This window comes from Escherichia sp. MOD1-EC5990 (assembly GCF_002965285.1).
Lineage (GTDB): Bacteria > Pseudomonadota > Gammaproteobacteria > Enterobacterales > Enterobacteriaceae > Escherichia > Escherichia coli_F.
Genome location: NZ_PTRV01000008.1, coordinates 1 through 57,671 on the forward strand (window position 1 = coordinate 1; position 57,671 = coordinate 57,671).

At 49.7% G+C, this 57,671-nt stretch carries 52 protein-coding genes, 2 tRNA genes and 4 other RNA genes (1 of these 58 running past the window's edge); 27 read left to right on the top strand and 31 right to left on the bottom strand.

Features of this window, described 5'->3' with window-relative positions; translation table 11 throughout:
- Positions 1–119: 119 nt before the first annotated feature.
- From BEB42_RS11175 to pth, 3 genes are all read right to left on the bottom strand, one after another.
- On the bottom strand, positions 120–2,987 hold the full coding sequence (locus tag BEB42_RS11175) for an autotransporter outer membrane beta-barrel domain-containing protein (protein ID WP_001353264.1): 2,868 nt from the start codon (positions 2,985–2,987) through the stop codon (positions 120–122).
- An 845-nt stretch (positions 2,988–3,832) separates the two neighbouring features.
- Entirely contained in the window at positions 3,833–4,924 is a 1,092-nt protein-coding gene (gene ychF / locus BEB42_RS11190) for a redox-regulated ATPase YchF (protein ID WP_000505866.1), read from the bottom strand.
- Between the two features lie 116 nt (positions 4,925–5,040).
- Positions 5,041–5,625, bottom strand: coding sequence for an aminoacyl-tRNA hydrolase (pth, locus tag BEB42_RS11195; protein ID WP_105267372.1), 585 nt, complete (start codon positions 5,623–5,625; stop codon positions 5,041–5,043).
- Positions 5,626–5,902: 277 nt separating this feature from the next.
- On the opposite strand from pth, the gene ychH reads away from it, so the two are divergent.
- The gene (gene ychH, locus BEB42_RS11200) at positions 5,903–6,181 is read left to right on the top strand and encodes a stress-induced protein YchH (protein ID WP_000823885.1); all 279 of its coding nucleotides are present in this window, start codon (positions 5,903–5,905) and stop codon (positions 6,179–6,181) included.
- A 54-nt stretch (positions 6,182–6,235) separates the two neighbouring features.
- Here the strand turns inward: ychH and dauA are convergent, their stop codons facing one another.
- The 4 genes from dauA to lolB all read right to left on the bottom strand — a co-directional run bounded on the left by dauA (position 6,236) and on the right by lolB (position 10,612).
- A complete protein-coding gene (dauA, locus tag BEB42_RS11205) occupies positions 6,236–7,915 on the bottom strand; it encodes a C4-dicarboxylic acid transporter DauA (RefSeq protein ID WP_001033364.1) in 1,680 nt (559 codons plus the stop codon).
- A gap of 124 nt (positions 7,916–8,039) precedes the next feature.
- Positions 8,040–8,987 (bottom strand): ribose-phosphate diphosphokinase, encoded by a 948-nt coding sequence (gene prs / locus BEB42_RS11215; protein WP_001298109.1) that lies wholly within the window; start codon positions 8,985–8,987, stop codon positions 8,040–8,042.
- A gap of 150 nt (positions 8,988–9,137) precedes the next feature.
- The gene (gene ispE, locus BEB42_RS11225) at positions 9,138–9,989 is read right to left on the bottom strand and encodes a 4-(cytidine 5'-diphospho)-2-C-methyl-D-erythritol kinase (protein ID WP_001260319.1); all 852 of its coding nucleotides are present in this window, start codon (positions 9,987–9,989) and stop codon (positions 9,138–9,140) included.
- The gene (gene lolB / locus BEB42_RS11230) at positions 9,989–10,612 is read right to left on the bottom strand and encodes a lipoprotein insertase outer membrane protein LolB (protein WP_001130692.1); all 624 of its coding nucleotides are present in this window, start codon (positions 10,610–10,612) and stop codon (positions 9,989–9,991) included. Before lolB ends, ispE begins: the two co-directional genes overlap by 1 nt.
- Before the next feature lie 213 nt (positions 10,613–10,825).
- On the opposite strand from lolB, the gene hemA reads away from it, so the two are divergent.
- From hemA to kdsA, 6 genes are read left to right on the top strand one after another with little or no spacing between them, the layout of a single operon-like run.
- Positions 10,826–12,082 (top strand): glutamyl-tRNA reductase, encoded by a 1,257-nt coding sequence (hemA, locus tag BEB42_RS11235; RefSeq protein ID WP_001353262.1) that lies wholly within the window; start codon positions 10,826–10,828, stop codon positions 12,080–12,082.
- A 41-nt stretch (positions 12,083–12,123) separates the two neighbouring features.
- The gene (gene prfA / locus BEB42_RS11240; RefSeq protein ID WP_000804726.1) at positions 12,124–13,206 is read left to right on the top strand and encodes a peptide chain release factor 1; all 1,083 of its coding nucleotides are present in this window, start codon (positions 12,124–12,126) and stop codon (positions 13,204–13,206) included.
- A complete protein-coding gene (gene prmC, locus BEB42_RS11245; protein WP_000456456.1) occupies positions 13,206–14,039 on the top strand; it encodes a peptide chain release factor N(5)-glutamine methyltransferase in 834 nt (277 codons plus the stop codon). The genes prfA and prmC overlap by 1 nt, the downstream gene beginning before the upstream one ends.
- The gene (sirB2, locus tag BEB42_RS11250; RefSeq protein ID WP_000200378.1) at positions 14,036–14,428 is read left to right on the top strand and encodes an invasion regulator SirB2; all 393 of its coding nucleotides are present in this window, start codon (positions 14,036–14,038) and stop codon (positions 14,426–14,428) included. Before prmC ends, sirB2 begins: the two co-directional genes overlap by 4 nt.
- 3 nt (positions 14,429–14,431) lie before the next feature.
- A complete protein-coding gene (gene sirB1 / locus BEB42_RS11255; RefSeq protein WP_105267373.1) occupies positions 14,432–15,241 on the top strand; it encodes an invasion regulator SirB1 in 810 nt (269 codons plus the stop codon).
- A gap of 35 nt (positions 15,242–15,276) precedes the next feature.
- Positions 15,277–16,131 (top strand): 3-deoxy-8-phosphooctulonate synthase, encoded by an 855-nt coding sequence (gene kdsA, locus BEB42_RS11260; protein WP_000811065.1) that lies wholly within the window; start codon positions 15,277–15,279, stop codon positions 16,129–16,131.
- Positions 16,132–16,278: 147 nt separating this feature from the next.
- On the opposite strand, the gene BEB42_RS11265 is transcribed toward kdsA, so the two are convergent.
- The 3 genes from BEB42_RS11265 to chaA all read right to left on the bottom strand — a co-directional run bounded on the left by BEB42_RS11265 (position 16,279) and on the right by chaA (position 18,427).
- Complete coding sequence (locus BEB42_RS11265; RefSeq protein WP_000170956.1) at positions 16,279–16,386, bottom strand: type I toxin-antitoxin system toxin Ldr family protein; 108 nt, start codon at positions 16,384–16,386, stop codon at positions 16,279–16,281.
- A 427-nt stretch (positions 16,387–16,813) separates the two neighbouring features.
- The gene (locus BEB42_RS26230; RefSeq protein WP_000170956.1) at positions 16,814–16,921 is read right to left on the bottom strand and encodes a type I toxin-antitoxin system toxin Ldr family protein; all 108 of its coding nucleotides are present in this window, start codon (positions 16,919–16,921) and stop codon (positions 16,814–16,816) included.
- Positions 16,922–17,326: 405 nt separating this feature from the next.
- Complete coding sequence (gene chaA, locus BEB42_RS11275; RefSeq protein ID WP_001306585.1) at positions 17,327–18,427, bottom strand: sodium-potassium/proton antiporter ChaA; 1,101 nt, start codon at positions 18,425–18,427, stop codon at positions 17,327–17,329.
- Positions 18,428–18,696: 269 nt separating this feature from the next.
- Here chaA and chaB point away from each other — a divergent pair, with 269 nt between their 5' ends.
- Positions 18,697–18,927 (top strand): putative cation transport regulator ChaB, encoded by a 231-nt coding sequence (gene chaB, locus BEB42_RS11280; protein WP_001146444.1) that lies wholly within the window; start codon positions 18,697–18,699, stop codon positions 18,925–18,927.
- A 156-nt stretch (positions 18,928–19,083) separates the two neighbouring features.
- Entirely contained in the window at positions 19,084–19,779 is a 696-nt protein-coding gene (chaC, locus tag BEB42_RS11285; RefSeq protein ID WP_001295621.1) for a glutathione-specific gamma-glutamylcyclotransferase, read from the top strand.
- 43 nt (positions 19,780–19,822) lie between these two features.
- Here chaC and ychN read toward each other — a convergent pair whose 3' ends face one another.
- Positions 19,823–20,176 (bottom strand): DsrE/F sulfur relay family protein YchN, encoded by a 354-nt coding sequence (gene ychN / locus BEB42_RS11290; RefSeq protein WP_001169659.1) that lies wholly within the window; start codon positions 20,174–20,176, stop codon positions 19,823–19,825.
- Positions 20,177–20,361: 185 nt separating this feature from the next.
- Between ychN and ychO the strand changes: the two genes are divergently transcribed.
- Positions 20,362–21,756 carry an inverse autotransporter invasin YchO gene (gene ychO / locus BEB42_RS11295; RefSeq protein ID WP_024218647.1) on the top strand — a complete coding sequence of 465 codons (1,395 nt, stop codon included), beginning with the start codon at positions 20,362–20,364 and terminating at the stop codon, positions 21,754–21,756.
- Here ychO and narL read toward each other — a convergent pair whose 3' ends face one another.
- Together narL and narX are read right to left on the bottom strand one after the other, a co-directional pair.
- The gene (gene narL / locus BEB42_RS11300) at positions 21,757–22,407 is read right to left on the bottom strand and encodes a two-component system response regulator NarL (RefSeq protein WP_000070485.1); all 651 of its coding nucleotides are present in this window, start codon (positions 22,405–22,407) and stop codon (positions 21,757–21,759) included.
- A complete protein-coding gene (narX, locus tag BEB42_RS11305; protein ID WP_000918048.1) occupies positions 22,400–24,196 on the bottom strand; it encodes a nitrate/nitrite two-component system sensor histidine kinase NarX in 1,797 nt (598 codons plus the stop codon). Before narX ends, narL begins: the two co-directional genes overlap by 8 nt.
- Before the next feature lie 338 nt (positions 24,197–24,534).
- Between narX and narK the strand changes: the two genes are divergently transcribed.
- From narK to narI, 5 genes are all read left to right on the top strand, one after another.
- Positions 24,535–25,926 carry a nitrate transporter NarK gene (gene narK, locus BEB42_RS11315; RefSeq protein WP_000019856.1) on the top strand — a complete coding sequence of 464 codons (1,392 nt, stop codon included), beginning with the start codon at positions 24,535–24,537 and terminating at the stop codon, positions 25,924–25,926.
- Between the two features lie 392 nt (positions 25,927–26,318).
- Positions 26,319–30,062, top strand: coding sequence for a nitrate reductase subunit alpha (locus tag BEB42_RS11320; protein ID WP_000032952.1), 3,744 nt, complete (start codon positions 26,319–26,321; stop codon positions 30,060–30,062).
- Positions 30,059–31,597, top strand: coding sequence for a nitrate reductase subunit beta (narH, locus tag BEB42_RS11325; protein ID WP_000702650.1), 1,539 nt, complete (start codon positions 30,059–30,061; stop codon positions 31,595–31,597). The genes BEB42_RS11320 and narH overlap by 4 nt, the downstream gene beginning before the upstream one ends.
- Positions 31,594–32,304, top strand: coding sequence for a nitrate reductase molybdenum cofactor assembly chaperone (gene narJ, locus BEB42_RS11330; RefSeq protein ID WP_000571676.1), 711 nt, complete (start codon positions 31,594–31,596; stop codon positions 32,302–32,304). Before narH ends, narJ begins: the two co-directional genes overlap by 4 nt.
- The gene (narI, locus tag BEB42_RS11335; protein WP_001160117.1) at positions 32,304–32,981 is read left to right on the top strand and encodes a respiratory nitrate reductase subunit gamma; all 678 of its coding nucleotides are present in this window, start codon (positions 32,304–32,306) and stop codon (positions 32,979–32,981) included. Before narJ ends, narI begins: the two co-directional genes overlap by 1 nt.
- 168 nt (positions 32,982–33,149) lie before the next feature.
- Here narI and BEB42_RS11340 read toward each other — a convergent pair.
- The 8 genes from BEB42_RS11340 to BEB42_RS11375 all read right to left on the bottom strand — a co-directional run bounded on the left by BEB42_RS11340 (position 33,150) and on the right by BEB42_RS11375 (position 35,576).
- A non-coding RNA gene (locus tag BEB42_RS11340) (RtT sRNA) lies at positions 33,150–33,280 on the bottom strand.
- 47 nt (positions 33,281–33,327) lie between these two features.
- Positions 33,328–33,459: non-coding RNA, RtT sRNA (locus BEB42_RS11345), on the bottom strand.
- Between the two features lie 46 nt (positions 33,460–33,505).
- Positions 33,506–33,637: non-coding RNA, RtT sRNA (locus BEB42_RS11350), on the bottom strand.
- Between the two features lie 46 nt (positions 33,638–33,683).
- Positions 33,684–33,815, bottom strand: a non-coding RNA gene (locus tag BEB42_RS11355) — RtT sRNA.
- Positions 33,816–33,861: 46 nt separating this feature from the next.
- Positions 33,862–33,946: transfer RNA gene (locus BEB42_RS11360), tRNA-Tyr, on the bottom strand.
- A 34-nt stretch (positions 33,947–33,980) separates the two neighbouring features.
- Positions 33,981–34,065, bottom strand: a tRNA-Tyr gene (locus BEB42_RS11365).
- Between the two features lie 160 nt (positions 34,066–34,225).
- Positions 34,226–35,068 carry a formyltetrahydrofolate deformylase gene (gene purU, locus BEB42_RS11370; protein ID WP_000555849.1) on the bottom strand — a complete coding sequence of 281 codons (843 nt, stop codon included), beginning with the start codon at positions 35,066–35,068 and terminating at the stop codon, positions 34,226–34,228.
- A gap of 49 nt (positions 35,069–35,117) precedes the next feature.
- Positions 35,118–35,576, bottom strand: coding sequence for a YchJ family protein (locus BEB42_RS11375; protein WP_001602321.1), 459 nt, complete (start codon positions 35,574–35,576; stop codon positions 35,118–35,120).
- 112 nt (positions 35,577–35,688) lie between these two features.
- Between BEB42_RS11375 and rssA the strand changes: the two genes are divergently transcribed.
- The 3 genes from rssA (at position 35,689) to galU (ending at position 38,809) form a co-directional block, all read left to right on the top strand.
- Positions 35,689–36,594, top strand: coding sequence for a patatin-like phospholipase RssA (rssA, locus tag BEB42_RS11380; protein WP_001226469.1), 906 nt, complete (start codon positions 35,689–35,691; stop codon positions 36,592–36,594).
- Positions 36,595–36,685: 91 nt separating this feature from the next.
- A complete protein-coding gene (rssB, locus tag BEB42_RS11385) occupies positions 36,686–37,699 on the top strand; it encodes a two-component system response regulator RssB (RefSeq protein ID WP_000193447.1) in 1,014 nt (337 codons plus the stop codon).
- Between the two features lie 201 nt (positions 37,700–37,900).
- Complete coding sequence (gene galU / locus BEB42_RS11390) at positions 37,901–38,809, top strand: UTP--glucose-1-phosphate uridylyltransferase GalU (RefSeq protein WP_000718995.1); 909 nt, start codon at positions 37,901–37,903, stop codon at positions 38,807–38,809.
- A 143-nt stretch (positions 38,810–38,952) separates the two neighbouring features.
- Here the strand turns inward: galU and hns are convergent, their stop codons facing one another.
- Complete coding sequence (hns, locus tag BEB42_RS11395) at positions 38,953–39,366, bottom strand: histone-like nucleoid-structuring protein H-NS (RefSeq protein ID WP_001287378.1); 414 nt, start codon at positions 39,364–39,366, stop codon at positions 38,953–38,955.
- Between the two features lie 603 nt (positions 39,367–39,969).
- Here hns and tdk point away from each other — a divergent pair.
- Positions 39,970–40,587, top strand: a complete 618-nt coding sequence (gene tdk / locus BEB42_RS11400; RefSeq protein WP_000068076.1) for a thymidine kinase — start codon at positions 39,970–39,972, stop codon at positions 40,585–40,587.
- A gap of 302 nt (positions 40,588–40,889) precedes the next feature.
- Here the strand turns inward: tdk and adhE are convergent, their stop codons facing one another.
- On the bottom strand, positions 40,890–43,565 hold the full coding sequence (adhE, locus tag BEB42_RS11405) for a bifunctional acetaldehyde-CoA/alcohol dehydrogenase (RefSeq protein ID WP_000301634.1): 2,676 nt from the start codon (positions 43,563–43,565) through the stop codon (positions 40,890–40,892).
- A 476-nt stretch (positions 43,566–44,041) separates the two neighbouring features.
- On the opposite strand from adhE, the gene ychE reads away from it, so the two are divergent.
- Entirely contained in the window at positions 44,042–44,689 is a 648-nt protein-coding gene (ychE, locus tag BEB42_RS11410) for an NAAT family transporter YchE (protein WP_000616773.1), read from the top strand.
- A 156-nt stretch (positions 44,690–44,845) separates the two neighbouring features.
- Here the strand turns inward: ychE and BEB42_RS26385 are convergent, their stop codons facing one another.
- Positions 44,846–45,007, bottom strand: a complete 162-nt coding sequence (locus BEB42_RS26385) for a hypothetical protein (protein WP_000021855.1) — start codon at positions 45,005–45,007, stop codon at positions 44,846–44,848.
- A 417-nt stretch (positions 45,008–45,424) separates the two neighbouring features.
- On the opposite strand from BEB42_RS26385, the gene oppA reads away from it, so the two are divergent.
- The 5 genes from oppA to oppF all read left to right on the top strand — a co-directional run bounded on the left by oppA (position 45,425) and on the right by oppF (position 51,011).
- Positions 45,425–47,056, top strand: a complete 1,632-nt coding sequence (gene oppA / locus BEB42_RS11415) for an oligopeptide ABC transporter substrate-binding protein OppA (protein WP_001317786.1) — start codon at positions 45,425–45,427, stop codon at positions 47,054–47,056.
- Positions 47,057–47,141: 85 nt separating this feature from the next.
- Positions 47,142–48,062 carry an oligopeptide ABC transporter permease OppB gene (oppB, locus tag BEB42_RS11420; RefSeq protein ID WP_000911112.1) on the top strand — a complete coding sequence of 307 codons (921 nt, stop codon included), beginning with the start codon at positions 47,142–47,144 and terminating at the stop codon, positions 48,060–48,062.
- Positions 48,063–48,076: 14 nt separating this feature from the next.
- Positions 48,077–48,985 carry an oligopeptide ABC transporter permease OppC gene (gene oppC / locus BEB42_RS11425; RefSeq protein WP_105267374.1) on the top strand — a complete coding sequence of 303 codons (909 nt, stop codon included), beginning with the start codon at positions 48,077–48,079 and terminating at the stop codon, positions 48,983–48,985.
- Positions 48,986–48,996: 11 nt separating this feature from the next.
- A complete protein-coding gene (gene oppD, locus BEB42_RS11430) occupies positions 48,997–50,010 on the top strand; it encodes a murein tripeptide/oligopeptide ABC transporter ATP-binding protein OppD (RefSeq protein WP_000110966.1) in 1,014 nt (337 codons plus the stop codon).
- Positions 50,007–51,011, top strand: a complete 1,005-nt coding sequence (oppF, locus tag BEB42_RS11435) for a murein tripeptide/oligopeptide ABC transporter ATP-binding protein OppF (RefSeq protein WP_000994905.1) — start codon at positions 50,007–50,009, stop codon at positions 51,009–51,011. The genes oppD and oppF overlap by 4 nt, the downstream gene beginning before the upstream one ends.
- 52 nt (positions 51,012–51,063) lie before the next feature.
- On the opposite strand, the gene BEB42_RS11440 is transcribed toward oppF, so the two are convergent.
- Complete coding sequence (locus BEB42_RS11440) at positions 51,064–51,393, bottom strand: HI1450 family dsDNA-mimic protein (RefSeq protein WP_000366959.1); 330 nt, start codon at positions 51,391–51,393, stop codon at positions 51,064–51,066.
- 34 nt (positions 51,394–51,427) lie between these two features.
- Positions 51,428–52,888 (bottom strand): cardiolipin synthase, encoded by a 1,461-nt coding sequence (cls, locus tag BEB42_RS11445; protein ID WP_000214516.1) that lies wholly within the window; start codon positions 52,886–52,888, stop codon positions 51,428–51,430.
- 142 nt (positions 52,889–53,030) lie between these two features.
- Between cls and BEB42_RS26235 the strand changes: the two genes are divergently transcribed.
- Positions 53,031–53,204 carry a YciY family protein gene (locus BEB42_RS26235; protein ID WP_001309467.1) on the top strand — a complete coding sequence of 58 codons (174 nt, stop codon included), beginning with the start codon at positions 53,031–53,033 and terminating at the stop codon, positions 53,202–53,204.
- Between the two features lie 54 nt (positions 53,205–53,258).
- Here BEB42_RS26235 and kch read toward each other — a convergent pair whose 3' ends face one another.
- Together kch and BEB42_RS11460 are read right to left on the bottom strand one after the other, a co-directional pair.
- Positions 53,259–54,512: a voltage-gated potassium channel protein gene (gene kch / locus BEB42_RS11455; RefSeq protein ID WP_010360144.1), complete on the bottom strand. Its 1,254-nt coding sequence runs from the start codon at positions 54,510–54,512 to the stop codon at positions 53,259–53,261.
- A gap of 300 nt (positions 54,513–54,812) precedes the next feature.
- Positions 54,813–55,109 (bottom strand): YciI family protein, encoded by a 297-nt coding sequence (locus BEB42_RS11460; RefSeq protein WP_000967595.1) that lies wholly within the window; start codon positions 55,107–55,109, stop codon positions 54,813–54,815.
- A 223-nt stretch (positions 55,110–55,332) separates the two neighbouring features.
- Here BEB42_RS11460 and tonB point away from each other — a divergent pair, with 223 nt between their 5' ends.
- Positions 55,333–56,052 (top strand): TonB system transport protein TonB, encoded by a 720-nt coding sequence (gene tonB, locus BEB42_RS11465; protein ID WP_000171276.1) that lies wholly within the window; start codon positions 55,333–55,335, stop codon positions 56,050–56,052.
- Positions 56,053–56,091: 39 nt separating this feature from the next.
- On the opposite strand, the gene yciA is transcribed toward tonB, so the two are convergent.
- The 3 genes from yciA to BEB42_RS11480 form a co-directional block, all read right to left on the bottom strand.
- Complete coding sequence (gene yciA / locus BEB42_RS11470) at positions 56,092–56,490, bottom strand: acyl-CoA thioester hydrolase YciA (RefSeq protein ID WP_000108160.1); 399 nt, start codon at positions 56,488–56,490, stop codon at positions 56,092–56,094.
- Between the two features lie 104 nt (positions 56,491–56,594).
- On the bottom strand, positions 56,595–57,134 hold the full coding sequence (locus tag BEB42_RS11475; RefSeq protein WP_000808676.1) for a septation protein A: 540 nt from the start codon (positions 57,132–57,134) through the stop codon (positions 56,595–56,597).
- Positions 57,135–57,163: 29 nt separating this feature from the next.
- Positions 57,164–57,671, bottom strand: the 3' portion of a protein-coding gene (locus tag BEB42_RS11480) for a YciC family protein (RefSeq protein ID WP_000028542.1). Its footprint extends 236 nt past the window's final position; 508 of the gene's 744 nt are visible here — the last part of the coding sequence; the start codon falls outside the window, past its right edge; it ends in the stop codon at positions 57,164–57,166.

Genomic DNA, 57,671 nt, shown 5'->3' on the forward strand with positions numbered 1-57,671 from the left:
CTTTATTATCGAGTTCGGTGACCGCCTGGACGGTCACTTCTGAGAAAAGGCATTTACACAGAATCTTAAACAGGCTCTAACAATTTTCAGCATCGTTTAAGGGCTTGTCTATCCCGCACTTAAAAGCTGAAGCGATATCCTCCGTTGACTTGCTTCTGATCAAAGAGGTTACCCTGCGTGTAATCCGCTTCGAGATAGAATGTGTGCTGTTTGTTATACTGTGCACTGACTCCCACGCCGTTATTCCAGCCATTACCTTTGAAACTGTACTTCTCCCGGGAGTTGTTCAACAGATATTCGGTATCCCCTGAAAACTCGCGGATAGCGCCAGTCTTCACATAGACATTCAGCTGGCTGTTGCCTGCGGTGATGTCATATCCCAGTATCATGCTGGCACGCCCCAGCAGCGATTCGTAGTGATTCAGATGTATATTGAGACCATTACTCGCCTTCATAGCCATCCCATTCTGGTGGCTGTATGTGAGCTGGGTTTGCGGCTCTATATAGAACCCATAACCAGTAGGGGTCAGGTTGAACCTCTGCCCGGCTTCCAGGGAGATGCTCAATCCATTCGCAGTGCCGTTGGCGTTAACGCCGTTGTTCTGACTGTCCAGTACGTGGAAACTATTTTTCTGGTGCGATGCTTTTACAACGAGATCGCTGTAAAAACCGTTGTGTGCCATGTAACTGGCGTACATTCCCATGTAGTCTGAACGTGCGGTACCGTCGCCTCCGCTATAGTCCGGCGATGCATGTGTTGAGCCAATATACAGACCGACATACAACGGCATTTCATCAGAGAGACGTTTATCCCCACCAAACTGGATACCGCTGTAACCCATGTCAAAGCCGCTCAGTTTGCCACTGGCAAAGGAGTCCAAGCTTCCCCCATAACTGCGCAACCAGATATTACCGTCTTTACCCTGATTTCGCAGGTCACCCATCCGTTGCATAAGCGTACGGTTTTCAACATAGTTCAATAAGTAACCGACATTGAGATAATTGCCGCCAGCATCTGCGGTCGTGGTGGGTTTAGGCGTGGGAGCGGGGGCAGGCGTAGGATCGGGGTTGACTATGGGGGGCTGAGCGGGAGCTGGTGTGGGCTCTGGATTAGGAGTCGGCTCCGGAATTGTCCCGGAAGCATAAAGCTCCCAGTTAGTGCCATTTTTACGCACATCATACAGATATCCCCCCAACTCAACCTGAGAAGACGCGCTGAACGAGGCCGCGCCGTCAGTGGTTTTTACCACTGTCAGAACTTCATTTCCCGTTGTGGCCTCGCTGCCCTGGTTACGGATAGCCAATACGTGATTACCAGCACTACTCCCGCAGATATTCAATAAATCTCCTTTATTATTAACGCCATTACCCTCGCCAACAACATCAGCACGCATAATAAAGGTACTGTTACCGCTAAGGTTCTCTACGTTTAATGTGGTAAATGTGCCGGCAGTTGACGCGTGGCTGGCAAAATCGACAGTTGAATGGCTCAGCGCCAGCGTGTCGAGATTAGAATTACTTGTTACGTTCCAGACGCTGTTATTCATTGCAACGTCCAGTTTCCCGCCATTGACATTATCGCTGAGTGAAGAACCTGTCCAAACCGACCCAGGGTGCATATCCAGATTGATTAGCCCACCTTTAGAAAGAACGCTACCGTTGATAAGCATACGACCCGAGGCGTTGATGCGGCTGGCGGCATAACCATCGTCATGTTGCGTTGCGATGGCCATCTGGTCGGGTGTACTCATATCAATGACCAGATCGCTCGTGAGATCGATCTGGCTGTTGGTCATGGCATAAATCCCCCTGGCTCCTGCCGCGCCGGTGATAGCCAAACTGTCTCCGGTTATTCTACCGCCGCTGAGCGCCCACAAACCCAGCGCCAGACTGCCATTACGATCAACCGTAATATCGGTATTTTGCATGTTGATAACAGCCGTTGCCGTCTGGGCTGAGGCACCATAAGAACCGCTGGAAAAGATGCTGTTTCGTTGCGCTGCCGTGCCAGAAAAATTGATTGTCGCGTCTGAACCACTGGTTACGAGGCCACCGCCCTGCGCGGAAGAAATATGGCTATCAGCACCGATAGTGGTTGTACCACCACGAACTTCGACGCCATTGGCAGCGGCTCCAGTTACATCAACAGTGAGTGCATTCGCGCTCACCTGGCCAAAGCTCCAGAGGCCGTGTGCATTATCGCCATTGGTTTTAATGGTACTGTTTGTTCCGAGATCGACAACAGAGTTTTTCTGTACGTTTATTCCCATGGCGCTGTAGCCCTGAACATCGATTGTCAGGTCTGTCGCCGTAAAACGCGCAGCACCGTTGGCGTTATTGCCGTTGAGACCACCGATATAAACACCTGTACTTCCATCGGTCTTGATTTTACTACCGCTTCCAAGATCGACACTGGTGCCATAGTCATTGATGGTTAGGCCTATACCGTTCGAGTTTTCAATGGTGAATTGAGAGGCTGTTAGTGTTGAGCTATGCCCAATAATGATGCCGTCATCGTTACTCTTAATGGTGCTGCCTGTGCCTAAGTCAGCATGTGTATAGTCACCAATTAAATTAATGCCGATGGCAGAGGTTTGACCAACAACATCTACTGTAAGTCGGTTAGCTGTCAGAGAGCTGTTCTTGCCCTGAATAATGATTCCCTTTGCATATCCAGAGGCGTCGTTGACATTGACGGTGACATCATCACCCAGGTTGATATTGCCAGGCGTGTTTCCTGCTGGGGTCATTACACCATAGAGGTTTCCTGATGGATCGGCGGTATCTCCTGTAATTCTGTCACCATCATTAATAGTAATATTGGTGCCATTTTGACTTCCTAAATCAGCAGCTATCAGCAGGGGGGAAAAGATAATTGCATTCAAACCAATAGCGCCATATTTTATCAGTTGAATGGAGGGCGAACGGATTTTTAATTCAGCGAGACGATCGGCTTTGGTATTCCCATTGTGTTGTTTGATGCCCATACCACTCCTATATAGTACCTAGGCTATGGGTCTATGGATTTTGTCATTTTGTTTAAGTCAATGAATAATATCCTCTTATCATCATGATATTTGTATGGTGCAATCATGATGAGCTGTTCTGAGAATAATTCTCTATTACCGGGCAAAATCAGGAACACAGGAATTAATATATATTTAACATCCCCCTTACAAAGGTGAGTTTAGATCGAGTTATTCCCTAAGTTGTCGTTACTTATTCGAATTCGTTACTATGAATATGACAAAAACATTACAACAAACAGCGGTTAAATAATTTGGTGAATATTTTTGGTAATAATCCTAATTAGTTATGGGATTTTCGCTTGATGTATCTGCATAACAAAAACAATATGAGCCATTTTTGCATTACTAATAAGAAAAAGCAAAAAAACATCGATATTCATTTTTGATCAATGGATTTTCTGGCATATCGTTATTATCGTGATACTGGTTATCATTTTCATCTTGCCAGGATCGCACGTAATCACGTTATTCGGGGGCTTTATCTGCTGGATATTGCCCTTCAGGCAAGTCTTTTTCTCGCCAGCATATTGGAGGGTGATCAATATTGATCAGCTGTAAAAGGTGTCTGATGTGCAGTGGAACAGAAACTTACGTGATCTCATTGCTAATGAGATATCCCTCATCTGAACACTTATGTCTTTAATTATTCTCGTGGTTCACTATAGGCAATAAGCACAAAAGTGTAGGATGTTATAAGAATGGTTAGGACTCGGTGAAATGAAAAATCCACGCAATTGCGTGGATTTTATATACTTTTGCGCTCTTCATGAGATTTAGCGAAACCTCATGAGACAACAAATTAATTAGACATTGAACAGGAAGTTCATTACATCGCCATCTTTAACGATGTAATCTTTACCTTCTGCACGCATTTTGCCTGCTTCTTTCGCGCCTTGTTCACCTTTGTAAGTGATGAAATCTTCGAACGAAATAGTTTGTGCGCGGATAAAGCCTTTTTCAAAATCAGTATGGATTTTGCCAGCGGCCTGCGGCGCGGTTGCACCAACCGGAATGGTCCATGCACGCACTTCTTTCACCCCAGCGGTGAAGTAAGTTTGCAGGTTCAGCAGCTTATAACCGGCACGGATCACGCGGTTCAGACCCGGCTCTTCCAGCCCAAGCTCCTGCATAAACTCGTCACGTTCTTCGTCGTCCAGTTCGGCAATGTCTGCTTCAACAGCAGCACAAACCGGAACCACAACAGAACCTTCTTTCGCCGCGATTTCACGCACCTGGTCAAGATACGGGTTGTTTTCAAAACCGTCTTCGTTGACGTTGGCGATGTACATTGTTGGTTTCAGCGTCAGGAAGCTCAGGTAACGAATAGCCGCTTTCTCTTCAGCGCTTAAATCCAGCGCGCGCAGCATACCTGCGTTTTCCAGCTGTGGCAGGCATTTTTCCAGTACCGCCAGCTCGGCTTTCGCGTCTTTATCGCCGCCTTTGGCTTTCTTCTGTACGCGATGAATCGCACGTTCGCAGGTGTCGAGGTCTGCCAGCGCCAGTTCTGTGTTGATAACTTCAATATCATCCGCCGGGTTAACTTTGCCGGAAACGTGAATGATGTTGTCGTTTTCAAAGCAGCGAACAACGTGACCGATCGCTTCGGTTTCACGGATGTTGGTCAGGAACTGGTTACCCAGACCTTCGCCTTTCGATGCGCCTTTTACCAGACCGGCGATATCGACAAATTCCATGGTCGTGGGAAGCGTACGCTGCGGTTTTACGATTTCAGCCAGTTGATCCAGGCGAGGGTCAGGCATTGGTACGACGCCTGTGTTCGGCTCGATGGTGCAGAATGGAAAGTTGGCCGCTTCAATACCGGCTTTGGTCAGCGCGTTGAACAGGGTAGATTTCCCGACGTTGGGCAAACCGACGATACCGCATTTGAATCCCATGATTTAAATCACCTTAATATCTTAATAATCAACCTGTTATTGCTAACAGATTGCAGAAATGGAAATAACTTTGCCTATTATACACGGCACTCGGCAAAAATGCCGCAGACAACGACTTATTGCGCTTTAAAGGCGTGCAATCGGTTCGTTGCTTTGGTCAAGCCCTCTGTAAACCACATTTCAGTACAACGTGCCGCTTCGTCGATGGCTTCATCAATTAACTTCTGTTCACTAACAGGCGGTTTGCCTAACACAAAACCGACAACTTTATTTTTATCGCCCGGATGACCGATTCCGATGCGTAAACGGTGAAAGTTAGGGTTATTACCCAATTTACTGATGATGTCTTTCAGTCCATTGTGACCACCATGGCCACCGCCCAACTTAAATTTGGCGACGCCAGGTGGCAGATCCAGTTCGTCGTGGGCAACCAGAATTTCGTCCGGATTAATGCGGAAAAAACTGGCCATCGCCGCAACGGCTTTGCCGCTGAGATTCATAAATGTAGTCGGGACTAACAGGCGGACATCTTCGCCTCCAAGGGTGACTCGCGAAGTATAACCAAAGAATTTAGCCTCTTCGCGCAGCGGAGCGCGCAAACGCTCTGCCAGTAAGTCAACGAACCAGGCACCAGCATTATGTCGCGTTGCGGCGCATTCAGCGCCGGGGTTCGCCAGGCCGACAATCAATTTAATCGTCACGTTTTTTTGTCCTGAGTGTGTACATAACTGGCGCGTAGTTTACTGGTTGCGGCCCCGCTTGACAAAAAACTGCGTATCAAATGCAGATAACGCAATAATTGCCTAAGTGGACTATTAGAAAGTCAAGGTGTTCAGGCGTTTATTTGTAAAGTTTTGTTGAAATAAGGGTTGTAATTGTGATCACGCCCGCACATAACCCACAGGGTGTTGTCTATACTTTACACATAAGGAAGAGGGGTATTCCCTGTTACAACCCAGAAAGTTCCGGAGGTGACATATGAAACGCAAAAACGCTTCGTTACTCGGTAACGTGCTCATGGGGTTGGGTCTGGTGGTAATGGTGGTCGGCGTGGGGTATTCAATCCTCAACCAGTTACCACAGTTTAATATGCCCCAGTATTTCGCACATGGTGCAGTGCTAAGTATTTTCGTCGGTGCCATTCTCTGGCTGGCGGGTGCCCGTGTTGGCGGGCATGAACAGGTGTGCGACCGTTACTGGTGGGTTCGCCACTATGACAAACGTTGCCGCCGTAGCGATAATCGCCGTCATAGCTAACAAATAATGCCGTTTGCTGACCAGTCAGTTTGCGCTGACTGGTCAATTTCGTACTTATAAATCCGCCATCGCCGCGCGACGATTCGGGAAGAACGCCAGGCGTCCCGGGATCGGTTGAATCCCTGCGCGAGCCATAGTGCGCAGCGGCTGGAATTCCACGTTACACACGCGCAGTTCACATCCTTCGGGCAGACGCTTCACAAAACGCTGGAACGCATCAAGGCCACCAGCATCAAGCACCGGAACGGCATCCCACTTCAGAATGACAATCCGCTTGCCTTCAAGGCGTGACTCGAGGTCCGTGAACAGGCCTTCAGCAGCAGCAAAGAACAGCGGGCCAATAACGCGCAGAACCAGGACATCGTCTGGAACGTCTACGACTACTGGTGCCAGGCGAGTCATACGCGCGATACGACGCATAAACAGCAGCGATGCCAACACGATCCCCACACTGATGGCAATAACCATATCAAACAGCACAGTCAATGACATACACAGTAGCATGACGATGATGTCATCTTTCGGCGCATGACGCAGCAAGTCGACCACTTTGTGCGCTTCACTCATGTTCCACGCTACCATCAACAGCAGGGCCGCCATGGCGGAAAGCGGCAGCCAGGAGAGCAGCGGTGCCAGTACCAGCAGGGCAAGAATAACCAGAATAGAGTGGATCACCGCCGAGATAGGGGAAGTAGCCCCGGCACGGACGTTAGCGGCAGAACGCGCGATGGCAGCTGTAGCGGTAATACCACCAAAGAATGGGGCGATGATATTCCCCAGTCCCTGACCAACCAGTTCACTGTTCGCTTTGTGTTTCGTTCCGGTCATACCATCCAGTACCACGGCGCAGAGCAGTGATTCAATTGCCCCTAACATCGCCATCGAAAATGCTGCCGGAAGCAGAGTGCGAATGGAGTCCCAGGTGAGGGTAAATTCGGAATTGGGCAGGTCCCACGGCAGTACCAGTTGCGGCAGCAGTTGCGGAATACCGTTACCCTGAGAACCATCGGCCAGAACGTAGTGGAATTGCGAACCGATGGTAGCAACATGTCCGCCGAGCAGGTTAACAATCCCCATCACCGCGCAACCAGCCAGCAAGGCCGGAAGGTGACCGGGTAAACGAATGCCCAGACGTGGCCAGAAAACCAGAATGCCAAGCGTCACAATGCCAATGGCAGCATCACCCACATTAATGGTCGGCAACGCCATAAATAATGCGCCGACTTTTTGTAGATAATGTTCCGGGACATGGGCCATTTGCAGACCGAGAAAATCTTTAATCTGCATGGTACCGATGGTGATCCCGATACCGGAAGTAAAACCTAAGGTAACGGAAACCGGAATATATTCAATCAAGCGTCCAAAACGTGCCAGCCCCATCAGGATCAAAAAGACACCTGACATGAGTGTCGCGACCAGCAGTCCTGCCAGTCCAAACTGTTGCGAAACGGGATAGAGAATTACCACAAATGCCGCAGTCGGACCGGAAACGCTAAAGCGTGACCCACCCGTCAGAGCAATGACAATCCCCGCAACAGCTGCGGTATATAAACCGTACTGGGGTGCCACACCACTACCAATAGCCAACGCCATCGCCAGCGGGATAGCAATAATCCCGACGGTTATCCCGGCAATCAGGTCACGGGTAAACCGTGCGGCAGTATATTTTTCTTTCCAGCAAGCGTCGATCAGAGCGCGGAAAGGCATCACATGTGAGGAAAATATTTTGTTCACAATAATGTTTCATCCGTGAGCGCATCATCTGTCAACTAAATGGCAGGTGAAGGAGGCATAGGTCATACAAATGGATATTACAGACAAAAAAACCCGCCGCAGCGGGTCTTTGAGCCGGGTTCGATTAGTGTTCGAACATGGCAGAGATCGATTCTTCGTTGCTGATACGACGAATCGCTTCGGCCAGCATACCTGACAGGGTCAGAGTACGCACGTTCGGCAGTGATTTGATTTCATCGCTCAGCGGAATGGTATCGCAGACAACGACTTCATCAATTACAGAGTTACGCAGGTTGTTCGCCGCGTTGCCAGAGAAGATCGGGTGAGTCGCGTACGCAAATACACGTTTAGCACCACGTTCTTTCAGCGCTTCAGCAGCTTTACACAGCGTACCGCCAGTGTCGATCATATCATCGACCAGTACGCAGTCACGACCTGCAACGTCACCGATGATATGCATCACCTGGGAAACGTTCGCACGCGGACGACGTTTGTCGATGATTGCCATATCGGTATCGTTCAGCAGCTTAGCGATAGCGCGGGCACGCACAACGCCGCCGATGTCCGGAGAAACCACAATTGGGTTATCCAGATTCAGCTGCAGCATGTCTTCCAGCAGGATCGGGCTACCAAATACGTTATCAACCGGAACGTCGAAGAAACCCTGAATCTGTTCAGCGTGCAGATCCACTGTCAGCACACGGTCAACACCGACGCTGGAGAGGAAGTCTGCAACCACTTTCGCAGTGATTGGTACACGAGCGGAACGGACGCGACGGTCCTGGCGCGCATAGCCAAAGTAGGGGATAACAGCGGTGATACGACCTGCGGAAGCACGACGCAGGGCATCAACCATAACGACTAATTCCATCAGGTTGTCGTTAGTAGGGGCACAAGTGGACTGGATGATGAAAATATCACCACCGCGTACATTTTCGTTGATTTGTACACTGACTTCGCCGTCGCTAAAGCGACCTACAGCGGCGTCGCCGAGTGAAGTGTACAGGCGGTTGGCAATACGTTGTGCTAGTTCCGGGGTGGCGTTACCAGCAAAAAGCTTCATATCAGGCACGAGAAGAACCTCAGGCATGCGTCCATTGGTGGAAAGAATCTGCCGAAAACTGTGCGGGCCAGGCATGATTCTTTCCAGGCGGTGTATTAAAGAGCGCGATGCAACGTCTGGAACAAGGTGACGTTGTCACCGAAACTCAGCTTGCCCGGCTTAAAGCATGGCTCTGTGCAATGGGGAAAGATTAACGCCTTTCGCCACAAAGCCATTGAGCCATTCCGGGGCTTGCTCTAGCACCTGGCGGGCTTCAGACTCTGTATCAAATTCAGCAAAGACACAGGCCCCTGTCCCAGTCAGGCGCGACGGGGCGTATTCTAACAGCCAGGAAAGCACCGCATCAACCTCGCGAAAACGTTTTCTTGCGATAACCTCGCAATCATTGCCGAATTCACATTTTAGCAACGTTTCTATTGACCTTTTTGGCGTATTGCGCGGGAGTTCAGGATCTTTAAAAATCACCGGAGTCGGAATACTTACACCAGGGTGCGCCACCAGATACCACTTCTCCGGCGGATCCACCGGCGTTAGTATTTCACCCACACCTTCTGCAAACGCGGCATGACCACGGACAAATACAGGAACATCTGCACCCAGCGTCAGACCCATTTCCGCCAGTTCATCAATGCTTAGCCCGCATTGCCAGAGATGGTTTAATGCCACCAGCACCGTCGCGGCATTGGATGAACCACCACCCAGACCGCCGCCCATCGGCAAACGCTTGTCAATACTGATTTCTGCACCGCTTCCCGTAGGAAGACGCCCGCTGGCGGCTGCTGTTTTCATCAGCAACCGTGCTGCGCGAACGATCAGGTTATCTTCATGTTCCACGCCTTCAACGGGGGTTAACAGACGAATATCCCCATCGTCACGAAGCTCAATGCTGATGGTGTCGCCGTAATCCAGGAACTGAAACAGCGTTTGCAGCGTGTGGTAACCGTCCGCACGCTGACCGGTAATGTATAAAAACAGATTAAGTTTTGCCGGAGAGGGCCACTGTGTCCGCATTATTTCACTATCCAGTTATCCATTTTTAACTTGATGCGCTGACCACCATCGGTGAGTTCCATATTGGCTGGCATCGCAGGTTGCGTTTTGGTGTCATAACCACCGTAAACAACTTTCCAGTTTTTGCCGTTTTGGCTGTAGGTGATTTCGCTGAGGCGATATTGATCGTCCAGTTTGTAGTCGGTTGCATCACCCGGTAAACCTAAAATCCACTGACGCAAACTGTTGAGCGGAATCGGCATTCCGGTCAATTTGCCAATCATCTCTTCGGCGTCATCGGCGGTGTAACGCTGCCCTTTATTGTCGACTAACTGCACGTTACCCGGCTGAGCATTCAGCTCCAGTTCGGTGCTGCCCAATGGGTTAGTCAGTAGCAGACGATAGCGATCCTGGCCGGTTTGTTGCCAGAAAAAGCGGGCGTAGACTTTTTGTTGATCAGAAATATAAGCGAATGCACCGCGAGTCTGATACTGATTAAGATTACGCACGTCTTGCTGATGCTGACGCCATTGTGGCGAATCCGGGCTTTTGCCAGGACCTTTCGGCGTGGTAACGGAACAGGCAGTAAGCACGAGAGCAGCCAGTGGTAGCAGACGGATAAGACGGAAATCGGGCAGGGGCATAATGATGACAAGTCCTTGAGATACGTTGCAGTTATAACCCTTAATGCTAGCGTTACCGTCCGCTATCGTCTATGTTCAAATTGTCTTAATTGCCAGAATCTAACGGCTTTCGGCAATTACTCCAAAAGGGGGCACTCTCTTTTATTGATCTCGCGCATCCTGTATGATGCGAGCAGACTAACCCTATCAACGTTGGTATTATTTCCCGCAGACATGACCCTTTTAGCACTCGGTATCAACCATAAAACGGCACCTGTATCGCTGCGAGAACGTGTATCGTTTTCGCCGGATAAGCTCGATCAGGCGCTTGACAGCCTGCTTGCGCAGCCGATGGTGCAGGGCGGCGTGGTACTGTCGACGTGTAACCGCACAGAACTTTATCTTAGCGTTGAAGAGCAGGATAACCTGCAAGAGGCGTTAATCCGCTGGCTTTGCGATTACCATAATCTCAATGAAGACGATCTGCGTAAAAGCCTCTACTGGCATCAGGATAACGACGCGGTTAGCCATTTAATGCGTGTTGCCAGCGGCCTGGATTCACTGGTTTTGGGGGAGCCGCAGATCCTCGGTCAGGTTAAAAAAGCGTTTGCCGATTCGCAAAAAGGCCATATGAAGGCCAGCGAACTGGAACGCATGTTCCAGAAATCTTTCTCTGTCGCAAAACGCGTTCGTACTGAAACCGATATCGGTGCCAGCGCTGTGTCTGTCGCTTTTGCGGCTTGTACGCTGGCGCGTCAGATCTTTGAATCGCTCTCTACGGTGACGGTACTGCTGGTGGGTGCGGGCGAAACCATCGAGCTGGTGGCGCGTCATCTACGTGAACACAAAGTACAGAAGATGATTATCGCCAACCGTACTCGCGAACGCGCCCAGATTCTGGCAGATGAAGTCGGCGCAGAAGTGATTGCCTTGAGCGATATTGACGAACGTCTGCGCGAAGCCGATATCATCATCAGTTCCACCGCCAGCCCGTTGCCGATTATCGGTAAAGGCATGGTGGAGCGCGCATTAAAAAGCCGTCGCAACCAACCGATGCTGTTGGTAGATATTGCCGTTCCGCGCGATGTTGAGCCGGAAGTTGGCAAACTGGCGAATGCTTACCTTTATAGCGTTGACGATCTACAAAGCATTATTTCGCACAACCTGGCGCAACGTAAAGCTGCCGCAGTTGAGGCGGAGACTATCGTCGCTCAGGAAACCAGCGAATTTATGGCCTGGCTGCGTGCACAAAGTGCCAGCGAAACCATTCGCGAGTATCGCAGCCAGGCAGAGCAAGTTCGCGATGAGTTAACCGCCAAAGCGTTAGCAGCCCTTGAGCAGGGCGGCGACGCGCAAGCCATTATGCAGGATCTGGCATGGAAACTGACTAACCGCCTGATCCATGCGCCAACGAAATCACTTCAACAGGCCGCCCGTGACGGGGATAACGAACGCCTGAATATTCTGCGCGACAGCCTCGGGCTGGAGTAGCAGTACATCATTTTCTTTTTTTACAGGGTGCATTTACGCCTATGAAGCCTTCTATCGTTGCCAAACTGGAAGCCCTGCATGAACGCCATGAAGAAGTTCAGGCATTGCTGGGTGACGCGCAAACTATCGCCGACCAGGAACGTTTTCGCGCATTATCACGCGAATATGCGCAGTTAAGTGATGTTTCGCGCTGTTTTACCGACTGGCAACAGGTTCAGGAAGATATCGAAACCGCACAGATGATGCTCGACGATCCTGAAATGCGTGAGATGGCGCAGGATGAACTGCGCGAAGCTAAAGAAAAAAGCGAGCAACTGGAACAGCAATTACAGGTTCTGTTACTACCAAAAGATCCTGATGACGAACGTAACGCCTTCCTCGAAGTCCGTGCCGGAACCGGCGGCGACGAAGCGGCGCTCTTCGCTGGCGATCTGTTCCGTATGTACAGCCGTTACGCCGAAGCCCGCCGCTGGCGTGTAGAAATCATGAGCGCCAGCGAGGGTGAACATGGTGGCTATAAAGAGATCATCGCCAAAATTAGCGGTGATGGTGTATATGGTCGTTTGAAATTCGAATCTGGCGGTCATCGCGTGCAGCGTGTGCCTGCTACGGAATCGCAGGGTCGAATTCATACTTCTGCTTGTACCGTTGCGGTAATGCCAGAACTGCCTGACGCAGAACTGCCGGACATCAACCCGGCAGATTTGCGCATTGATACTTTCCGCTCTTCAGGAGCTGGTGGTCAGCACGTTAACACCACCGATTCGGCAATTCGTATTACTCACTTGCCGACCGGGATTGTTGTTGAATGTCAGGACGAACGTTCACAACATAAAAACAAAGCTAAAGCACTTTCTGTACTTGGTGCTCGCATCCACGCTGCAGAAATGGCAAAACGGCAACAGGCCGAAGCGTCTACCCGTCGTAACCTGCTGGGGAGTGGCGATCGCAGCGACCGTAACCGTACTTACAATTTCCCGCAGGGGCGCGTTACCGATCACCGCATAAACCTGACGCTCTACCGTCTGGATGAAGTGATGGAAGGTAAGCTGGATATGCTGATTGAACCGATTATCCAGGAACATCAGGCCGACCAACTGGCGGCGTTGTCCGAGCAGGAATAATGGAATATCAACACTGGTTACGTGAAGCAATAAGCCAACTTCAGGCGAGCGAAAGCCCGCGGCGTGATGCTGAAATCCTGCTGGAGCATGTTACCGGCAAAGGGCGTACTTTTATTCTCGCCTTTGGTGAAACGCAGCTGACTGACGAACAATGTCAGCAACTTGATGCGCTACTGACGCGTCGTCGCGATGGTGAACCTATTGCTCATTTAACCGGGGTGCGAGAATTCTGGTCGCTGCCGTTATTTGTTTCGCCAGCGACCTTAATTCCGCGCCCGGATACGGAGTGTCTGGTGGAGCAGGCACTGGCGCGGTTGCCTGAACAGCCTTGCCGTATTCTCGATCTCGGGACGGGTACCGGGGCGATTGCGCTGGCGCTGGCTAGCGAGCGCCCGGACTGTGAAATTACCGCTGTAGATCGTATGCCAGATGCTGTCTCTCTGGCGCAACGTAATGCCCAGCATCTGGCGATCAAAAATATCCATATTCTGCAAAGCGACTGGTTTAGCGCGCTAGCCGGGCAGCAGTTTGCGATGATTGTCAGTAATCCGCCGTATATTGACGAGCAGGACCCACATCTTCAACAAGGCGATGTCCGCTTTGAGCCGCTCACTGCGCTGGTTGCGGCAGACAGTGGAATGGCAGACATCGTGCATATCATCGAACAGTCGCGTAACGCGCTGGTATCCGGCGGCTTTCTGCTTCTGGAACATGGCTGGCAGCAGGGCGAAGCGGTGCGACAGGCATTTATCCACGCGGGATATCATGACGTCGAAACCTGTCGGGACTATGGTGATAACGAGCGCGTAACGCTCGGCCGCTATTATCAATGACAAGTTTTTCTACACTGCTTAGCGTTCATCTCATTAGCATTGCGCTTTCTGTAGGGCTATTAACCTTACGTTTCTGGCTACGTTATCAGAAGCATCCACAGGCATTTGCTCGTTGGACGCGCATTGTGCCGCCGGTTGTCGATACGGTGTTATTGTTAAGCGGCATTGCGTTGATGGCTAAAGCGCACATCCTGCCATTTTCCGGGCAGGCACAGTGGCTGACTGAAAAGCTGTTTGGAGTTATCATTTATATCGTTTTGGGTTTTATTGCACTCGATTATCGTCGTATGCACAGTCAGCAGGCGCGCATTATTGCCTTCCCGCTGGCGTTGGTGGTGCTGTACATCATCATTAAACTCGCCACCACAAAAGTACCGTTACTGGGGTAAGTCATGAGATCGTTAGCTGATTTCGAATTTAATAAAGCGCCATTGTGCGAAGGCATGATCCTGGCTTGCGAAGCAATCCGCCGCGATTTTCCCTCGCAAGATGTTTACGACGAACTGGAGCGTCTCGTTACTCTGGCGAAGGAAGAAATCAGCCAGCTTCTGCCTTTAGAAGAGCAGCTGGAAAAACTGATCGCGCTGTTTTACGGCGACTGGGAATTTAAAGCCTCACGCGGCGTTTATCGTCTTTCCGATGCATTATGGCTGGACAAGGTGTTAAAGAATCGACAGGGCAGTGCCGTATCATTAGGTGCCGTTTTATTATGGGTCGCGAATCGTCTCGATTTGCCGCTGCTGCCGGTGATTTTCCCTACGCAGCTGATATTGCGCATTGAATGTCCGGATGGCGAAATTTGGCTGATTAATCCTTTTAACGGTGAATCGTTAAGCGAACATATGCTGGACGTATGGTTAAAGGGAAATATCAGCCCGTCGGCGGAACTGTTTTATGAAGACCTTGATGAAGCTGATAACATTGAGGTAATCCGCAAATTGCTGGATACACTCAAAGCTTCGTTGATGGAAGAAAATCAGATGGAGCTGGCGCTACGTACCAGCGAAGCATTATTACAATTCAACCCGGAAGATCCCTATGAAATTCGCGATCGCGGGTTGATTTATGCGCAACTGGATTGCGAACACGTTGCGTTGAACGATTTAAGTTATTTCGTTGAACAGTGTCCGGAAGACCCGATCAGCGAAATGATCCGTGCGCAAATAAATAACATCGCGCATAAACATATTGTGCTGCATTAATTAATCGACATTTTACTCAAGATTAAGGCGATCCTATGAAACAAAAAGTGGTTAGCATTGGAGACATCAACGTAGCAAATGACCTGCCGTTCGTACTGTTTGGCGGTATGAACGTGCTGGAATCTCGCGATCTGGCGATGCGCATTTGCGAGCACTACGTAACCGTGACCCAGAAACTGGGTATACCTTACGTGTTCAAAGCCTCTTTTGACAAAGCCAACCGCTCCTCCATCCACTCTTATCGTGGACCGGGCCTGGAAGAAGGGATGAAAATCTTCCAGGAGTTGAAGCAGACTTTTGGCGTGAAAATTATCACCGACGTTCACGAACCAAGCCAGGCTCAGCCCGTTGCTGATGTTGTGGATGTGATTCAGTTGCCGGCGTTTCTTGCTCGCCAGACTGACCTGGTTGAAGCCATGGCGAAAACCGGTGCGGTAATTAACGTCAAGAAACCGCAGTTTGTCAGCCCAGGCCAAATGGGTAATATCGTTGATAAATTCAAAGAAGGCGGCAACGAAAAAGTGATTCTTTGCGATCGCGGTGCTAACTTCGGCTATGACAACCTGGTTGTTGATATGCTGGGCTTCAGCATCATGAAGAAAGTGTCTGGTAATTCACCGGTGATTTTCGACGTGACCCACGCACTGCAATGCCGCGATCCGTTTGGCGCAGCTTCCGGCGGTCGTCGTGCTCAGGTGGCTGAGCTGGCACGTGCCGGTATGGCGGTAGGTCTGGCGGGGCTGTTTATTGAAGCGCATCCGGATCCGGAACATGCGAAATGTGATGGTCCATCCGCGCTGCCGCTGGCTAAACTGGAACCGTTCCTCAAGCAGATGAAAGCGATTGATGACCTGGTGAAAGGTTTCGAAGAACTGGATACCAGCAAGTAATCTTTTTTGCCTGAAAACTAAAGCCTTAGCGTTCTGCGTTAAGGCTTTTTTCATGGGGCCGGATACAAAAAAGGCCGCAGGCTGTTACCCCTGCGGCCGGTTTCGGGCGCATATTGCCATCACGGCAGCCTGACGCCCGTTTTCACCTTACTTCCGGTTACGCCACCAGCTGACAATCACTGCGGTAATAATCCCCGCCAGGATCGGTGCCGCCAGGTCGTGCCAGAAAATCATGGCAAACTGCGCGAGCGTCATATAGCCGCCTTGTTGTAATGACAACATTTTGCGGCTATTCTTGAAGTGTCTGGTTTCAAGATTAGCCCCCGTTCTGTTGTCAGGTTGTACCTCTCAACGTGCGGGGGTTTTCTCTTTCCAGCAACCAATGCCACCAGGGATAGAGCCCCCGCAACATTGCGCCTCACCGGATAACGCCGGCTTGGTGTGGATACTACGTCTCAATTCATCTTCACTTCATCCCTGAAATGTTTGCAATGAAGAGTGCATTCCGGTTTTTCAACAGCTGTTACAGTCGTTTCATGAGTGCTCTGGATGATGCTTCCAGCTCGGGTTGCCAATATTTACTTGCAGAAGAGATAAAGACAAAAAGGGCCGCAGGCTGTTACCCCTGCGGCCGGTTTCGGGCGCATATTGCCATCACGGCAGCCTGACGCCCGTTTTCACCTTACTTCCGGTTACGCCACCAGCTGACAATCACTGCGGTAATAATCCCCGCCAGGATCGGTGCCGCCAGGTCGTGCCAGAAAATCATGGCAAACTGCGCGAGCGTCATATAGCCGCCTTGTTGTAATGACAACATTTTGCGGCTATTCTTGAATTGTTGATGGTTCAAGATTAGCCCCCGTTCTGTTGTCAGGTTTTACCTCTCAACGTGCGGGGGTTTTCTCTTCCCAGCAACCAATGCCACCAGGGATAAAGCCCCCGCAACATTGCGCCTCACCGGATAACGCCGGCTTGGTGTGGATATTACGTCTCAATTCATCTTCACTTCATCCCTGACATGTTTGCAATAAAGAGTACATTCCGGCTTTTCAACAGCTGTTGCAGTGGTTTCGTGCAGGTTGTGGTACAGGCTCGCAATTCTGATTAACGACCTGTTCAGGTAGTATGAAGAAATACAATAAGCAGGAATTTATATTATCTCCCCCGATTTCTGTCATCGGAGGAGATATAACTATCAGGCAAATATCGTCATCAAATAGGCGGCAAACAGTGCCAGATGCGCTGCGCCATTGAGCACGTTAGTACGTCCGGTGGAGAAGGAGATATGGCACAGCACTAAAGAGGCCACCATCACCACCATTTCTGGCGCACCAAGTGCAAACTGCAATTCGTTACCCGTCATAAAGGCAATTAGCGTGACGACAGGTACGGTAAGCGAAATGGTTGCTAACACTGAACCAAAGAACAGATTCATCGCGCGCTGGACCTGGTTGTTCAACACTGCTTTTAACGCACCTAAACCTTCCGGCGACAGAATCAACAGAGCCACCAGGAAACCAGTAAAGGCGACAGGGGCATTCATGCTGTCGAGCAATGTCTCCAGCGGGCTGGCGTTCATTTTGGTGACTGCAATAACGGCAATCAGATGGACAATCAACCAGATAGCATGCCACAGGCTGCTATGGGCAGACGGTTTACCGTGGTGCGGGTCGTCATCATCACTGTCATCTTCGTGCTCGTAGACAAATAAACTTTGATGCGTTTTGGTCTGGATCAGCAAAAATACGCCATACATTGCCGCAGAAATTAATGCTACCAGTAACGCCTGACCGGTTGAAAAATTCGCCACAGGCAGAGCCATTGGAAATACCAGTACGATTATCGCCAGGGGGAACAGCGCAATTAAATACTGCTTGATACCAAACAGATTCATATATTGGGTGGCAAACTTGCGTCCGCCCAACAATAATGAAAAGCCAACCAGCCCACCGGTAACAATCATAATGATTGAATAGAGCGTATCACGCATTAGCGTTGGCGCGGCGTCGCCGGTTGCCATTAAAGCTGAAATCAAACTGACTTCAAGAATAACCACTGAAAGGCTAAGAATAAGCGAACCGTAAGGTTCTCCCAGGCGATGGGCTAATACGTCCGCATGACGGACAACACTAAAGGCGCTACTTAAAATACCAATAAGAGCAAGAAGGTTGATGGCAATGACCACTGGTAGTGTCTGGCTGCTTCCCCACAGGAACAGCACTACCAGCGCCAGAACCGGGAAAATAAGCGAAGTCTCCTTGTGGCGGGTTTTTACCGCCTCTTGAGCATTTGACATTATGGTTATCCCTTTGCAGATGAATTTATCGAAAATGTAAAAAATAGGTAGGAAAAATAACAGAAAGTGTCTGGATATCGGTAACATTTTACGAATTTTTACCCCACTGTCGATTTTTTACTCATCGGGCCATAAAAATAAGCAATGCGTTTAGACAATGTTTGTTTTAGCGTTTCTTAAGAAGAGTCTGACATGAAAATTCTTATGTTTTGGCAAGAGTGGATATTGTTGACCACACTTAATGTTCAACTTTGTAAAAGGAGTCAACGATGCCGTATAAAACGAAAAGCGATCTGCCGGAAAGCGTAAAGCACGTGCTACCGTCTCATGCTCAGGATATCTATAAAGAAGCGTTCAACAGCGCATGGGATCAATATAAAGATAAAGAAGATCGGCGTGATGACGCCAGTCGCGAAGAAACCGCGCATAAAGTGGCCTGGGCTGCTGTGAAGCATGAATATGCCAAAGGGGATGATGATAAATGGCATAAAAAATCGTAAAACTGGTAGCTTAGTTAAAGCTATTCGTGCGGTGTTGCCTTGCAAGTGGTCCGTGGATTGCATATTGTCCCGTTAATGGTTTCAAAATGAGCAGTAAAATGTCCGGAAGACACCAAAAAGTTGTCGCAGGGAAGTATGCAGTGGCGGAGGTGTAAGGTGATAACGCGTGATTTCTTGATGAATGCCGATTGTAAAACGGCATTTGGTGCCATTGAAGAATCACTCTTATGGTCAGCAGAGCAACGGGCGGCTTCGCTGGCGGCGACGCTGGCTTGTCGACCTGATGAGGGACCGGTGTGGATCTTCGGTTATGGATCGTTGATGTGGAATCCGGCACTGGAGTTTACCGAGTCGTGCACCGGTACACTGGTTGGATGGCATCGCGCGTTTTGCCTGCGCCTGACCGCCGGGCGCGGGACTGCGCACCAGCCGGGACGGATGCTTGCACTGAAAGAGGGCGGACGCACCACAGGCGTCGCCTATCGACTGCCAGAAGAGACGCTGGAGCAGGAACTAACACTGTTGTGGAAGCGCGAGATGATTACCGGCTGTTATCTGCCAACCTGGTGTCAGCTTGATCTTGATGATGGACGCACAGTAAACGCCATTGTGTTTATTATGGACCCGCGACATCCAGAATATGAATCTGACACTCGCGCTCAGGTCATCGCGCCGTTGATTGCGGCGGCGAGCGGTCCACTGGGAACCAACGCACAATACCTGTTTTCACTGGAACAGGAGCTTATCAAACTGGGAATGCAGGACGATGGGCTGAATGATTTGCTGGTATCGGTAAAAAAACTGCTGGCGGAGAATTATCCGGATGGTGTGTTACGGCCGGGATTCGCCTGAGTAAACTTCCCTCATAGTGGGGCGTCAGACGCCCCCTCAAACATTAAAATGTGAGCACTTTATCGGCTGACAGCGTCCATTGCGCCAGTTCCACAAGAGTACCGATTTCCACCCCATCAATCAGAGGAAGTGTACTAATCCCGCGCCCGTCGGTACAGGTTTTGCACAATTTCACCGGTACATTCTGAGCGGTAAGGATCTCCAGCATTTGCTGAATGTTGTAGCCTTCCCCTGGTTTTTGCCCGCGCAACCCGGCTGTGACCGCATCAGACATCAGGAACAGACGCAGATCCAGATTGTTCTCCTGCTCTCGTAACGCAATGGCCAGCCGCAAGCTGTTAAACAAGGATTCGCTCCCGTAAGGTGCGCCATTGGCAACGATCACGATTTTTTGCATTATTTACTCCTGTATTCAGGGAATTAGACACTTATCTTCTATCTTACTGCTTCTGCAGCGTCTGACCAATCGGTCACATTTTTAAGGATTTTCCTGAAAGCGCGAGAAAATACGACAAAAGTTGCCAGTAATCGTTATTCTTTAAGGCTATGGTTTTTCATTTTTTACCGGAAGTTACCGACGTTTTGAGCCGTTTCGTTCCTCGCATTATTCCTTTTTATTTACTCTTGCTGGCGGCAGGCGGTACAGCTAACGCACAATCTACCTTCGAGCAAAAAGCGGCAAATCCCTTTGATAATAACAATGATGGTCTGCCGGATTTAGGCATGGCTCCCGAAAATCATGATGGGGAAAAACACTTTGCTGAAATTGTGAAAGATTTCGGCGAAACCAGTATGAATGATAACGGGCTGGATACTGGCGAGCAGGCAAAAGCTTTCGCATTGGGAAAAGTCCGCGACGCGCTTAGTCAGCAGGTTAATCAGCACCTGGAATCCTGGCTATCACCGTGGGGAAATGCCAGTGTTGACGTCAAAGTAGATAACGAAGGTCATTTCACCGGCAGTCGCGGAAGTTGGTTTGTGCCTTTACAGGATAATGATCGTTATCTCACCTGGAGCCAGCTTGGTCTTACTCAGCAGGATGATGGGCTGGTGAGCAATGTGGGCGTTGGGCAACGCTGGGCGCGCGGCAACTGGCTGGTGGGTTATAATACTTTTTATGACAACTTGCTGGACGAAAATCTTCAGCGAGCGGGCTTTGGTGCCGAAGCGTGGGGCGAATATTTGCGACTATCGGCAAACTTTTACCAGCCGTTTGCTGCATGGCATGAACAGACAGCCACGCAGGAACAACGGATGGCGCGCGGGTACGACCTGACAGCCCGGATGCGCATGCCGTTCTATCAACACCTCAATACCAGCGTCAGCGTAGAACAGTATTTTGGTGATCGCGTTGATTTATTTAACTCTGGTACGGGTTATCACAATCCCGTCGCGTTGAGTCTGGGATTAAATTATACCCCAGTGCCATTAGTCACGGTGACGGCCCAGCATAAACAGGGTGAAAGCGGCGAGAATCAAAATAACCTCGGGCTGAATCTTAAATACCGTTTTGGTGTACCACTCAAAAAACAACTTTCTGCGGGCGAGGTTGCCGAAAGTCAGTCGTTACGTGGTAGTCGCTATGATAATCCGCAGCGAAATAATCTACCGACTCTTGAGTACCGACAGCGAAAAACGTTAACGGTGTTTCTGGCGACACCGCCGTGGGATCTAAAACCTGGCGAAACAGTGCCGCTGAAATTACAAATCCGCAGTCGTTATGGTATTCGGCAACTGATTTGGCAGGGCGATACGCAGATATTAAGTTTGACGCCGGGCGCACAAGCCAATAGCGCGGAGGGCTGGACGCTGATCATGCCTGACTGGCAAAACGGGGAAGGGGCAAGCAATCACTGGCGATTGTCTGTAGTGGTGGAAGATAACCAGGGGCAGCGTGTCTCCTCCAATGAGATCACGCTAACGCTTGTCGAACCGTTCGACGCATTGTCAAACGACGAACTGCGCTGGGAACCGTAATCAGAAAATGCGCTCCTGATGCACCCATACTGCTGCTTCCACGCGAGACTTGAGCTTCATTTTCTTCAGCATGTGCTTGACGTGCACTTTTACTGTGCTTTCGGTGATGTCCAGGCGGCGGGCAATCATCTTGTTCGGCAAACCCTGGGCAATCAGCTTGAGAATATCGCGCTCGCGTGGAGTTAACTGGTTAACATCGCGTTCAGTAGTGGCACGGTTAGCGCGCAAGCTGGCGGCCAGAACAGGCGTTAATGCTTCGCTTAATACCATTTCGCCAGCAGCAGCCTGATGCAATGCTTTCAGCAGATCTTCCGGTTCCATATCTTTTAACAGATAGCCATCCGCGCCGCGTTTCAGTGCGGTGACCACATCTTCTTCATGGTTAGAGACGCTGAATACCACAATGCGCCCGGAGAGGGACTTTTCGCGCAGTTTATCCAGCGTTTCCAGACCGTTCATGCCGGGCATATTGAGATCTAACAAGATCAAATCGGGATCAAGAGACTCCGCCAGTTCAATACCCTGTTCGCCATTACTCGCTTCGCCAACCACGGTGATATCTGGTGCCATACTGATAAGCTGTTTTACGCCAGTTCGCAGCATCGGGTGATCGTCAATCAGCAGGATAGAAGCCGGTTCCTGATTACTCATGGGTATCTCCTTGGACGTCTGTGAAAGTTTTTTCGGGAATAAAGGTGACCACCACTTCGGTGCCACCTGATTCACGACGGCGGACGCGGCAATCGCCTCGTAAACTTTGCGCACGGTCGCGCATTATTATCATGCCGTAGTGATTGCTGCGGATGGCATTTTCAGGCACGCCGCAGCCGTTATCCTGGACGGTCAGTTTGACCTGATTATCGTTTTGCGCCACTGTCACCACGACCTCACTCGCTTGCGAATGTTTGAGGGCGTTACTTAATGCCTCACGGGCAATTTGCAACAGATGGATTGCCTGATGCGAAGGCACCAGACGAGGCGGCAATTGATAATCCAGCTTCACCGGGAAGCCAAACCTGGCGCTGTACTCTTCGCAACTCGCCTCCAGCGCCGGACGTAATCCAGGCTCGGTGAGCTGCAAGCGGAATGTGGTGAGCAATTCACGCAACTGCGCCCAGGATGCATTCAGTTCGTTACGGATCTGACTTAACAGTTCGCGGCTGCTTTCTGGCAGCGCATCGCCCTGCATCTGTAAACAACTCACCTGCATCTTCATGCAAGAGAGAGATTGGGCAATAGAATCATGCAGTTCGCGCGCAATGGTGGCACGCTCTTCCATCACGATCAACTGTTGCTGACGTTCCTGATGGCGATCCAGCGCAAGCGTGGCGGTGAGTTGTTCAACCAGGGTATCCACCAGTTGTTGTTGATCATGACTAAGATGACGCCCCTGCGGCAGGGTTGCCAGCAAAATACCGTACTGCGTATGAGAGTCAGCCAGCCGCCACTTCAGGGTTGTGCCGCGATCGCCAACGGGGAGTACACCGCGCGGGCAGAGCTGACAGCCTTTATCATCGCAGGTCATATCTGGCTGGCAGGTAAACTCCTGATGATTCTCTTCATCATCAGTGTCATACACCCGCAGTTCGATATCACGTAGCAGGGTTAAATTCTGTAAGCCGTTGAGTACAGGTGACAGGCGTTCACACAGCGGGGCGCGGGAATGCAAACGGCGGTTGGCCTGCCATAAAAAAGAGAGGATCTGATTTTTATGTTCCAGCCCGGCGGTTTTCTCCTGAACCCGCTGCTCAAGTACGGCGTAACTTTCCGCCAGTTCTGCAGACATATTGTTCAACGCAGTTCCAAGCATAGCCATTTCGTTGCGCCCGCTGATGTTCGCGCGTTGGGTAAAATCGCGATGGCTGACGGCACTCGCCATTGCCAACAACTGCCGCCACGGTTGTAGCAGTCGCGCCCGCAACCAGATAATAGTGAACACCAGTAAAAGTGCCATAAATACCGCCATTACCCGATGGACCAGCACCACTGTCTCAATGCGCATTTCCGTGGTGCGGTCAAAACCAGATACCAGTTGATCAAGCCCGGCAACAAACTGGCTGACATCCGCTGACACCGTTTTGCGGTTTTGTGCACGCAGCAGCGCAGGGATCAGTTCATTACGCCAGTAATCTTGTAAACCCTGTAGTTGCGCCAGTTGTCCGTCTCGTTCTGCTGCTCGGGTTAACTCGGCGCTAAATGCCGTTTGTTCCATCTCTTTAATTAAGGGCTTGTCTTTCTCGCTTAATGGCACTGCCGCCAACAGACGGTAACTTTGCATGCGCAGCGATCCCGCTTTGTTGATCGCATGGGCGCTGCCCTGAACGCCTTGTACCAGCCAGCCAGAAACCGCCATCCCCGCCAGTCCAATAGCAGTAGAAAGCAACACAATAAGCGCAACCTGATTAACCAGGGTGAGCGGAGAGAGACAACGTTTAAGCATGCAAACCTCTTCCTTCAGGCTTTAAATGAGCAATAACCTTAATGAATGTGACGATACATTCTGGAATGGCAGTATTCTCGGCTATTGGCTGAAGTATACCCATACCCGGAAAGAGTTACTCCTTATTTGCCGCGTGGTAAGTCGCTTTACATCGGTAAGGGTAGGGATTTTACAGCACCGTGAAAAATCTCATAATTTTTATGAAATCACTGTACTCACTATGGGTAATGATAAATATCAATGATAGATAAAGTTATCTTATCGTTTGATTTACATCAAATTGCCTTTAGCTACAGACACTAAGGTGGCAGACATCGAAACGAGTATCAGAGGTGTCTATGAGTCACTCATCCGCTCCCGAAAGGGTTAATGGAGCTGTCATTACAGATTGGCGACCGGAAGATCCTGCGTTCTGGCAACAACGCGGTCAACGTATTGCCAGCCGCAACCTGTGGATTTCCGTTCCCTGTCTGCTGCTGGCGTTTTGCGTATGGATGTTGTTCAGCGCTGTTGCGGTGAACTTACCGAAAGTCGGTTTTAATTTTACGACCGATCAGCTATTTATGTTGACGGCGCTGCCTTCGGTTTCTGGCGCGTTGTTACGTGTTCCATACTCCTTTATGGTTCCTATCTTCGGTGGTCGTCGCTGGACGGCGTTCAGCACCGGTATTCTGATTATTCCTTGCGTCTGGCTGGGTTTTGCCGTGCAGGATACCTCCACGCCTTATAGCGTCTTCATCATCATCTCTCTGCTGTGCGGCTTTGCTGGCGCGAACTTCGCATCCAGTATGGCAAACATCAGCTTCTTCTTTCCGAAACAGAAGCAGGGTGGCGCGCTGGGTCTGAATGGTGGTCTGGGCAACATGGGCGTCAGCGTCATGCAGTTGGTTGCTCCGCTGGTGGTATCACTGTCGATTTTCGCAGTATTTGGTAGCCAGGGTGTCAAACAGCCGGATGGGACTGAGCTGTATCTGGCGAATGCGTCCTGGGTATGGGTGCCGTTCCTTGCCATCTTCACCATTGCGGCGTGGTTTGGCATGAACGATCTTGCTACCTCAAAAGCCTCCATCAAGGAGCAGTTGCCGGTACTCAAACGGGGTCATCTGTGGATTATGAGCCTGCTGTATCTGGCAACCTTCGGCTCCTTCATCGGCTTCTCCGCGGGCTTTGCGATGCTGTCAAAAACGCAGTTCCCGGATGTTCAGATTCTGCAATACGCTTTCTTCGGGCCGTTTATTGGTGCGCTGGCGCGTTCTGCAGGTGGTGCATTATCTGACCGTCTGGGCGGAACTCGTGTCACACTGGTGAACTTTATCCTGATGGCGATTTTCAGCGGCCTGCTGTTCCTGACCTTACCGACTGACGGACAGGGCGGAAGCTTTATGGCGTTCTTCGCAGTCTTCCTGGCGCTGTTCCTGACAGCTGGGCTGGGTAGTGGTTCCACTTTCCAGATGATTTCCGTGATCTTCCGTAAACTGACAATGGATCGCGTGAAAGCAGAAGGGGGTTCTGACGAACGTGCGATGCGTGAAGCGGCAACCGACACGGCGGCGGCGCTGGGTTTCATCTCTGCGATTGGCGCGATTGGTGGCTTCTTTATCCCGAAAGCGTTCGGTAGCTCGCTGGCATTAACGGGTTCGCCAGTCGGCGCAATGAAAGTATTTTTGATTTTCTATATCGCCTGCGTAGTGATTACCTGGGCGGTATATGGTCGGCATTCTAAAAAATAAATCTTAATATTTGATTATCCTTTGCGCGGCATGATGTCGCGCTTTTTTTATGCATCATTTAGTTACAACATACTAATGTTATATGGCTTATTTCGCCGGATTTCATTAAGAGCCATTAATATGTTACCCATGGGGAATACTCCTTAATACCCATCTGCATAAAATTCTTAATAGTTTAAATAACTACAGGTATAAAATGCCTTAATTTACAGTCTTTTATGCTGTAACTGTTAATTATCCTAAAGGGGTATCTTAGGAATTTACTTTATTTTTCATCCCCATCACTCTTGATCGTTATCAATTCCCACGCCGTTTCAGAGCGTTACCTTGCCCTTAAACATTAGCAATGTCGATTTATCAGAGAGCCGACAGGCTCCCACAGGAGAAAACCGATGAGTAAATTCCTGGACCGGTTTCGCTACTTCAAACAGAAGGGCGAAACCTTTGCCGATGGGCATGGCCAGCTTCTCAATACCAACCGTGACTGGGAGGATGGATATCGCCAGCGTTGGCAGCATGACAAAATCGTCCGCTCTACCCATGGGGTAAACTGCACCGGCTCCTGCAGCTGGAAAATCTACGTTAAAAACGGTCTGGTGACCTGGGAAACCCAGCAAACTGACTATCCGCGTACCCGTCCGGATCTGCCAAACCATGAACCTCGCGGCTGCCCGCGCGGTGCCAGCTACTCCTGGTATCTTTACAGCGCCAACCGTCTGAAATACCCGATGATGCGCAAACGCCTGATGAAAATGTGGCGTGAAGCGAAGGCGCTGCATAGCGATCCGGTTGAGGCATGGGCTTCTATTATTGAAGACGCCGATAAAGCGAAAAGCTTTAAGCAGGCGCGTGGACGCGGTGGTTTTGTTCGTTCTTCCTGGCAGGAAGTGAACGAACTGATCGCCGCCTCTAACGTTTACACCATCAAAAACTACGGCCCGGACCGCGTCGCTGGCTTCTCGCCAATTCCGGCAATGTCGATGGTTTCTTACGCATCGGGTGCTCGCTATCTTTCGCTGATTGGCGGTACTTGCTTAAGCTTCTACGACTGGTACTGCGACCTGCCTCCTGCATCTCCACAAACCTGGGGTGAGCAGACTGACGTACCGGAATCCGCTGACTGGTACAACTCCAGCTACATCATCGCCTGGGGGTCAAACGTGCCGCAGACGCGTACTCCGGATGCTCACTTCTTTACTGAAGTGCGTTACAAAGGCACCAAAACTGTTGCCGTCACACCGGACTATGCTGAAATCGCCAAACTGTGCGATCTGTGGCTGGCACCGAAACAGGGCACCGATGCGGCAATGGCGCTGGCGATGGGCCACGTAATGCTGCGTGAATTCCACCTCGACAACCCAAGCCAGTATTTCACCGACTATGTGCGTCGCTACACCGACATGCCGATGCTGGTGATGCTGGAAGAACGCGACGGTTACTACGCCGCAGGTCGTATGCTGCGCGCTGCCGATCTGGTTGATGCGCTGGGCCAGGAAAACAATCCGGAATGGAAAACTGTCGCCTTTAATACCAATGGAGAAATGGTTGCGCCGAACGGTTCTATTGGCTTCCGCTGGGGCGAGAAGGGCAAATGGAATCTTGAGCAGCGCGACGGCAAAACTGGCGAAGAAACCGAGCTGCAACTGAGCCTGCTGGGTAGCCAGGATGAGATCGCTGAGGTGGGCTTCCCATACTTTGGTGGCGACGGCACGGAACACTTCAACAAAGTGGAACTGGAAAACGTGCTGCTGCACAAGCTGCCGGTGAAACGCTTGCAACTGGCTGATGGCAGCACCGCACTGGTGACCACCGTTTATGATCTGACGCTGGCAAACTATGGTCTGGAACGTGGCCTGAACGACGTTAACTGTGCAACCAGCTATGACGATGTGAAAGCTTACACCCCTGCGTGGGCCGAGCAGATTACCGGCGTTTCTCGCAGCCAGATTATCCGCATTGCCCGTGAATTTGCTGACAACGCTGATAAGACCCACGGTCGTTCAATGATCATCGTTGGTGCTGGTCTGAACCACTGGTATCACCTCGATATGAACTATCGTGGTCTGATCAACATGCTGATTTTCTGCGGCTGTGTAGGTCAGAGCGGTGGCGGCTGGGCGCACTATGTAGGTCAGGAAAAACTGCGTCCGCAAACCGGCTGGCAGCCGCTGGCGTTTGCTCTTGACTGGCAGCGTCCGGCGCGTCACATGAACAGCACCTCTTATTTCTATAACCACTCCAGCCAGTGGCGTTATGAAACCGTGACCGCAGAAGAGTTGTTGTCGCCGATGGCGGATAAATCCCGTTATACCGGACATCTGATCGACTTTAACGTCCGTGCAGAACGTATGGGCTGGCTGCCGTCTGCGCCGCAGTTAGGCACTAACCCGCTAACTATCGCTCGCGAAGCGGAAAAAGCGGGCATGAATCCGGTGGATTACACCGTGAAATCCCTGAAAGAGGGTTTTATCCGTTTTGCGGCAGAACAACCAGAAAACGGTAAAAACCACCCGCGTAACCTGTTCATCTGGCGTTCTAACCTGCTCGGTTCTTCCGGTAAAGGTCATGAGTTTATGCTCAAGTACCTGCTGGGGACGGAGCACGGTATCCAGGGTAAAGACCTGGGTCAGCAGGGCGGCGTGAAGCCGGAAGAAGTGGACTGGCAGGACAACGGTCTGGAAGGCAAGCTGGATCTGGTGGTGACGCTGGACTTCCGTCTGTCGAGCACCTGTCTCTATTCCGACATCATTTTGCCGACGGCGACCTGGTACGAAAAAGACGACATGAATACTTCGGATATGCATCCGTTTATTCACCCGCTGTCTGCGGCGGTCGATCCGGCCTGGGAAGCGAAAAGCGACTGGGAAATCTACAAAGCCATCGCGAAGAAATTCTCCGAAGTGTGCGTTGGTCATCTGGGTAAAGAAACCGACATCGTCACGCTGCCTATCCAGCACGACTCTGCCGCTGAACTGGCGCAACCGCTGGATGTGAAAGACTGGAAAAAAGGCGAATGTGACCTGATCCCAGGTAAAACCGCACCGCACATTATGGTTGTAGAGCGCGATTATCCGGCAACTTACGAACGCTTTACCTCTATCGGCCCGCTGATGGAGAAAATCGGTAACGGCGGTAAAGGGATTGCCTGGAACACCCAGAGCGAGATGGATCTGCTGCGTAAGCTCAACTACACCAAAGCGGAAGGTCCGGCAAAAGGCCAGCCGATGCTGAACACCGCAATTGATGCGGCAGAGATGATTCTGACGCTGGCACCGGAAACCAACGGTCAGGTAGCCGTGAAAGCCTGGGCTGCCCTGAGCGAGTTTACCGGTCGTGACCATACGCATCTGGCGCTGAATAAAGAAGACGAGAAGATCCGCTTCCGCGATATTCAGGCGCAGCCGCGCAAAATCATTTCCAGCCCGACCTGGTCTGGCCTTGAAGATGAACATGTTTCTTACAACGCCGGTTACACCAACGTTCACGAGCTGATCCCGTGGCGTACGCTCTCTGGCCGTCAGCAGCTGTATCAGGATCATCAGTGGATGCGTGATTTCGGTGAAAGCCTGCTGGTTTATCGTCCGCCGATCGACACCCGTTCGGTGAAAGAAGTGATGGGCCAGAAATCTAACGGTAATCCGGAAAAAGCGCTCAACTTCCTGACACCGCACCAGAAGTGGGGTATCCACTCCACCTACAGCGACAACCTGCTGATGCTGACTTTAGGTCGCGGTGGTCCGGTGGTCTGGTTGAGTGAAGCCGATGCCAAAGAGCTGGGTATCGCCGATAACGACTGGATTGAAGTCTTCAACAGCAACGGTGCACTGACTGCTCGTGCGGTTGTCAGCCAGCGTGTTCCGGCAGGGATGACCATGATGTACCACGCGCAGGAACGTATCGTTAACCTGCCTGGTTCAGAAATCACCAGTCAGCGCGGCGGTATTCATAACTCGGTCACCCGTATCACGCCGAAACCGACGCATATGATCGGCGGCTATGCCCATCTGGCATACGGCTTTAACTACTACGGCACTGTAGGTTCTAACCGCGATGAATTTGTTGTAGTGCGTAAGATGAAGAACATTGACTGGTTAGATGGCGAAGGCAATGACCAGGTACAGGAGAGCGTAAAATGAAAATTCGTTCACAAGTCGGCATGGTGCTGAATCTGGATAAGTGCATCGGTTGCCACACCTGTTCAGTGACCTGTAAAAACGTCTGGACCAGCCGTGAAGGCGTGGAATACGCGTGGTTCAACAACGTGGAAACCAAGCCGGGCCAGGGCTTCCCGACAGACTGGGAAAACCAGGAGAAATACAAAGGCGGCTGGATCCGTAAAATCAACGGCAAACTGCAACCGCGCATGGGTAATCGCGCCATGCTGCTGGGTAAAATCTTCGCTAACCCGCATCTGCCGGGGATCGACGATTATTACGAGCCGTTCGATTTTGACTATCAGAACCTGCATACCGCGCCGGAAGGCAGCAAATCGCAGCCGATTGCCCGTCCACGTTCGCTGATTACCGGCGAACGGATGGCGAAAATCGAAAAAGGACCGAACTGGGAAGATGACCTGGGCGGTGAGTTTGACAAACTGGCGAAAGACAAGAACTTCGACAACATCCAGAAGGCGATGTATAGCCAGTTCGAAAACACCTTCATGATGTATTTGCCACGCCTGTGCGAACACTGCCTGAACCCGGCATGTGTGGCGACCTGCCCGAGCGGTGCGATTTACAAGCGTGAAGAAGATGGCATCGTCCTGATCGACCAGGACAAATGCCGCGGCTGGCGTATGTGCATCACCGGATGCCCGTACAAAAAAATCTACTTCAACTGGAAGAGCGGTAAGTCTGAGAAGTGCATCTTCTGCTATCCGCGTATTGAAGCCGGTCAGCCGACGGTGTGCTCTGAAACCTGTGTCGGTCGTATCCGTTATCTTGGCGTGCTGCTGTACGATGCCGACGCGATTGAACGTGCAGCCAGCACCGAGAACGAGAAAGATCTCTACCAGCGTCAGCTGGACGTGTTCCTCGATCCGAATGATCCGAAAGTCATCGAGCAGGCGATTAAAGACGGTATTCCGCTGAGCGTTATTGAAGCCGCACAGCAGTCGCCGGTTTATAAAATGGCGATGGAATGGAAACTGGCGCTGCCGCTGCATCCGGAATATCGCACGCTGCCGATGGTCTGGTATGTGCCACCTCTGTCGCCGATTCAGTCTGCGGCAGATGCGGGCGAGCTGGGCAGCAACGGTATTTTGCCAGACGTCGAAAGCCTGCGTATCCCGGTACAGTATCTGGCGAATCTGCTGACTGCCGGTGATACCAAACCGGTACTGCGCGCGCTGAAACGTATGCTGGCGATGCGTCATTACAAACGTGCTGAAACCGTTGACGGTAAAGTTGATACCCGTGCGCTGGAAGAGGTCGGTCTGACCGAAGCTCAGGCACAGGAGATGTACCGTTATCTGGCAATTGCCAACTACGAAGATCGCTTTGTGGTGCCGAGCAGTCACCGTGAACTGGCGCGGGAAGCCTTCCCGGAGAAAAATGGCTGTGGCTTTACCTTTGGTGACGGCTGCCACGGTTCAGATACCAAATTCAATCTGTTCAACAGCCGCCGTATCGATGCCATCGACGTGACCAGTAAAACGGAGCCGCACCCATGATCGAACTCGTGATTGTATCGCGTCTCCTTGAATATCCGGATGCTGCCTTATGGCAGCATCAACAAGAGATGTTTGAGGCGATTGCTGCGTCGGAAAATCTGTCGAAAGAGGATGCCCATGCGCTGGGCATTTTCCTGCGCGATTTAACAGCGCTGGATCCGCTGGATGCTCAGGCCCAGTACAGCGAACTGTTCGACCGTGGTCGCGCCACGTCGTTGCTGCTGTTTGAGCATGTTCACGGTGAATCCCGCGATCGCGGCCAGGCAATGGTTGACTTGTTGGCACAGTATGAGCAGCACGGTTTGCAATTGAACAGTCGTGAATTACCGGATCATCTGCCGCTGTATCTGGAGTATCTGGCGCAGCTGCCGCAAAGCGAAGCCGTGGAAGGTTTGAAAGATATCGCGCCGATTCTGGCGTTGCTGAGCGCGCGTCTGCAACAACGTGAAAGCCGTTATGCCGTGCTGTTTGATCTGCTGCTGAAACTGGCGAATACCGCTATCGACAGCGACAAAGTGGCGGAAAAAATTGCTGATGAAGCGCGCGACGATACGCCACAGGCGCTGGATGCCGTCTGGGAAGAAGAGCAGGTTAAATTCTTTGCTGACAAAGGCTGCGGTGATTCAGCAATCACTGCTCATCAGCGTCGCTTTGCCGGTGCCGTCGCGCCGCAATATCTGAATATCACCACCGGAGGACAGCACTAATGCAATTCCTGAATATGTTCTTCTTTGATATCTACCCGTACATAGCCGGGGCCGTCTTCCTGATTGGTAGCTGGCTGCGCTATGACTACGGGCAGTACACCTGGCGCGCGGCATCCAGCCAGATGCTGGATCGCAAAGGGATGAACCTGGCGTCGAACCTGTTCCATATCGGAATTCTGGGGATTTTTGTCGGCCACTTCTTCGGTATGCTGACGCCGCACTGGATGTATGAAGCGTGGTTGCCAATTGAAGTGAAACAGAAAATGGCGATGATTGCTGGTGGTGCCAGCGGCGTGCTGTGTCTGATTGGCGGCGTGCTGTTGCTGAAACGCCGCCTGTTCAGCCCGCGTGTGCGTGCAACGACTACCGGGGCGGACATCTTGATCCTGTCGCTGCTCGTTATCCAGTGCGCGTTGGGTCTGCTGACCATTCCGTTCTCCGCCCAGCATATGGACGGTAGCGAGATGATGAAACTGGTTGGCTGGGCGCAGTCGGTGGTGACCTTCCATGGTGGCGCTTCTCAACATCTTGATGGTGTGGCGTTTATCTTCCGTCTGCACCTGGTGCTGGGGATGACGTTATTCCTGCTGTTCCCGTTCTCGCGTCTGGTGCACATCTGGAGCGTACCGGTGGAGTATCTGACACGTAAGTACCAGCTGGTGCGCGCTCGTCACTAAGCGAATTTTAGTTCACATAGACCCTGCTTCGGCGGGGTTTTTTTATGGGCACGGTGCGGAGTGATTCGCTTATCTGACCTACAGGGGAGGATATTGTAGGTCCGGTAAACGCGGTGCCACGGGGCAAATTAGCTTGAAGTAACAGGTTTTGAGTATTTAAGGGTGTGATGGTGGTGGGGAAGGATTACTCAGCGCTGCGCGCTTCGCCCTACGGGTCGTTGCCTGCGGCAATGCTCTCTCGCTGGCGCTCGAGTCGAACCTTAGTCGAAGCTTCTCATCCTTCCCCGCATGGGCAGAATATTCAGTTACGGATTCGTTTGAGAGTTCACGGACTCTTGAAAAGTGATGGTGGTGGGGGAAGGATTACTCAGCGCTGCGCGCTTCGCCCTACGGGTCGTTGCCTGCGGCAACGCTCTCTCGCTGGCGCTCGAGTCGAACCTTGGTCGAAGTTTCTCATCCTTCCCCGTATGGGCAGAATATTTAATTGCGGATTTGTTGGGGATTTCAGGAACTTTTGAAAGTGATGGTGGTGGGGGAAGGATTACTCAGCGCTGCGCGCTTCGCCCTACGGGTCGTTGCCTGCGGCAACGCTCTCTCGCTGGCGCTCGAGTCGAACCTTGGTCGAAGTTTCTCATCCTTCCCCGTATGGGCAGAATATTTAATTGCGGATTTGTTGGGGATTTCAGGAACTTTTGAAAGTGATGGTGGTGGGGGAAGGATTACTCAGCGCTGCGCGCTTCGCCCTACGGGTCGTTGCCTGCGGCAACGCTCTCTCGCTGGCGCTCGAGTCGAACCTTAGTCGAAGCTTCTCATCCTTCCCCGCATGGGCAGAATATTTAATTGTGGATTTGTTGGGGATTTCAGGAACTTTTGAAAGTGATGGTGGTGGGGGAAGGATTCGAACCTTCGAAGTCGATGACGGCAGATTTACAGTCTGCTCCCTTTGGCCGCTCGGGAACCCCACCAGGGATAATTCAAATTTTGATGTAATGCTTGAGATGGTGGTGGGGGAAGGATTCGAACCTTCGAAGTCGATGACGGCAGATTTACAGTCTGCTCCCTTTGGCCGCTCGGGAACCCCACCACGGGGTAATGCTTTTTACTGGCCTGCTCCCTTGTGGGGAAGCGGGGCGCATCATATCAAATGACACGCCGCTGTAAAGGGTTACGTTGAGAAAAATGAACTGGTTGCGTAATTTTCATCCGTAACGGATTAAAGGCAACCAGTTCTATTTTGCCAGCGATTAAAGAATAATCGTCCGGTTACCGTAAACAAATACACGCTGCGCCAGCACTTTGTAAAGCGCGCGGCTTAATACGTTTTTCTCGACATCACGACCTGCACGCATCATATCTTCAGCCGTGTATGTATGATCGACATGAATAACGTCCTGCATGATGATTGGGCCTTCATCCAGATTGTCATTCACATAGTGAGCGGTTGCACCAATAATCTTCACGCCACGCTCATAGGCCTGGTGATAGGGACGTGCACCGATAAACGCTGGCAGGAATGAATGGTGAATATTGATAATTTTATTCGGGAAGCGTGCTACGAACTCTGGCGTTAATACGCGCATATACTTCGCCAGCACCACGTAGTCAGGCTGATAAGCATCAATGGCATCCGCCATCTTTTGATCGTGCTCGTTGCGACTTAATCCTTCATGACTTACCAGCTCAAACGGAATATCAAAACGCTCAACCAGAGAACGTAAAGTATCGTGGTTACCAATAACTGCCGCGATTTCGACATCCAGGCCGCCGTAATTGGCTTTCATCAACAAATCGCCAAGGCAATGCGCCTCTTTAGTGACCAGAATCACTATCCGGCGACGACCGGCAGGATTCAGCTCACGTACGGAGCCTTCTGGCAATGCGCTGTCGAGATCCGCCAGCAGGGTGGAATCATTAAAAATGCCTTCCAGTTCCGTGCGCATAAAAAAGCGCCCGGTACGGTGATCAACAAATTCATTGTTCTGCACGATATTTAACTCGTGCTTGTAGCAAATATTGGTAATACGGGCGATCAGACCTTTTTGGTCCGGACAAATAGTACGCAGAACTTTACGTTGGAGTGAATGCATTGCTGGAAAAACCTTGTTGAGAGTGTTTGCTAAACCGTACCGTCAACCATTATTGGCCGCAGCACTTTTTAAATTTTTTACCTGAACCACAAGGGCAGGGATCGTTGCGGCCAAACTGCGGACGTGTACCGTCAATATAGTACCATTGACCGTTTTCTTTCAAAAATCGCGAACGCTCAATTATTGCACCTGTTTTGCCACCTTCGGTAAATCGAGCAACAAAACTGACAAATCCGATATTGTCGCCGTCCTGCCAACAATGTTCAAATACGGTCAATCCCAACCATTCAGTATGCGCAAATCCGGCAATCAATTCGGCACGTAACGCCGCCGCTCCACAAGATGGATGCCAGGTCTTTATTAAATAATCTGCGTCTTGCATCACAAAAGCGCAGTAACGCGAACGCATGAGATGTTCTGGATCAGGTGCAACCTTTTCACCAGACACATAAGGGTGGCAACATAGGCTATACTCGACAGCACTACCACAGGGACAAAGCTGAGACACAAATAATCTCCCTGGAAACAATAACGGCGTATTAACCGCCTGAGTAGCACTATGTTAACCGAGCAGTAGCGATGTTGCTACGATTGCATTCCAGGGGAATCTTGCGGGAATAATGAGAAAGATAAAAATAGGGCTGGCGCTGGGATCTGGCGCGGCGAGAGGTTGGTCGCATATTGGCGTTATTAATGCGCTAAAAAAAATGGGTATTGAAATTGATATCGTTGCAGGATGCTCAATTGGTTCGCTGGTGGGCGCGGCCTATGCATGCGATCGATTATCTGCGCTGGAAGATTGGGTAACCTCTTTCAGTTATTGGGATGTTTTACGCCTGATGGATCTCTCCTGGCAGCGCGGTGGGTTACTGCGCGGCGAGCGTGTCTTCAATCAATATCGCGAAATAATGCCGGAAACAGAGATCGAAAATTGTTCCCGTCGCTTCGCGGCTGTTGCCACCAATTTAAGTACTGGGCGCGAATTATGGTTTACTGAAGGCGATCTCCATCTTGCTATTCGTGCATCATGCAGTATTCCAGGACTAATGGCACCCGTTGCGCATAACGGCTACTGGCTGGTTGATGGGGCAGTAGTTAACCCAATTCCTATTTCGCTCACGCGTGCATTGGGTGCTGATATTGTGATAGCGGTCGACCTGCAGCACGATGCTCATTTGATGCAACAAGATCTGCTCTCCTTTAATGTCAGTGAAGAAAATAGCGAGAATGGTGATTCTCTGCCGTGGCATGCGCGTCTGAAAGAAAGGTTGGGCAGCATAACGACACGTCGGGCGGTGACAGCGCCAACGGCAACAGAGATTATGACCACTTCTATCCAGGTGCTGGAGAACCGCCTTAAAAGAAACCGCATGGCAGGTGATCCGCCCGATATTCTGATTCAACCTGTTTGCCCGCAAATATCTACGCTTGATTTCCATCGCGCGCACGCTGCCATTGCGGCTGGGCAGCTGGCAGTGGAAAAGAAAATGGACGAACTTTTGCCGTTGGTACGCACCAACATTTGACCAGAATTTTTATCTACACTTAAGTTAATTCTGACAGGCGCAGGTGGCAATAGCATGCCACTATTGAGTAAAGCCAGTCAGGGGAGAGAACATGACGCAGCCATTGGTCGGAAAACAGATTCTCATTGTTGAAGATGAGCAGGTATTTCGCTCGCTTCTGGATTCGTGGTTTTCCTCATTGGGAGCGACAACGGTACTAGCGGCTGATGGGGTGGATGCCCTTGAGTTGCTGGGAGGTTTCACTCCAGACCTGATGATATGTGATATCGCGATGCCACGAATGAACGGGCTTAAACTGCTGGAACATATACGCAACAGAGGTGACCAGACACCGGTTCTGGTGATATCTGCCACTGAAAATATGGCAGATATTGCCAAAGCGTTACGTCTGGGCGTTGAAGATGTTTTGCTGAAACCAGTTAAAGATCTGAATCGCTTGCGCGAGATGGTTTTTGCCTGTCTCTATCCCAGCATGTTTAATTCCCGCGTTGAGGAAGAGGAGAGGCTTTTTCGAGACTGGGATGCAATGGTTGATAACCCTGCCGCAGCGGCGAAATTATTACAGGAATTGCAACCGCCGGTTCAGCAGGTGATTTCCCATTGCCGGGTTAATTATCGTCAATTGGTTGCCGCGGACAAACCCGGCCTGGTGCTTGATATTGCCGCACTTTCGGAAAACGATCTGGCATTTTATTGCCTTGATGTCACCAGAGCTGGACATAATGGCGTACTTGCTGCCTTGTTATTACGCGCATTGTTTAACGGATTATTACAGGAACAGCTTGCACATCAAAATCAACGGTTGCCAGAGTTGGGCGCGTTATTGAAGCAGGTAAACCATTTACTCCGTCAGGCCAATCTGCCGGGGCAGTTTCCGCTATTAGTTGGCTATTATCATCGCGAACTGAAAAATCTCATTCTGGTTTCTGCGGGTCTGAATGCGACGTTAAATACTGGCGAACACCAGGTGCAAATCAGTAATGGTGTTCCGTTAGGCACTTTAGGTAACGCTTATTTGAATCAATTGAGCCAGCGATGCGATGCCTGGCAATGCCAAATATGGGGAACCGGTGGTCGGCTTCGCTTGATGTTGTCTGCAGAATGAGCAAACGATAACGCGGGCTAAATTTGCATTACCTGCTAATGTCGGCTGGTGGTACTATCGTCGCCATTCGTATAAGTAATTGTCTTAATTATGCTAACTCGCCTCCTTTTCAGAACTTAGCCCCTTCGGGGTGCTGATATACTGGGATGCGATACAGAAATATGAACACGTTCAAAACACGAACAGTCCAGGAGAATTTAAATGGCTGCCATTAATACGAAAGTCAAAAAAGCCGTTATCCCCGTTGCGGGATTAGGAACCAGGATGTTGCCGGCGACGAAAGCCATCCCGAAAGAGATGCTGCCACTTGTCGATAAGCCATTAATTCAATACGTCGTGAATGAATGTATTGCGGCTGGCATTACTGAAATTGTGCTGGTTACTCACTCATCTAAAAACTCTATTGAAAACCACTTTGATACCAGTTTTGAACTGGAAGCAATGCTGGAAAAACGTGTAAAACGTCAACTGCTTGATGAAGTGCAGTCTATTTGTCCGCCGCACGTGACTATTATGCAAGTTCGTCAGGGGCTGGCGAAAGGCCTGGGACACGCGGTATTGTGTGCTCACCCGGTAGTGGGTGATGAACCTGTGGCTGTTATTTTGCCTGACGTTATTCTGGACGAATATGAATCCGATTTGTCACAGGATAACCTGGCAGAGATGATCCGCCGCTTTGATGAAACGGGTCATAGCCAGATCATGGTTGAACCGGTTGCTGATGTGACCGCATATGGCGTTGTGGATTGCAAAGGCGTTGAATTAGCGCCGGGTGAAAGCGTACCGATGGTTGGCGTGGTTGAAAAACCAAAAGCGGATGTTGCGCCGTCTAATCTCGCTATTGTGGGTCGTTACGTTCTTAGCGCGGATATTTGGCCGTTGCTGGCAAAAACCCCTCCGGGTGCTGGTGATGAAATTCAGCTCACCGACGCAATTGATATGCTGATCGAAAAAGAAACGGTGGAAGCCTATCATATGAAAGGGAAGAGCCATGACTGCGGTAATAAATTAGGTTACATGCAGGCCTTCGTTGAATACGGTATTCGTCATAACACCCTTGGCACGGAATTTAAAGCCTGGCTTGAAGAAGAGATGGGCATTAAGAAGTAACTTCCGTATCGGTGTTATCCACGAAACGGCGTTGAGCAATCGACGCCGTTTTTTTATAGCTTATTCTTATTAAATTGTCTTAAACCGGACAATAAAAAATCCCGCCAATGGCGGGATTTTAAGCAAGTGTCATCTACAAAAGATTATTGCTTGATCAGGAAATCGTCGAGGGATTTACCTTGCTCATCCATTGCTTTTTTGATTACAGCTGGAGTACGACCCTGGCCAGTCCAGGTTTTAGTTTCGCCGTTTTCGTCAACGTAGCTGTATTTTGCCGGACGCTGAGCGCGTTTAGCTTTGGTGCCAGATTTAACGGCAGCAAGGCTATTCAGCAGTTCGTTCGGGTCAATACCGTCAGCGATCAGCATTTCGCGATATTGTTGCAGTTTACGAGTGCGCTCTTCAACTTCAGCAGCAGCCGCGCTTTCTTCTTCGCGACGTTCGTTAACAACAACTTCTAATTTTTCCAGCATTTCTTCCAGCGTTTCAAGTGTACATTCTCTTGCCTGCGCACGAAGAGTACGGATGTTGTTCAGAATTTTAAGTGCTTCGCTCATTGTAGTAATCTCAAACTTATATTGGGGTGGTTTGTTGAGGTAATAATAGAGCCTTAAATTCAGTTGTGCAATAGCCAGGAATGTAAGGAATTCAAAATTGTTCTTTATTTTGTGCCGCCAATAAATATCTTTTCATAAAATTAGCCAGAAAAGACGCGGCATATAGCCCTATTTGCGCCGATGATTTCGCAGCACGTGAGGTTAAAACTTCCTGATTCATGTCACATTTTATGGGGAGATTATCGTAGGCTGACGACCTTTCAGTCTTCTGTATTAGTCGTGTTTACGAGAATTCCCTATTAAGCGAATGATGAAAAGTAGAACAGTCGCAATAAGAGCAGGGACTTAGTATTGCACTATCTCCAGGAGGTCAACAGAGGGCTATTACTTGCGCAACAGGTTAAAGATTGTGAATAGTTACCAGCAGTCATTTACCCGCTTATAACAAGCGAGGCAGTTGTAATGATAGCTCAGAAGGATTATGCAAGGCTTCGTAAGGGAGAACGCATATACCACTTCTATGCATACTGTTGAGCTGAAAAACTGACGAATTATGATAAACTCCAGCCAACTTTATTTCATATCATTGAGGGCCTGTGGCTGATGGCACAGCTATATTTCTACTATTCCGCAATGAATGCGGGTAAGTCTACAGCATTGTTGCAATCTTCATACAATTACCAGGAACGCGGCATGCGCACTGTCGTATATACGGCAGAAATTGATGATCGCTTTGGTGCCGGGAAAGTCAGCTCGCGTATAGGTTTGTCATCGCCTGCAAAATTATTTAACCAAAATTCATCATTATTTGATGAGATTCGTGCGGAACATGAACAGCAGGCAATTCATTGCGTACTGGTTGATGAATGCCAGTTTTTAACCAGACAACAAGTATATGAATTATCGGAGGTTGTAGATCAACTCGATATACCCGTACTTTGTTATGGTTTACGTACCGATTTTCGAGGTGAATTATTTATTGGCAGCCAATACTTACTGGCATGGTCCGACAAACTGGTTGAATTAAAAACCATCTGTTTTTGTGGCCGTAAAGCAAGCATGGTGCTGCGTCTTGATCAAGCAGGCAGACCTTATAACGAAGGTGAGCAGGTGGTTATTGGTGGTAATGAACGCTACGTTTCTGTATGCCGCAAACACTATAAAGAGGCGTTAGAAGTCGGCTCATTAACGGCTATTCAGGAAAGGCATCGCCACGATTAATAAGAATTTCTTTACTGACAGGGTGAGCAGGGCGCTTTTATCCTGTCAGTTCATTTTACGTACTTCATCCGGTGTATATACCCTTCTCGGCAGTTCTTTAACGCCACTATACCCCTCACAGATCGCTTTTACAGTGACGTTGACTTGTGACCTGTAAAGTACAATATCGCTGTGTGTAGGCGTTATACATCGCCGTAAATATGATGAAGGCAAATGCTGTCGGTTTATGGGAAAGTTGCTTTGGGTAAAACAAAAAAACGGCCCCAGAAGGGACCGTTTATGTTGCCAGACAGCGCTACTTATTAAGCGGATTTCTTCGCTTTTTTCTCAGCTTTAGCCGGAGCGGCTTCTTTTTTCGCTGCAGTTTCACCTTCTACATAATCACGACCGTAGTAGGTATCCAGCAGAATCTGTTTCAGCTCGGAGATCAGTGGGTAACGCGGGTTAGCGCCGGTGCACTGGTCATCGAATGCATCTTCAGACAGTTTATCCACATTCGCCAGGAAGTCTGCTTCCTGAACGCCAGCTTCACGGATAGATTTCGGAATACCCAGTTCAGCTTTCAGCGTTTCCAGCCATGCCAGCAGTTTCTCGATCTTAGCAGCAGTACGGTCGCCCGGTGCGCTCAGACCCAGGTGGTCAGCAATTTCAGCATAACGACGGCGAGCCTGCGGACGGTCATACTGGCTGAATGCAGTCTGCTTGGTCGGGTTGTCATTCGCGTTGTAGCGAATAACGTTACAAATCAACAGGGCGTTTGCCAGACCGTGCGGAATATGGAACTGGGAACCCAGTTTGTGCGCCATTGAGTGACATACACCCAGGAAGGCGTTCGCAAACGCGATACCCGCGATAGTTGCTGCACTGTGAACACGTTCACGCGCTACCGGATTTTTAGATCCTTCGTGGTAGGACGCTGGCAGATATTCTTTCAGCAGTTTCAGTGCCTGCAGAGCCTGACCATCAGAGAACTCAGATGCCAGTACAGAAACATAAGCTTCCATGGCGTGAGTGACTGCGTCCAGACCACCGAAAGCGCACAGGGACTTCGGCATGTCCATAACCAGGTTGGCATCGACAATCGCCATATCCGGGGTCAGCGCATAGTCTGCCAGCGGATATTTCTGACCAGTAGCGTCGTCAGTTACAACCGCAAACGGAGTGACTTCAGAACCTGTACCAGAAGTGGTGGTGACAGCGATCATTTTCGCTTTCACGCCCATTTTCGGGAACTTGTAGATACGTTTACGGATATCCATAAAGCGCAGCGCCAGTTCTTCGAAGTGAGTTTCCGGATGTTCGTACATGACCCACATGATCTTCGCGGCGTCCATCGGGGAACCACCACCCAGCGCGATAATCACGTCTGGTTTGAAGGAGTTTGCCAGTTCTGCACCTTTACGAACGATGCTCAGAGTCGGGTCAGCTTCAACTTCGAAGAAGACTTCTGTTTCAACGCCAGCTGCTTTCAGTACAGAGGTGATCTGATCAGCATAACCATTGTTGAACAGGAAGCGGTCAGTCACGATGAGCGCACGTTTGTGGCCATCAGTAATCACTTCATCCAGCGCGATTGGCAGGGAGCCACGGCGGAAGTAGATAGATTTCGGAAGTTTGTGCCACAACATGTTTTCAGCTCGCTTAGCAACGGTTTTCTTGTTGATCAGGTGTTTCGGACCAACGTTTTCAGAGATGGAGTTACCACCCCAGGAACCACAACCCAGAGTCAGGGAAGGTGCGAGTTTGAAGTTATACAGGTCACCGATACCACCCTGAGACGCCGGGGTGTTGATCAGAATACGGGCCGTTTTCATTTTCTGACCGAAGTAGGCAACGCGAGCCGGTTGGTTATCCTGGTCAGTGTACAGGCAAGAGGTATGACCGATGCCGCCCATAGCAACCAGTTTCTCTGCTTTTTCTACCGCGTCTTCGAAATCTTTAGCGCGGTACATTGCCAGAGTTGGGGACAGTTTTTCATGTGCGAACGGTTCGCTTTCATCAACAACGGTCACTTCACCGATCAGAATCTTGGTATTTTCTGGTACAGAGAAGCCTGCCAGTTCAGCAATTTTATAGGCTGGCTGACCAACGATAGCTGCGTTCAGTGCGCCGTTTTTCAGGATAACGTCCTGAACTGCTTTCAGCTCTTTGCCCTGCAGTATGTAACCGCCGTGGGTAGCGAAACGCTCACGTACCGCGTCATAAACAGAGTCAACTACAACAACAGATTGTTCAGAAGCACAGATTACGCCGTTGTCGAAGGTTTTAGACATCAGTACAGATGCAACTGCACGTTTGATATCAGCAGTTTCATCGATAACGACTGGAGTGTTACCCGCGCCTACGCCGATAGCTGGTTTACCGGAGCTGTATGCGGCTTTAACCATACCCGGACCACCGGTCGCGAGGATCAGGTTGATGTCTGGGTGGTGCATCAGCGCGTTAGACAGTTCAACCGAAGGTTGATCGATCCAGCCGATCAGATCTTTCGGAGCACCGGCAGCGATAGCAGCCTGCAGAACGATATCAGCTGCTTTGTTGGTTGCATCTTTTGCACGCGGGTGCGGGGAGAAGATAATGGCGTTACGGGTCTTCAGGCTAATCAGCGATTTGAAGATAGCCGTTGAAGTCGGGTTAGTGGTCGGAACGATACCGCAAATAATACCGATTGGTTCAGCGATAGTGATGGTACCAAAAGTGTCGTCTTCAGACAGAACACCACAGGTTTTTTCATCTTTATAGGCGTTGTAGATATATTCAGAAGCAAAGTGGTTTTTGATTACTTTATCTTCGACGATACCCATGCCGGATTCGGCAACGGCCATTTTCGCGAGTGGGATTCGAGCATCTGCAGCTGCCAGGGCGGCGGCGCGGAAGATTTTGTCTACTTGCTCTTGAGTGAAACTGGCATATTCACGCTGGGCTTTTTTTACACGCTCTACGAGTGCGTTAAGTTCAGCGACATTAGTAACAGCCATAATGCTCTCCTGATAATGTTAAACTTTTTTAGTAAATCATCTGCTCGAATACGAGAGTATAGTCAGTGCGGTGATGATTTGCTTAACCGATGAAAATCAAAAGCTTACTCGCGCTCACACTCACTGTGATTTACTAAAAGAGTTTAAACATTAGAGCTATTTATCTCTAATGCGTCACTTCCAGGTGGCGTAAGCAAGATTACTCACTTCTGGGTACTGATTACGTGATCCAAATCAAATTTTTGCGAAGCTGACACCTTTCAGCATCGCTTTTCGCCATTATAGCTAACAGTTAATAAATTGTAGTATGGTTTGTTGGTTACATTAGCATGTTTTGTACAACTAGATAACAATAACGAATGATAGCAATTTTAAGTAGTTAGGAGGTGAAAAATGCGGTTAAAAGGCGTATTGTCAGCGCGTCTTTTTAACCTTTTTATGGCTAACATTATCCGGCTTTTGCTTCGGAGCTAACCGTGATTCAGACCCTTTTTGATTTTCCCGTTTACTTCAAATTCTTCATCGGGTTATTTGCGCTGGTCAACCCGGTTGGGATTATTCCCGTCTTTATCAGCATGACCAGTTATCAGACAGCGGCAGCGCGAAACAAAACGAACCTTACAGCCAACCTGTCTGTGGCCATTATCTTGTGGATCTCGCTTTTTCTCGGCGACACGATTCTACAGCTTTTTGGTATATCAATTGATTCGTTCCGTATCGCCGGTGGCATCCTGGTGGTGACGATTGCGATGTCGATGATCAGCGGCAAGCTCGGCGAGGATAAACAGAACAAGCAAGAAAAATCAGAAACCGCGGTACGTGAAAGCATTGGTGTAGTGCCATTGGCGTTGCCGTTGATGGCGGGGCCAGGGGCGATTAGTTCCACCATCGTCTGGGGTACGCGTTATCACAGTATTAGCTATCTATTTGGTTTCTTTGTGGCTATTGCATTGTTTGCTTTATGCTGCTGGGGATTGTTCCGCATGGCACCGTGGCTGGTACGGGTTTTACGCCAGACCGGCATCAACGTGATTACGCGTATTATGGGGCTATTGCTGATGGCGTTGGGGATTGAATTTATCGTTACTGGTATTAAGGGGATTTTCCCCGGCCTGCTTAATTAATTCCTTTCAAATGAAACGGAGCTGACATGCTCCGTTTTTTCGTCATTATTTTTACTTTGTTCCCGCGCAGTTATCAAAAGCAAAAGGAATAGGTAAGAATATTCCTCTGAAATTACAGTTATTTATAAGGATTTCCTTAACTGCTTCGCCTCACCATCATGTTATTTTCGCCACATCATAATCCTGGGCTTGCTGAAGAATAATTGAAATGATATTAGTAATTCCACTGCCTTTGGTAGAGGAAAGTGCTAAATAATAATCATTTGTTAAATTATTGTGTATTTCACGACTTAATCTATAGCCAGAAAAGATAGACATGCTTAACAGTTCTCTATTTGATTGAATTGAAAGATGTTTGTTAAATCATGGACGCGCGCTGTAGATTCTGACATTGTCAATAAAAGAGAATTGCTTAACAATTTTGCAAAATGTATTGGCGAGTAAGAAGCGCATTTGGTACTTTCCGACCAACCGCCAGGCGATTTTTATTGGTAATGAGAATAATTAACAATTAAAGAGCGTCGCAAAAGAATAATGTGTCTCGACAGGGGAGACACAGTACGAATCGACATAAGGTGATCGTCTGAATCACCAGAATAAATAAAGTCGGTGATAGCAATCCGTAACGATAAAGTAACCTGACAGCAGAAAGTCTCCGAGCCTGTGCAGGGTCCCAATCCGGGATTACACATGCTGGTTAATACCAGTAATTATAATGAGGGAGTCCAAAAAACAATGACCAACATCACCAAGAGAAGTTTAGTAGCAGCTGGCGTTCTGGCTGCGCTTATGGCAGGGAATGTCGCGCTGGCAGCTGATGTACCCGCAGGCGTCACACTGGCGGAAAAACAAACGCTGGTACGTAACAATGGTTCAGAAGTTCAGTCATTAGATCCGCATAAAATTGAAGGTGTTCCGGAGTCTAATATCAGCCGAGACCTGTTTGAAGGCTTACTGGTCAGCGATCTTGACGGTCATCCGGCACCTGGCGTCGCTGAATCCTGGGATAATAAAGACGCGAAAGTCTGGACCTTCCATTTGCGTAAAGATGCGAAATGGTCTGATGGCACGCCAGTCACAGCACAAGACTTTGTGTATAGCTGGCAACGTTCTGTTGATCCAAACACCGCTTCTCCGTATGCCAGTTATCTGCAATATGGGCATATCGCCGGTATTGATGAAATTCTTGAAGGGAAAAAACCGATTACCGATCTCGGCGTGAAAGCTATTGATGATCACACATTAGAAGTCACCTTAAGTGAACCTGTTCCGTACTTCTATAAATTACTTGTTCACCCATCAACTTCACCGGTGCCAAAAGCCGCTATCGAGAAATTCGGCGAAAAATGGACCCAGCCTGGTAATATCATCACCAACGGTGCCTATACCTTAAAAGATTGGGTCGTAAATGAACGAATCGTTCTTGAACGCAGCCCAACCTACTGGAACAACGCGAAAACCGTTATTAACCAGGTAACCTATTTGCCTATTGCTTCTGAAGTTACCGATGTCAACCGCTACCGTAGTGGTGAAATCGACATGACTTATAACAACATGCCGATCGAATTGTTCCAGAAGCTGAAAAAAGAGATCCCGGACGAAGTTCACGTTGATCCGTACCTGTGCACTTATTATTACGAAATTAACAACCAGAAACCGCCATTCAACGATGTACGTGTGCGTACCGCACTGAAACTGGGTATGGACCGCGATATCATTGTTAATAAAGTGAAAGCGCAGGGCGACATGCCCGCCTATGGTTACACTCCACCGTATACTGATGGCGCAAAATTGACTCAGCCGGAATGGTTTGGCTGGAGCCAAGAAAAACGTAACGAAGAAGCGAAAAAACTGCTGGCTGAAGCGGGTTATACCGCAGACAAACCGTTGACCATCAACCTGTTGTATAACACCTCCGATCTGCATAAAAAGCTGGCGATTGCTGCCTCTTCATTGTGGAAGAAAAACATTGGTGTAAACGTCAAACTGGTTAACCAGGAGTGGAAAACGTTCCTCGACACCCGTCACCAGGGCACTTTTGATGTGGCCCGTGCAGGCTGGTGTGCAGACTACAACGAACCAACTTCCTTCCTGAACACCATGCTGTCGAACAGCTCGATGAATACCGCGCATTATAAGAGCCCGGCCTTTGACAGCATTATGGCGGAAACGCTGAAAGCGACTGACGAGGCGCAGCGCACAGCTCTGTACACTAAAGCAGAACAACAGCTGGATAAGGATTCGGCCATTGTTCCTGTTTATTACTACGTGAATGCGCGTCTGGTGAAACCGTGGGTTGGTGGCTATACCGGCAAAGATCCGCTGGATAATACCTACACCCGGAATATGTACATTGTGAAGCACTAATGGCAATACGTGGGGCAGGAGTGTCCTGCTCCACGGTGTCTGATTTTTATCGCATTACAGAAGGCACAGGCCAGAAGGTAGGGCAATGTTAAAATTTATTCTACGTCGCTGTCTGGAAGCGATTCCGACGCTATTTATTCTTATTACTATTTCGTTCTTCATGATGCGCCTCGCGCCAGGAAGCCCTTTTACCGGCGAACGTACTTTACCGCCAGAAGTGATGGCCAATATCGAAGCGAAATATCATCTTAATGATCCGATCATGACACAGTATTTCAGCTACCTGAAACAACTGGCGCATGGCGATTTCGGTCCATCGTTTAAATATAAAGATTATTCGGTCAATGATCTGGTTGCATCCAGTTTTCCCGTTTCTGCCAAACTGGGAGCCGCAGCATTTTTCCTTGCGGTAATACTGGGTGTTAGTGCTGGCGTTATTGCCGCATTAAAACAAAACACCAAATGGGACTATACCGTGATGGGGCTGGCAATGACCGGGGTTGTTATCCCCAGTTTTGTGGTTGCGCCATTATTAGTCATGATATTTGCGATCATTTTGCATTGGCTGCCGGGCGGTGGCTGGAATGGTGGTGCGCTTAAATTCATGATACTGCCAATGGTGGCGTTGTCACTCGCCTATATCGCCAGTATTGCGCGTATTACCCGTGGCTCTATGATTGAAGTATTACACTCCAACTTTATTCGTACTGCCCGGGCGAAAGGGTTACCTATGCGGCGGATCATTTTACGCCACGCATTAAAACCTGCTCTGTTACCCGTGCTCTCCTATATGGGCCCTGCGTTTGTCGGCATTATTACCGGTTCTATGGTCATCGAAACCATTTATGGTTTACCGGGGATTGGGCAATTGTTCGTTAATGGCGCATTGAATCGTGACTATTCCTTAGTGTTAAGTCTGACCATTCTGGTTGGCGCGTTAACCATTTTGTTTAATGCCATTGTCGATGTGCTATATGCGGTTATCGACCCGAAAATCCGTTACTGATACTGGAGCTCGCGATGATGTTAAGTAAGAAAAACAGCGAGACGCTGGAAAATTTCAGTGAAAAGCTGGAGGTCGAAGGGCGCAGCTTGTGGCAGGACGCACGTCGACGTTTTATGCATAACCGTGCGGCGGTTGCCAGTCTGATAGTGCTGGTGCTAATCGCGTTATTTGTAATCCTGGCACCGATGCTTTCGCAGTTTGCCTATGACGATACTGACTGGGCGATGATGTCCAGCGCCCCAGATATGGAGTCCGGTCACTACTTTGGTACTGACTCATCCGGTCGCGACCTGCTTGTGCGTGTTACGATTGGCGGGCGTATCTCACTCATGGTCGGTGTTGCTGCGGCACTGGTGGCAGTGGTCGTGGGGACACTTTATGGTTCGCTTTCCGGTTATCTGGGCGGTAAAGTGGATTCGGTAATGATGCGTCTGCTGGAAATCCTCAACTCCTTCCCATTCATGTTCTTCGTCATTTTGCTGGTGACCTTTTTCGGTCAAAACATCCTGCTGATTTTCGTGGCGATTGGCATGGTTTCCTGGCTGGATATGGCTCGTATTGTGCGTGGGCAAACCCTGAGTCTGAAGCGTAAAGAGTTTATTGAGGCGGCACAAGTTGGCGGTGTATCGACGCCGGGCATTGTTATTCGCCACATTGTACCGAACGTACTCGGTGTGGTGGTGGTCTACGCATCGCTACTGGTGCCCAGCATGATCCTCTTTGAATCTTTCCTTAGCTTCCTGGGGTTGGGGACGCAAGAGCCGTTAAGCAGCTGGGGCGCATTGCTGAGTGATGGCGCGAACTCGATGGAAGTCTCTCCATGGTTACTGTTGTTCCCAGCGGGATTCCTCGTGGTGACGCTATTTTGTTTCAACTTTATCGGCGATGGCTTGCGTGATGCCCTCGACCCGAAAGATCGTTAAGGAGTGCAGCCATGAGCGTAATTGAAACTGCAACTGTGCCGCTCGCACAACAACAGGCTGAAGCACTGCTGAACGTGAAAGATTTGCGTGTCACCTTTAGTACCCCGGATGGCGACGTCACGGCGGTCAATGATTTGAATTTTTCTCTACGTGCCGGGGAAACGCTGGGCATTGTCGGTGAGTCTGGTTCGGGTAAATCGCAAACTGCATTTGCGTTGATGGGCCTGCTGGCTGCCAATGGGCGTATTGGCGGATCGGCAACCTTCAATGGGCGTGAAATCCTCAATTTGCCAGAGCGTGAACTCAATAAACTGCGTGCTGAACAAATCTCAATGATTTTTCAGGATCCGATGACTTCGTTGAATCCCTATATGCGCGTCGGTGAGCAGTTGATGGAAGTGCTGATGCTGCATAAAGGCATGGGCAAGGCCGAAGCGTTTGAAGAGTCGGTGCGGATGCTCGATGCGGTAAAAATGCCGGAAGCACGTAAACGCATGAAAATGTACCCGCATGAATTTTCTGGTGGCATGCGTCAGCGAGTCATGATTGCGATGGCATTGCTATGTCGACCTAAGCTACTGATTGCTGATGAACCCACTACTGCGCTGGACGTCACCGTACAGGCGCAGATCATGACGCTATTGAATGAACTGAAGCGGGAATTTAATACCGCCATCATTATGATCACCCACGATCTTGGCGTGGTGGCAGGGATCTGCGACAAAGTGCTGGTAATGTACGCCGGGCGCACGATGGAATATGGCAACGCGCGCGATGTCTTTTATCAACCCGTTCATCCTTATTCTATCGGTTTACTCAACGCGGTGCCGCGTCTCGATGCGGAAGGTGAAACAATGTTGACCATCCCGGGTAATCCGCCAAACCTGTTGCGATTACCGAAAGGTTGCCCGTTCCAGCCACGTTGTCCGCATGCGATGGAAATTTGTAGTAGCGCACCGCCGCTGGAAGAGTTTACGCCTGGCCGTCTGCGTGCTTGCTTTAAACCGGTGGAGGAACTGTTATGAATGCTGTCACCGAAGGAAGAAAAGTCCTCCTCGAAATCGCCGATCTGAAAGTGCACTTTGAAATCAAAGATGGCAAACAGTGGTTCTGGCAACCGCCGAAAACGCTCAAAGCCGTAGATGGTGTAACTCTTCGCCTGTATGAAGGGGAAACATTAGGTGTGGTAGGGGAGTCGGGATGCGGTAAGTCCACCTTTGCTCGCGCCATCATTGGCCTGGTTAAAGCGACCGACGGTCATGTTGCCTGGTTAGGTAAAGAGTTGCTAGGCATGAAGCCCGATGAATGGCGTGCCGTTCGCAGTGATATTCAGATGATTTTCCAGGATCCATTGGCATCGCTTAACCCGCGTATGACCATCGGCGAGATCATCGCTGAACCACTGCGTACTTATCATCCGAAAATGTCACGCCAGGAAGTTCGCGAGCGCGTGAAGGCGATGATGCTGAAAGTCGGGTTATTGCCTAACCTGATTAACCGCTATCCGCATGAGTTCTCTGGTGGGCAGTGCCAGCGTATCGGGATTGCTCGTGCTCTTATTCTTGAACCGAAGCTGATTATCTGTGATGAGCCGGTGTCGGCGCTGGACGTGTCAATTCAGGCGCAGGTGGTCAACCTGCTCCAGCAGCTGCAACGCGAGATGGGATTGTCATTAATTTTTATCGCTCACGACCTGGCCGTGGTAAAACACATTTCCGATCGTGTGCTGGTGATGTATCTCGGCCATGCGGTAGAACTGGGGACCTATGATGAGGTCTACCACAATCCGCTACATCCTTACACCAGGGCATTGATGTCGGCAGTCCCCATACCTGATCCGGATCTGGAGAAGAACAAAACCATCCAGTTACTGGAAGGGGAATTACCGTCGCCGATCAACCCGCCTTCCGGTTGTGTTTTCCGTACCCGTTGCCCGATTGCCGGTCCAGAGTGTGCCAAAACACGTCCTGTGCTGGAGGGGAGTTTCAGACACGCCGTTTCTTGCCTGAAAGTCGATCCGCTTTAAACACAATAAGGGCTGACAGTTGTCAGCCCTTTTTCATGGCAAAAGCGATTATTTATTCCCGCCAGATGATATGGCACAGTTTGTGATCTTTTTCGCGGCATAACAGAATGCGGGCGAAAACATCGTTGATTTCACCATCTTCACTGTCCGCCAGACCAATCACCACTTCGGCAAAAAAGTCCGGGTTCAAATCGAAATCAACATGTTCCTGCCAGTCTTCTGCCGGATCGAATAACTCCGCGCCGCCGCGCTCTTCAAACTGAAGATTGAACAGCAGAACATCAGCTGGATCGAGATTGTCGGCAGCCAGTTCGAGAAAAATATCGTAGGCCTGCTCAAGCGTTTCATCTTCAGTCAGGCGATTGTTTAGATCCATATCCATAGTCACTACCTGTTTAACCTCTGTTGGCGACGTTTTACAGCAACGGGCTGAAGAAGTAAAACAGTCGCTCGGCGACACGTTGCCATAATGGGCGTTTTAGCCATAAACGGGCATCGAGCAGACGAGAACGCGAAATATAATCGTCCTGAACGGCGGCGAGGTCAGCACCAAACCCTTTATCGTCGATTGCCAGGGTAATCTCGAAATTCAGCCACAGACTACGCATATCAAGGTTAACGGTACCAACCAGACTTAATTCGCCATCGACCAGCACGCTCTTGGTATGCAATAACCCGCCTTCAAACTGATAAATTTTAACACCAGCAGCCAGCAGTTCCGTAAAGAACGCGCGACTGGCCCAGCCAACCAGCATTGAATCATTTTTTCGCGGAAGGATAATACTGACATCCACCCCGCGCTGCGCCGCCGTGCAAATCGCATGAAGTAAATCATCGCTGGGCACAAAGTAGGGCGTTGTCATGATCAAATATTCACGTGCCGAATAAGCCGCAGTCAGTAATGCCTGGTGAATGAGATCTTCCGGAAAGCCGGGGCCAGAAGCAATTGTGTGAATGGTGTGACCGCTGGCCTGCTCAAACGGCATAATATTGACATCTGGTGGTGGCGGCAGAATACGTTTCCCGGTTTCAATCTCCCAGTCGCAGGAATATATAATCCCCATCGCGGTGGCGATGGGACCTTCCATACGCGCCATCAGATCAATCCATTGCCCTACACCCGCATCCTGTTTGAAGTAGCGAGGGTCGACCATATTCATGCTGCCGGTGTACGCGATGTAATTATCGATCATGATCATCTTGCGATGTTGGCGCAGATCCATACGGCGTAAAAACACACGCATCAGATTGACCTTTAAGGCTTCGACCACTTCAATACCGGCATTACGCATTAGCTCGGGCCACGGGCTGCGGAAAAAAGCCACACTGCCGGCGGAGTCAAGCATCAATCGGCAATGAATGCCGCGTCGCGCAGCGGCCATTAATGATTCAGCCACCTGGTCCGCCATGCCGCCGGGCTGCCAGATATAAAACACCATCTCGATATTATGGCGAGCGAGCTGGATGTCGCGGATTAACGCCTGCATCACATCATCTGACTCGGTCATCAGTTGCAGCTGATTCCCTTTGACCCCAGCGATCCCCTGACGACGCTCACAAAGCTTGAATAATGGCGCTGCGACACTGCTGTTTTCTTCGGCGAAGATATGCTTACAGGCTTTAAGGTCGTTAAGCCATTTTGCGGTGGAAGGCCACATCGCTCTGGCGCGCTCAGCGCGGCGTTTGCCTAAATGGAGCTCGCCAACGGCAAGATAGGCAATAATTCCGACTAAGGGCAGAATGTAAATGATCAACAGCCAGGCCATCGCGGAGGGAACTGCGCGTCGTTTCATTAGAATGCGTAAAGTTACGCCTGCAATGAGCAACCAGTATCCCAGAATGGCCAACCAACTCACCAACGTATAAACGGTTGTCATAGATTAGAAATCCTTTTGAAAGCGCATTGTTATGAGTTTACGCATATGGATTCATCTGGCAAATAAAAACGCGGGAAAAGCACTGGTCAGCGTCGGGGTCGGGGGTATAATGACCATTCTGTTATTGCATAGAGTAGTTAACATGAAGCGGAGTAGAACGGAAGTGGGGCGCTGGCGCATGCAGCGTCAGGCTAGCCGACGTAAATCGCGTTGGCTTGAGGGGCAGTCGCGCCGAAATATGCGTATCCACAGCATCAGGAAGTGCATTCTAAACAAACAGCGTAACTCGTTATTGTTTGCGATCTACAATATCTAAATGTACTGGGCACCATTGCGGTGCCCAATAAGTTTACTCTTCCGTCTTTAAACTCTATTTTTGCGCCGATTCTTTATTGTCAGCTTTCGTTTCTTGTTCATCGTTATCGCTGAAAATACCATGACCGGAGTTCAACAACATTGAAACGAGCATATCATTATTAATCTCTTCACCATTTAAGACCCGCGCCAGAATTTCGCTGCCAAACAGTTGCGGCGAGAGAATAATATCCGGATGTACCATCTTAATCTTATTAAGGTTTTTGCTATCACTGACGGCGAGAACTGTTTTGACATCATTGCTCATATCTTTTGCCGAGAGCACAACAAACGCGTTATCTGCGTCGTTATCACTCAGCGCCAGAATGGCCCGGCATCGATCGATTCCTGCTTTCTTTAATACTGAACTGTCATTACTGTCACCGGGGATAACATCAGCGTTATCACCTAAGCGTTGCTCAAGTTGCTTGATATCATCTTCAGGCAAGTTGCTGATAACCGTTACATTTTGTCCGCGTTGATTCAGTTGCAGAATCGTATTGATGGCGAGAATCGAATGCCCGCAAACAATAAAATGATCTTTACGATGCATTGTATGATTTTTTCCTTTTACAAGTTTGTTGAATCCCCCGCGGATAAGCGGACCAAAAATTGAGGTCATGGAGGTGGCAAAAACGGTAATGCCAGAAATAATGACCGAAATAGTGAACAATCGTGCTGATTCAGAAACTGGAACAATATCGCCATAGCCGACGGTTGACATGGTTTCTATCGAAAAATAGAACGCGGTCATCAAACTTTCTATTTGCGGATTAAAACCTTCGCTTAGATAAAGTGCGCCGTAGGTGGAGTAAAACAGTAACGTCGTGAAACTAATGAATGCGAAAATTGTCCCGGCTGCAGCGCTACTGTGGGAGAAGTCTTTGCGCAGTATCAGCAAAAACACCAGCGTAAAAATGCAAAATCCAATACTAAATTTCAGCCAGGGATAAAAATGCAGGGTGTAAATTAGCGCTATCAACAACAAAATGATACTGATTGCCCATGCGAGCTTTGCCCGGAACAGTAAGCCAATGGAGTTCAGGACAAGAAAGACGCCGAGCATAAAGAGTGGGGCATTTGCCAGCAAGGAGAGATCTAACTCTGAAAAGGCTTTGATATGGAAAATATCAAGCAAATTGACCGACATACCATAGATTGTTTTAAAAATAAGCAATCCATTTAAAAAGACGGCCAGCGCGAGAATGTCGTGCCGTAGGGTCACCCATAAATTTGTTGCTGTTTGTTTGAATGTAGTCCAGTGACTCACTGATACCTCTGTAACCACAATTTTGTTTAATTATCTCAACGTGCACATTTTCTGAACATACATGCAGCACGTGAATGTGTTAAACAATAGTAGATGACTTTATCTGAAGTAATCAAAGGTTTTGAGTGAGCAACTCTGCGTCAGGAAAGGGCATTTTTCCTGAATATGCTCACATCATATAAAGAAATACAGATAAAGTTATTATCTGCTTGTGGGGGTGAATGCACTGACAGACCTATAAGGAAAGGCCAAACTAGAACACGGTTGCTAAAACCGTGCCCTTAAATATTGAATCTCTATTCAGAACACTTTCTTAAATGGTTTCACTGAAACGTGTTCATAGACTCCTGCCGCCACGTACGGGTCAGCATCGGCCCAGGCCTGAGCTGCTTCCAGCGATTCAAATTCAGCAATAACGGTTGAGCCAGTAAATCCCGCAGCCCCTGGATCGTTACTGTCTACTGCTGGCATTGGACCGGCGGTCAACAATCGACCTTCATCATGCAGTAACTGTAAACGTGCTAAATGTGCCGGACGAACGGAAAGGCGTTTTTCGAGGCTATCAGCTTTGTCTTGAGCGTAAATAACATACAACACGGGCACAACTCCTTGTTCGGGAAAGTTGTAAAGTACGTTATTTGAAAGGGCGAAGATCTGCAACGGAAAGATGATGTCTTTGTTAAGACCATGCATAAAGTAAGGTCAATTACGCCAAAAATGACATTTTCACTGATCCTGATCGTCTTGCCTTATTGAATATGATTGCTATTTGCATTTAAAATCGAGGCCTGGTTTTTCTACTGAAATGATTATGACTTCAATGACCCTTGATTTACCTCGCCGCTTCCCCTGGCCGACGTTACTTTCGGTCTGCATTCATGGTGCTGTTGTGGCGGGTCTGCTCTATACCTCGGTACATCAGGTTATTGAACTACCTGCGCCTGCGCAGCCAATTTCTGTCACGATGGTTGCGCCTGCGGATCTCGAACCGCCACAAGCCGTTCAGCCGCCACCGGAGCCGGTGGTAGAGCCAGAACCGGAACCTGAGCCGATCCCTGAACCGCCAAAAGAAGCACCGGTGGTCATTGAAAAGCCTAAGCCGAAACCTAAGCCAAAACCGAAGCCGGTGAAAAAGGTACAGGAGCAGCCAAAACGCGATGTCAAACCCGTAGAGTCGCGTCCGGCATCACCGTTTGAAAATACGGCACCCGCGCGCCCGACATCAAGTACGGCGACGGCTGCAACCAGCAAGCCGGTTACAAGTGTGGCTTCAGGACCACGCGCATTAAGTCGCAATCAGCCGCAGTATCCGGCACGAGCACAGGCATTGCGCATTGAAGGGCAGGTTAAAGTTAAATTTGATGTCACGCCGGATGGTCGCGTGGATAACGTGCAAATCCTCTCAGCCAAGCCTGCGAACATGTTTGAGCGTGAGGTGAAAAATGCGATGCGCAGATGGCGTTATGAGCCGGGTAAGCCAGGCAGTGGGATTGTGGTGAATATCCTGTTTAAAATTAACGGCACCACCGAAATTCAGTAAGCAGAAAGTCAAAAGCCTCCGACCGGAGGCTTTTGACTATTACTCAACAGGTAAGGCGCGAGGTTTTCCTTCAGGATCAACCGCGACATACTTAAATAATGCTTCTGTCGCTTTATAGCGTTGCCCGATGGGTTCAGACGCGACTTTTTTCACCCACACTTCAATATTAATGCTGACCGATGTCGTCCCTTTCTGGACACAGCGTGCATAGCAGCACACCACATCGCCGACCGCAACCGGTCGTAAGAAAGTCATTCCTTCAACCCGCACGGTCACTACGCGACCGTGCGCAATTTCTTTCGCCAGAATAGCGCCGCCAATATCCATTTGTGACATTAACCAACCACCAAAGATGTCACCATTGGCATTGGTATCGGCGGGCATGGCTAAAGTACGTAAAACAAGATCGCCCTGAGGGACGTTATGTGTTGTAGACATGGTAAAACCGACTTAAAAGGAAAATCACAGGCGCGATGCTACTATGATTTTCCTGAGGAGAACAGAGGAGATACAGTGCCAGCCCCGAAGGACTGGCAGTCTGGTTAGGATTTATCTTCCTGCGGCATGTGGCGGTAGATATAGATACCGCTTAACAATGTGAAGATTAAGGTAAGAGCGGTCAGGCCAAACACTTTAAAGTTGACCCAAATATTTTGCGGCAGCCAGAATGCGATGTAGATGTTTGCCAGACCGCAAAGGATAAAGAAAACAGCCCAGGCCAGATTCAGCTTCGACCATACCGGTTGCGGCAGCGTGAGTTCTTTACCCAGCATCCGCTGAATTAGCGGCTTTTTCATCACCCATTGGCTGACTAACAGGGCACCTGCAAACAGGGCATAAATGACAGTGACCTTCCATTTAATAAACTCATCATTGTGGAAGAACAGCGTCAAGCCACCGAAGACGACCACCAGAACAAAAGTGACCAGGGCCATCTTCTCAACCTTACGAAAGCGAACCCAGCTATATATAAGCACAATCGCCGTAGCGACGATCAGCGCCGCAGTAGCCGCATAGATGTCATAAATCTTGTAAAACGCGAAAAAGACAACCAGCGGTAAAAAATCAAGAAACTGCTTCATTTTACGATTCCGTAATCAAATGCTTAAGGTTATTGGCGAATCAACATATACAGGCGGAACAGATAGATGAGCAGTACGGCTGAAATCATGTTGCTCAAAGTGTTCGCCAGTACGGCACCAATTTCCGGGGTTAATGCGGCAAAAGAAGAGGCAAAAAGCAGCAACAGTGTTTTTGCCAGCAACCAGCTCAGTACTGCGGGTGCCACCAGACGCATATTCGCCCATGTCAGCCGCATACTGCTACGCATCGAGGCAAAAATGCCCATTTTGTCCTGTACCAACATCACCGGTGCCAGAGCCAGTAAAATGGCCATGATAATTCCCGGAACGACCACCAGCATGATGCCAATCTGTACTAAAAGGGTAGTCAGAAAAATCAGAATAAATAACTTTGGCAATATCGGCGCACTGGCACCAATAGCTCGAAGCGCACTGACTCTCTGACCCGCAGACACCAGTTGGATAATTAATATTACGCCTCCGGCGAGAATGGCGTTACCGATTAATCCTGAAAAAGTGGACGCCGCTGAAGCCTGC

Excerpts from the sequence above, each read along its gene's own strand:
- sirB2 (WP_000200378.1), top strand. The coding sequence starts at position 14,036 with ATGACAAGTTTTTCTACACTGCTTAGCGTTCATCTCATTAGCATTGCG.
- BEB42_RS11320 (WP_000032952.1), top strand. The coding sequence starts at position 26,319 with ATGAGTAAATTCCTGGACCGGTTTCGCTACTTCAAACAGAAGGGCGAA.
- ispE (WP_001260319.1), bottom strand. The coding sequence starts at position 9,989 with ATGCGGACACAGTGGCCCTCTCCGGCAAAACTTAATCTGTTTTTATAC.
- hemA (WP_001353262.1), top strand. The coding sequence starts at position 10,826 with ATGACCCTTTTAGCACTCGGTATCAACCATAAAACGGCACCTGTATCG.
- hns (WP_001287378.1), bottom strand. The coding sequence starts at position 39,366 with ATGAGCGAAGCACTTAAAATTCTGAACAACATCCGTACTCTTCGTGCG.
- kdsA (WP_000811065.1), top strand. The coding sequence starts at position 15,277 with ATGAAACAAAAAGTGGTTAGCATTGGAGACATCAACGTAGCAAATGAC.
- chaA (WP_001306585.1), bottom strand. The coding sequence starts at position 18,427 with ATGTCAAATGCTCAAGAGGCGGTAAAAACCCGCCACAAGGAGACTTCG.
- tdk (WP_000068076.1), top strand. The coding sequence starts at position 39,970 with ATGGCACAGCTATATTTCTACTATTCCGCAATGAATGCGGGTAAGTCT.
- rssA (WP_001226469.1), top strand. The coding sequence starts at position 35,689 with ATGAGAAAGATAAAAATAGGGCTGGCGCTGGGATCTGGCGCGGCGAGA.
- cls (WP_000214516.1), bottom strand. The coding sequence starts at position 52,888 with ATGACAACCGTTTATACGTTGGTGAGTTGGTTGGCCATTCTGGGATAC.
- BEB42_RS11475 (WP_000808676.1), bottom strand. The coding sequence starts at position 57,134 with ATGAAGCAGTTTCTTGATTTTTTACCGCTGGTTGTCTTTTTCGCGTTT.
- narL (WP_000070485.1), bottom strand. The coding sequence starts at position 22,407 with ATGAGTAATCAGGAACCGGCTTCTATCCTGCTGATTGACGATCACCCG.
- narX (WP_000918048.1), bottom strand. The coding sequence starts at position 24,196 with ATGCTTAAACGTTGTCTCTCTCCGCTCACCCTGGTTAATCAGGTTGCG.
- ychF (WP_000505866.1), bottom strand. The coding sequence starts at position 4,924 with ATGGGATTCAAATGCGGTATCGTCGGTTTGCCCAACGTCGGGAAATCT.
- narI (WP_001160117.1), top strand. The coding sequence starts at position 32,304 with ATGCAATTCCTGAATATGTTCTTCTTTGATATCTACCCGTACATAGCC.
- BEB42_RS26230 (WP_000170956.1), bottom strand. The coding sequence starts at position 16,921 with ATGACGCTCGCGCAGTTTGCCATGATTTTCTGGCACGACCTGGCGGCA.
- BEB42_RS26385 (WP_000021855.1), bottom strand. The coding sequence starts at position 45,007 with ATGTCTATCTTTTCTGGCTATAGATTAAGTCGTGAAATACACAATAAT.
- BEB42_RS26235 (WP_001309467.1), top strand. The coding sequence starts at position 53,031 with ATGAAGCGGAGTAGAACGGAAGTGGGGCGCTGGCGCATGCAGCGTCAG.
- lolB (WP_001130692.1), bottom strand. The coding sequence starts at position 10,612 with ATGCCCCTGCCCGATTTCCGTCTTATCCGTCTGCTACCACTGGCTGCT.
- oppA (WP_001317786.1), top strand. The coding sequence starts at position 45,425 with ATGACCAACATCACCAAGAGAAGTTTAGTAGCAGCTGGCGTTCTGGCT.
- oppB (WP_000911112.1), top strand. The coding sequence starts at position 47,142 with ATGTTAAAATTTATTCTACGTCGCTGTCTGGAAGCGATTCCGACGCTA.
- prfA (WP_000804726.1), top strand. The coding sequence starts at position 12,124 with ATGAAGCCTTCTATCGTTGCCAAACTGGAAGCCCTGCATGAACGCCAT.
- sirB1 (WP_105267373.1), top strand. The coding sequence starts at position 14,432 with ATGAGATCGTTAGCTGATTTCGAATTTAATAAAGCGCCATTGTGCGAA.
- ychN (WP_001169659.1), bottom strand. The coding sequence starts at position 20,176 with ATGCAAAAAATCGTGATCGTTGCCAATGGCGCACCTTACGGGAGCGAA.
- rssB (WP_000193447.1), top strand. The coding sequence starts at position 36,686 with ATGACGCAGCCATTGGTCGGAAAACAGATTCTCATTGTTGAAGATGAG.
- purU (WP_000555849.1), bottom strand. The coding sequence starts at position 35,068 with ATGCATTCACTCCAACGTAAAGTTCTGCGTACTATTTGTCCGGACCAA.
- ychH (WP_000823885.1), top strand. The coding sequence starts at position 5,903 with ATGAAACGCAAAAACGCTTCGTTACTCGGTAACGTGCTCATGGGGTTG.
- BEB42_RS11265 (WP_000170956.1), bottom strand. The coding sequence starts at position 16,386 with ATGACGCTCGCGCAGTTTGCCATGATTTTCTGGCACGACCTGGCGGCA.
- prmC (WP_000456456.1), top strand. The coding sequence starts at position 13,206 with ATGGAATATCAACACTGGTTACGTGAAGCAATAAGCCAACTTCAGGCG.
- narH (WP_000702650.1), top strand. The coding sequence starts at position 30,059 with ATGAAAATTCGTTCACAAGTCGGCATGGTGCTGAATCTGGATAAGTGC.
- adhE (WP_000301634.1), bottom strand. The coding sequence starts at position 43,565 with ATGGCTGTTACTAATGTCGCTGAACTTAACGCACTCGTAGAGCGTGTA.
- BEB42_RS11440 (WP_000366959.1), bottom strand. The coding sequence starts at position 51,393 with ATGGATATGGATCTAAACAATCGCCTGACTGAAGATGAAACGCTTGAG.
- narK (WP_000019856.1), top strand. The coding sequence starts at position 24,535 with ATGAGTCACTCATCCGCTCCCGAAAGGGTTAATGGAGCTGTCATTACA.
- tonB (WP_000171276.1), top strand. The coding sequence starts at position 55,333 with ATGACCCTTGATTTACCTCGCCGCTTCCCCTGGCCGACGTTACTTTCG.
- oppF (WP_000994905.1), top strand. The coding sequence starts at position 50,007 with ATGAATGCTGTCACCGAAGGAAGAAAAGTCCTCCTCGAAATCGCCGAT.
- chaB (WP_001146444.1), top strand. The coding sequence starts at position 18,697 with ATGCCGTATAAAACGAAAAGCGATCTGCCGGAAAGCGTAAAGCACGTG.
- oppC (WP_105267374.1), top strand. The coding sequence starts at position 48,077 with ATGATGTTAAGTAAGAAAAACAGCGAGACGCTGGAAAATTTCAGTGAA.
- oppD (WP_000110966.1), top strand. The coding sequence starts at position 48,997 with ATGAGCGTAATTGAAACTGCAACTGTGCCGCTCGCACAACAACAGGCT.
- yciA (WP_000108160.1), bottom strand. The coding sequence starts at position 56,490 with ATGTCTACAACACATAACGTCCCTCAGGGCGATCTTGTTTTACGTACT.
- narJ (WP_000571676.1), top strand. The coding sequence starts at position 31,594 with ATGATCGAACTCGTGATTGTATCGCGTCTCCTTGAATATCCGGATGCT.
- BEB42_RS11175 (WP_001353264.1), bottom strand. The coding sequence starts at position 2,987 with ATGGGCATCAAACAACACAATGGGAATACCAAAGCCGATCGTCTCGCT.
- galU (WP_000718995.1), top strand. The coding sequence starts at position 37,901 with ATGGCTGCCATTAATACGAAAGTCAAAAAAGCCGTTATCCCCGTTGCG.